This is a genomic window from Allobosea sp. BE125, from assembly GCF_031456075.1.
GTDB lineage: Bacteria > Pseudomonadota > Alphaproteobacteria > Rhizobiales > Beijerinckiaceae > Allobosea.
The window spans coordinates 1-55,234 of the sequence record NZ_JAVDTY010000017.1 but is presented as its reverse complement, the minus strand read 5'-3'; the positions used below and the strand labels follow the sequence as shown (position 1 = coordinate 55,234).

General features: G+C 65.5%; 54 protein-coding genes and 2 pseudogenes (1 of these 56 cut by a window edge). 28 read left to right on the top strand and 28 right to left on the bottom strand.

What is annotated here, in order from left to right:
* The 3 genes from J2Y55_RS28160 to J2Y55_RS28150 form a co-directional block, all read right to left on the bottom strand.
* Positions 1–66 carry the 5' portion of a YdcF family protein gene (locus J2Y55_RS28160; RefSeq protein WP_310159924.1) on the bottom strand. It extends 690 nt beyond the left edge of the window, so 66 of the gene's 756 nt are visible here — the first part of the coding sequence; the start codon lies at positions 64–66; the stop codon falls past the left edge of the window.
* Positions 67–202: 136 nt separating this feature from the next.
* Positions 203–1,165 (bottom strand): cell division protein FtsX, encoded by a 963-nt coding sequence (locus J2Y55_RS28155; RefSeq protein WP_310159923.1) that lies wholly within the window; start codon positions 1,163–1,165, stop codon positions 203–205.
* Positions 1,152–1,775 (bottom strand): cell division ATP-binding protein FtsE, encoded by a 624-nt coding sequence (locus J2Y55_RS28150; RefSeq protein WP_404979058.1) that lies wholly within the window; start codon positions 1,773–1,775, stop codon positions 1,152–1,154. Before J2Y55_RS28150 ends, J2Y55_RS28155 begins: the two co-directional genes overlap by 14 nt.
* Positions 1,776–2,072: 297 nt before the next feature.
* Here J2Y55_RS28150 and J2Y55_RS28145 point away from each other — a divergent pair, with 297 nt between their 5' ends.
* The 3 genes from J2Y55_RS28145 to J2Y55_RS28135 all read left to right on the top strand — a co-directional run bounded on the left by J2Y55_RS28145 (position 2,073) and on the right by J2Y55_RS28135 (position 3,910).
* Complete coding sequence (locus J2Y55_RS28145) at positions 2,073–2,849, top strand: zinc-ribbon domain-containing protein (protein WP_310159920.1); 777 nt, start codon at positions 2,073–2,075, stop codon at positions 2,847–2,849.
* Positions 2,850–2,971: 122 nt separating this feature from the next.
* Positions 2,972–3,532 carry a hypoxanthine phosphoribosyltransferase gene (gene hpt / locus J2Y55_RS28140; RefSeq protein ID WP_310159918.1) on the top strand — a complete coding sequence of 187 codons (561 nt, stop codon included), beginning with the start codon at positions 2,972–2,974 and terminating at the stop codon, positions 3,530–3,532.
* Between the two features lie 3 nt (positions 3,533–3,535).
* Positions 3,536–3,910: a response regulator gene (locus tag J2Y55_RS28135; RefSeq protein ID WP_069688669.1), complete on the top strand. Its 375-nt coding sequence runs from the start codon at positions 3,536–3,538 to the stop codon at positions 3,908–3,910.
* A 3-nt stretch (positions 3,911–3,913) separates the two neighbouring features.
* Here J2Y55_RS28135 and J2Y55_RS28130 read toward each other — a convergent pair whose 3' ends face one another.
* Positions 3,914–4,474, bottom strand: coding sequence for a TspO/MBR family protein (locus J2Y55_RS28130; protein ID WP_310159917.1), 561 nt, complete (start codon positions 4,472–4,474; stop codon positions 3,914–3,916).
* Between the two features lie 171 nt (positions 4,475–4,645).
* On the opposite strand from J2Y55_RS28130, the gene J2Y55_RS28125 reads away from it, so the two are divergent.
* On the top strand, positions 4,646–5,800 hold the full coding sequence (locus J2Y55_RS28125) for a trans-sulfuration enzyme family protein (RefSeq protein ID WP_310159915.1): 1,155 nt from the start codon (positions 4,646–4,648) through the stop codon (positions 5,798–5,800).
* Positions 5,801–6,001: 201 nt separating this feature from the next.
* On the opposite strand, the gene J2Y55_RS28120 is transcribed toward J2Y55_RS28125, so the two are convergent.
* Complete coding sequence (locus J2Y55_RS28120) at positions 6,002–6,691, bottom strand: OmpW/AlkL family protein (RefSeq protein WP_404979055.1); 690 nt, start codon at positions 6,689–6,691, stop codon at positions 6,002–6,004.
* A gap of 257 nt (positions 6,692–6,948) precedes the next feature.
* Here J2Y55_RS28120 and J2Y55_RS28115 point away from each other — a divergent pair, with 257 nt between their 5' ends.
* A complete protein-coding gene (locus J2Y55_RS28115) occupies positions 6,949–8,244 on the top strand; it encodes an aminotransferase class V-fold PLP-dependent enzyme (protein WP_310159914.1) in 1,296 nt (431 codons plus the stop codon).
* Positions 8,245–8,279: 35 nt separating this feature from the next.
* On the opposite strand, the gene J2Y55_RS28110 is transcribed toward J2Y55_RS28115, so the two are convergent.
* Complete coding sequence (locus tag J2Y55_RS28110; protein ID WP_310159913.1) at positions 8,280–8,801, bottom strand: cysteine dioxygenase; 522 nt, start codon at positions 8,799–8,801, stop codon at positions 8,280–8,282.
* Between the two features lie 193 nt (positions 8,802–8,994).
* Here J2Y55_RS28110 and J2Y55_RS28105 point away from each other — a divergent pair, with 193 nt between their 5' ends.
* Positions 8,995–9,465 carry an Lrp/AsnC family transcriptional regulator gene (locus tag J2Y55_RS28105; RefSeq protein WP_310160009.1) on the top strand — a complete coding sequence of 157 codons (471 nt, stop codon included), beginning with the start codon at positions 8,995–8,997 and terminating at the stop codon, positions 9,463–9,465.
* 61 nt (positions 9,466–9,526) lie between these two features.
* On the opposite strand, the gene J2Y55_RS28100 is transcribed toward J2Y55_RS28105, so the two are convergent.
* On the bottom strand, positions 9,527–11,146 hold the full coding sequence (locus J2Y55_RS28100) for a peptide chain release factor 3 (protein ID WP_310159912.1): 1,620 nt from the start codon (positions 11,144–11,146) through the stop codon (positions 9,527–9,529).
* Positions 11,147–11,309: 163 nt separating this feature from the next.
* On the opposite strand from J2Y55_RS28100, the gene J2Y55_RS28095 reads away from it, so the two are divergent.
* Positions 11,310–12,983: a methyl-accepting chemotaxis protein gene (locus tag J2Y55_RS28095; protein WP_310159911.1), complete on the top strand. Its 1,674-nt coding sequence runs from the start codon at positions 11,310–11,312 to the stop codon at positions 12,981–12,983.
* A 134-nt stretch (positions 12,984–13,117) separates the two neighbouring features.
* Here the strand turns inward: J2Y55_RS28095 and J2Y55_RS28090 are convergent, their stop codons facing one another.
* The 9 genes from J2Y55_RS28090 to cynS form a co-directional block, all read right to left on the bottom strand.
* Positions 13,118–13,897 carry an ABC transporter permease gene (locus J2Y55_RS28090; protein WP_310159909.1) on the bottom strand — a complete coding sequence of 260 codons (780 nt, stop codon included), beginning with the start codon at positions 13,895–13,897 and terminating at the stop codon, positions 13,118–13,120.
* Positions 13,894–14,820 (bottom strand): ABC transporter ATP-binding protein, encoded by a 927-nt coding sequence (locus J2Y55_RS28085; protein ID WP_310160008.1) that lies wholly within the window; start codon positions 14,818–14,820, stop codon positions 13,894–13,896. Before J2Y55_RS28085 ends, J2Y55_RS28090 begins: the two co-directional genes overlap by 4 nt.
* 330 nt (positions 14,821–15,150) lie before the next feature.
* Positions 15,151–15,648: a hypothetical protein gene (locus J2Y55_RS28080; protein ID WP_310159908.1), complete on the bottom strand. Its 498-nt coding sequence runs from the start codon at positions 15,646–15,648 to the stop codon at positions 15,151–15,153.
* Positions 15,649–15,785: 137 nt separating this feature from the next.
* Positions 15,786–16,409 carry a hypothetical protein gene (locus tag J2Y55_RS28075; protein ID WP_310159907.1) on the bottom strand — a complete coding sequence of 208 codons (624 nt, stop codon included), beginning with the start codon at positions 16,407–16,409 and terminating at the stop codon, positions 15,786–15,788.
* 80 nt (positions 16,410–16,489) lie between these two features.
* Positions 16,490–17,725, bottom strand: coding sequence for an FtsX-like permease family protein (locus J2Y55_RS28070; RefSeq protein ID WP_310159905.1), 1,236 nt, complete (start codon positions 17,723–17,725; stop codon positions 16,490–16,492).
* The gene (locus J2Y55_RS28065; protein WP_310159904.1) at positions 17,722–18,453 is read right to left on the bottom strand and encodes an ABC transporter ATP-binding protein; all 732 of its coding nucleotides are present in this window, start codon (positions 18,451–18,453) and stop codon (positions 17,722–17,724) included. The genes J2Y55_RS28070 and J2Y55_RS28065 overlap by 4 nt, the downstream gene beginning before the upstream one ends.
* On the bottom strand, positions 18,431–18,892 hold the full coding sequence (locus J2Y55_RS28060) for a hypothetical protein (RefSeq protein WP_310159903.1): 462 nt from the start codon (positions 18,890–18,892) through the stop codon (positions 18,431–18,433). The genes J2Y55_RS28065 and J2Y55_RS28060 overlap by 23 nt, the downstream gene beginning before the upstream one ends.
* 28 nt (positions 18,893–18,920) lie before the next feature.
* Positions 18,921–20,666, bottom strand: a complete 1,746-nt coding sequence (locus J2Y55_RS28055; RefSeq protein WP_310159902.1) for an alkaline phosphatase — start codon at positions 20,664–20,666, stop codon at positions 18,921–18,923.
* Positions 20,667–20,872: 206 nt separating this feature from the next.
* Complete coding sequence (cynS, locus tag J2Y55_RS28050) at positions 20,873–21,361, bottom strand: cyanase (RefSeq protein ID WP_310159900.1); 489 nt, start codon at positions 21,359–21,361, stop codon at positions 20,873–20,875.
* A gap of 308 nt (positions 21,362–21,669) precedes the next feature.
* On the opposite strand from cynS, the pseudogene J2Y55_RS28045 reads away from it, so the two are divergent.
* From J2Y55_RS28045 to J2Y55_RS28030, 4 genes and pseudogenes are all read left to right on the top strand, one after another.
* A pseudogene (locus J2Y55_RS28045) lies at positions 21,670–22,035 on the top strand (EamA family transporter); the annotation flags it as partial.
* Between the two features lie 248 nt (positions 22,036–22,283).
* Positions 22,284–23,288 carry an NAD-dependent epimerase/dehydratase family protein gene (locus tag J2Y55_RS28040; protein ID WP_310159897.1) on the top strand — a complete coding sequence of 335 codons (1,005 nt, stop codon included), beginning with the start codon at positions 22,284–22,286 and terminating at the stop codon, positions 23,286–23,288.
* On the top strand, positions 23,285–24,724 hold the full coding sequence (locus J2Y55_RS28035) for an aspartate aminotransferase family protein (protein WP_310159896.1): 1,440 nt from the start codon (positions 23,285–23,287) through the stop codon (positions 24,722–24,724). Before J2Y55_RS28040 ends, J2Y55_RS28035 begins: the two co-directional genes overlap by 4 nt.
* Positions 24,725–24,861: 137 nt before the next feature.
* A complete protein-coding gene (locus tag J2Y55_RS28030) occupies positions 24,862–25,248 on the top strand; it encodes a VOC family protein (protein WP_310159895.1) in 387 nt (128 codons plus the stop codon).
* A gap of 95 nt (positions 25,249–25,343) precedes the next feature.
* Here J2Y55_RS28030 and J2Y55_RS28025 read toward each other — a convergent pair whose 3' ends face one another.
* The 3 genes from J2Y55_RS28025 to J2Y55_RS28015 form a co-directional block, all read right to left on the bottom strand.
* Positions 25,344–25,637, bottom strand: a complete 294-nt coding sequence (locus tag J2Y55_RS28025; RefSeq protein WP_310147160.1) for a hypothetical protein — start codon at positions 25,635–25,637, stop codon at positions 25,344–25,346.
* A gap of 346 nt (positions 25,638–25,983) precedes the next feature.
* Complete coding sequence (locus J2Y55_RS28020) at positions 25,984–27,297, bottom strand: FAD-binding oxidoreductase (RefSeq protein WP_310159894.1); 1,314 nt, start codon at positions 27,295–27,297, stop codon at positions 25,984–25,986.
* Between the two features lie 13 nt (positions 27,298–27,310).
* Entirely contained in the window at positions 27,311–28,201 is an 891-nt protein-coding gene (locus J2Y55_RS28015; RefSeq protein ID WP_310159893.1) for a UbiA family prenyltransferase, read from the bottom strand.
* A gap of 391 nt (positions 28,202–28,592) precedes the next feature.
* Between J2Y55_RS28015 and J2Y55_RS28010 the strand changes: the two genes are divergently transcribed.
* Positions 28,593–29,330: a response regulator gene (locus J2Y55_RS28010; RefSeq protein WP_310159890.1), complete on the top strand. Its 738-nt coding sequence runs from the start codon at positions 28,593–28,595 to the stop codon at positions 29,328–29,330.
* On the opposite strand, the gene J2Y55_RS28005 is transcribed toward J2Y55_RS28010, so the two are convergent.
* The 4 genes from J2Y55_RS28005 to hmuQ form a co-directional block, all read right to left on the bottom strand.
* Positions 29,294–32,038, bottom strand: coding sequence for a hybrid sensor histidine kinase/response regulator (locus J2Y55_RS28005; RefSeq protein ID WP_310159888.1), 2,745 nt, complete (start codon positions 32,036–32,038; stop codon positions 29,294–29,296). The two genes, J2Y55_RS28010 and J2Y55_RS28005, sit on opposite strands and share 37 nt — an antisense overlap.
* Positions 32,035–32,946, bottom strand: a complete 912-nt coding sequence (locus J2Y55_RS28000; protein ID WP_310159887.1) for an ABC transporter substrate-binding protein — start codon at positions 32,944–32,946, stop codon at positions 32,035–32,037. Before J2Y55_RS28000 ends, J2Y55_RS28005 begins: the two co-directional genes overlap by 4 nt.
* Before the next feature lie 547 nt (positions 32,947–33,493).
* Positions 33,494–34,036, bottom strand: a complete 543-nt coding sequence (gene hutX / locus J2Y55_RS27995; protein ID WP_404979054.1) for a heme utilization cystosolic carrier protein HutX — start codon at positions 34,034–34,036, stop codon at positions 33,494–33,496.
* Between the two features lie 11 nt (positions 34,037–34,047).
* On the bottom strand, positions 34,048–34,395 hold the full coding sequence (gene hmuQ, locus J2Y55_RS27990) for a heme-degrading protein HmuQ (protein ID WP_310159886.1): 348 nt from the start codon (positions 34,393–34,395) through the stop codon (positions 34,048–34,050).
* A gap of 381 nt (positions 34,396–34,776) precedes the next feature.
* Here hmuQ and J2Y55_RS27985 point away from each other — a divergent pair, with 381 nt between their 5' ends.
* The 5 genes from J2Y55_RS27985 to J2Y55_RS27965 all read left to right on the top strand — a co-directional run bounded on the left by J2Y55_RS27985 (position 34,777) and on the right by J2Y55_RS27965 (position 39,842).
* Complete coding sequence (locus tag J2Y55_RS27985) at positions 34,777–35,733, top strand: heme/hemin ABC transporter substrate-binding protein (RefSeq protein ID WP_310159884.1); 957 nt, start codon at positions 34,777–34,779, stop codon at positions 35,731–35,733.
* Entirely contained in the window at positions 35,730–36,839 is a 1,110-nt protein-coding gene (locus tag J2Y55_RS27980) for a FecCD family ABC transporter permease (RefSeq protein WP_310159882.1), read from the top strand. Before J2Y55_RS27985 ends, J2Y55_RS27980 begins: the two co-directional genes overlap by 4 nt.
* Complete coding sequence (locus J2Y55_RS27975) at positions 36,826–37,662, top strand: heme ABC transporter ATP-binding protein (protein WP_310159881.1); 837 nt, start codon at positions 36,826–36,828, stop codon at positions 37,660–37,662. The genes J2Y55_RS27980 and J2Y55_RS27975 overlap by 14 nt, the downstream gene beginning before the upstream one ends.
* Positions 37,663–37,807: 145 nt before the next feature.
* Positions 37,808–38,479: a response regulator gene (locus J2Y55_RS27970; RefSeq protein WP_310159880.1), complete on the top strand. Its 672-nt coding sequence runs from the start codon at positions 37,808–37,810 to the stop codon at positions 38,477–38,479.
* Positions 38,480–38,498: 19 nt separating this feature from the next.
* Complete coding sequence (locus tag J2Y55_RS27965) at positions 38,499–39,842, top strand: sensor histidine kinase N-terminal domain-containing protein (protein ID WP_310159879.1); 1,344 nt, start codon at positions 38,499–38,501, stop codon at positions 39,840–39,842.
* An 82-nt stretch (positions 39,843–39,924) separates the two neighbouring features.
* Here the strand turns inward: J2Y55_RS27965 and J2Y55_RS27960 are convergent, their stop codons facing one another.
* The 4 genes from J2Y55_RS27960 to J2Y55_RS27945 form a co-directional block, all read right to left on the bottom strand.
* Complete coding sequence (locus J2Y55_RS27960; RefSeq protein WP_310159877.1) at positions 39,925–40,797, bottom strand: ABC transporter permease; 873 nt, start codon at positions 40,795–40,797, stop codon at positions 39,925–39,927.
* 12 nt (positions 40,798–40,809) lie between these two features.
* Positions 40,810–41,634: an ABC transporter ATP-binding protein gene (locus J2Y55_RS27955; RefSeq protein ID WP_310159876.1), complete on the bottom strand. Its 825-nt coding sequence runs from the start codon at positions 41,632–41,634 to the stop codon at positions 40,810–40,812.
* A gap of 90 nt (positions 41,635–41,724) precedes the next feature.
* Positions 41,725–42,723, bottom strand: coding sequence for an ABC transporter substrate-binding protein (locus J2Y55_RS27950; RefSeq protein ID WP_310159875.1), 999 nt, complete (start codon positions 42,721–42,723; stop codon positions 41,725–41,727).
* A gap of 155 nt (positions 42,724–42,878) precedes the next feature.
* On the bottom strand, positions 42,879–44,150 hold the full coding sequence (locus J2Y55_RS27945) for a class I SAM-dependent methyltransferase (RefSeq protein ID WP_310159874.1): 1,272 nt from the start codon (positions 44,148–44,150) through the stop codon (positions 42,879–42,881).
* Positions 44,151–44,563: 413 nt separating this feature from the next.
* On the opposite strand from J2Y55_RS27945, the gene J2Y55_RS27940 reads away from it, so the two are divergent.
* The 11 genes from J2Y55_RS27940 (at position 44,564) to J2Y55_RS27890 (ending at position 55,083) form a co-directional block, all read left to right on the top strand.
* The gene (locus J2Y55_RS27940) at positions 44,564–45,259 is read left to right on the top strand and encodes an MtnX-like HAD-IB family phosphatase (RefSeq protein ID WP_310159873.1); all 696 of its coding nucleotides are present in this window, start codon (positions 44,564–44,566) and stop codon (positions 45,257–45,259) included.
* Positions 45,252–46,694, top strand: a complete 1,443-nt coding sequence (locus J2Y55_RS27935) for an aspartate aminotransferase family protein (protein WP_310159872.1) — start codon at positions 45,252–45,254, stop codon at positions 46,692–46,694. Before J2Y55_RS27940 ends, J2Y55_RS27935 begins: the two co-directional genes overlap by 8 nt.
* A 17-nt stretch (positions 46,695–46,711) precedes the next feature.
* The gene (locus J2Y55_RS27930) at positions 46,712–47,635 is read left to right on the top strand and encodes an arginase family protein (RefSeq protein WP_310159870.1); all 924 of its coding nucleotides are present in this window, start codon (positions 46,712–46,714) and stop codon (positions 47,633–47,635) included.
* On the top strand, positions 47,632–47,991 hold the full coding sequence (locus J2Y55_RS27925; protein ID WP_310159868.1) for an EamA family transporter: 360 nt from the start codon (positions 47,632–47,634) through the stop codon (positions 47,989–47,991). The genes J2Y55_RS27930 and J2Y55_RS27925 overlap by 4 nt, the downstream gene beginning before the upstream one ends.
* 10 nt (positions 47,992–48,001) lie before the next feature.
* On the top strand, positions 48,002–48,856 hold the full coding sequence (locus J2Y55_RS27920; protein WP_310159867.1) for an alpha/beta hydrolase: 855 nt from the start codon (positions 48,002–48,004) through the stop codon (positions 48,854–48,856).
* Positions 48,853–50,025: a GNAT family N-acetyltransferase gene (locus J2Y55_RS27915; RefSeq protein WP_310159866.1), complete on the top strand. Its 1,173-nt coding sequence runs from the start codon at positions 48,853–48,855 to the stop codon at positions 50,023–50,025. Before J2Y55_RS27920 ends, J2Y55_RS27915 begins: the two co-directional genes overlap by 4 nt.
* A complete protein-coding gene (locus tag J2Y55_RS27910) occupies positions 50,022–50,432 on the top strand; it encodes an EamA family transporter (RefSeq protein WP_310159864.1) in 411 nt (136 codons plus the stop codon). Before J2Y55_RS27915 ends, J2Y55_RS27910 begins: the two co-directional genes overlap by 4 nt.
* Complete coding sequence (locus J2Y55_RS27905; RefSeq protein ID WP_310159863.1) at positions 50,425–50,850, top strand: DUF2147 domain-containing protein; 426 nt, start codon at positions 50,425–50,427, stop codon at positions 50,848–50,850. Before J2Y55_RS27910 ends, J2Y55_RS27905 begins: the two co-directional genes overlap by 8 nt.
* A 181-nt stretch (positions 50,851–51,031) precedes the next feature.
* Entirely contained in the window at positions 51,032–52,804 is a 1,773-nt protein-coding gene (locus tag J2Y55_RS27900; RefSeq protein ID WP_310159860.1) for a sensor histidine kinase, read from the top strand.
* Positions 52,801–54,180 (top strand): sigma-54-dependent transcriptional regulator, encoded by a 1,380-nt coding sequence (locus tag J2Y55_RS27895; protein WP_310159858.1) that lies wholly within the window; start codon positions 52,801–52,803, stop codon positions 54,178–54,180. Before J2Y55_RS27900 ends, J2Y55_RS27895 begins: the two co-directional genes overlap by 4 nt.
* Positions 54,181–54,258: 78 nt before the next feature.
* Positions 54,259–55,083 carry a MipA/OmpV family protein gene (locus J2Y55_RS27890; protein ID WP_310159856.1) on the top strand — a complete coding sequence of 275 codons (825 nt, stop codon included), beginning with the start codon at positions 54,259–54,261 and terminating at the stop codon, positions 55,081–55,083.
* 51 nt (positions 55,084–55,134) lie between these two features.
* On the opposite strand, the pseudogene J2Y55_RS27885 reads toward J2Y55_RS27890, so the two are convergent.
* Positions 55,135–55,234, bottom strand: a pseudogene (locus J2Y55_RS27885) (IS481 family transposase); the annotation flags it as partial.

Here is a 55,234-nt window from a genome sequence, read left to right as displayed (position 1 = left end):
GAGCCATCCCAGACGCCTTGGCCAGCTCCAGCCGGCCGCATGCATGCGAGACTGCGCGGGCGTCATGGATCGCTCGTTTCGTCCTGCCAGCAGATGCTCGTGACTGCTTCCGATCATCACCATGTCTTGGCTAGGTTAAACCGCCAATCGGGCATAACGGCGGCAGGTTCGGCATTCCTGTCGCCACAAGGGTTAAGGGTTTTTAAGCTAACGCGCGTAAATAATGTCGCACCGTGAAGCGTGAGACGAGCCCCGCGATCGCCGCCACCACCGCGGCCACCATGATCACCGCGACATAGCCCGACCAGCCGATCTCGAAAGCCCCGAATAAAGCCTGCAATTGTTCTGCCTCGGGCGCCGCGCCCAAGCGCGACGCCACGAAACCGAGCAGGGCGATCACGACAATCGCGCCCGCTCCACCGATCGCGCCGCCCCTCAGGCCCAGCCTGACGAAGCGGCTCTGGAATTCACGTGCGATGAAGGCGTCGTCGGCTCCCACGAGATGCAGCACCTCGACGCTGTCGCGGCTGCCGGCCATGGCGCCACGCGTAGCGAAGGCGACGGCGAGCGCGGCCGCCGTCAGCACCAGCAGCACGACGGCGGCGCCGGACAGGATGATGGTGTTCGCCATGGTCGAGAGCCGGCGCACCCAGAGGCGGTGATCGTCGAGGATCGCGCTCGGGAGCTCGTGGCGCAGCGCAGCGCTGAAAGCCGAGAGATCCGGCCCGACAGTCGATCTCAGCTTGATCACGATCAATCGGGGCACCGGCAATTCGACGAGATCGAGCCCCGTGCCGAGCCAGGGCTCGAGCAGCTTATCCGATTCCGCCTTCGGCACCACGCGAACCGTCTCGATGCTGGCAACGCCCGCCGCCATCGCCACCGCACGCGAAAGATCGGCCTCCATGTCGCGGCGCGAATCCGGCCTGATCTGGATCGTCATCTCATTGGCGACCGCGCCGCGCCATTGCTCCGAGGCGCGCGCCGCCAGCACGGCCGCGCCGGCGCTCAACGCCGCCAGGAAGGTCAGGATAGCGATGACCGCCATCAGCGCCCGCCCCGCTACCGAATCGAGCGGCACCAGAGGCTGGTCACGCCGCAGGTTCGGCGGCAAGGCCAGCCCCTCATGCTCGGCTTCATCGCTGTCGGCTTCATGCATCGACATGCAGATGCCCGTCGACGAGGACAAGACGCGGCGCGTCGTAGAGCTCCATCAGCGCAAGATCATGCGTCGCGATCACCACCGCCGTGCCCAGCGACTGCAATTCCATGAACAGCCGGAGCAGGCGCCGGCCAAGGCCGGGATCGACATTGCCCGTAGGCTCGTCGGCCAGCAGCAATTCAGGCCGGCTGATCAGCGCGCGAGCGATCGCGGCGCGCTGCTTCTCGCCGCCCGACAGGACCGGCGGCACCGCATGCATGCGCTCGCCTAGCCCAACCCAGCGGAGCAGTTCGACGACCTCGGCGCGGTAGCTCGTCTCTTCCTTGCCAAGCACGCGCAGGGGCAAGGCCACATTCTCATAAAGCGTGAGATGATCGAGCAGGCGAAAATCCTGGAACACCACGCCCATACGGCGGCGAAAGGCGGTCAGCGTCGTCGCGTCCAGGCGCGAGACGTCCTGCCCGAACAGGTTGACCAGCCCCCGCGTCGGCTTCAGCGCCATCAGGACGAGACGGATCAGCGTGGTCTTGCCGGCGCCCGAGGGGCCGGTGAGATACTGGAACGAACGCGGCGCGATGCTGAAGTTGATGTCCTTCAGCACCTCCGGGCCCATACCATATCGCAGGCCGACATTCTCGAACCGAACCAAACCGCCATCCCTTCGAGCCGCATTGCGAATCTCGCTTGCGATCCTACACCTCAAGCGCGCCGCCCCGGAATGCGACGTGAGCGACCGCCACCTTGGCGCACAGGTTCTTCACGAGGCGTTAACCATAAATCAGCCCAATGGAGAGGGTGGCCCGCAATCGCGGGCAACGGAGCTTGAACCGCGATGACGCAGGGTGAAGGCTCCCTGGCGACGCCGGCCACGATTGTTCAACCGAGGCAAGGAGCCGAGCCTGGCAAGCCCATGCTGATCGTCTGTCCATCCTGCTCCAGCCGGTATGAGCTCGACGCGGCCAAGCTCGGCCCGACGGGACGCAAGGTCCGCTGCGCCTCCTGCCAGACCTTGTGGCATGTCGACCCAGCGCAGGATTTTCCGGAGCCCCCCAGCGCGGTGGAGACGCAGGCCCTCCTGAACGAGGAGCTCGAGCGCGCAAACGAAATCGACGCGCAGATCAGCGCCGTCGCCTCCGAACCCACGGATACGGTCGAGGCCCTCCCACCGCCACCGCGCAAGCCGGGCAAAGGCAAGCGCTCCCCGGCGAAGAGCGCCAAGACCGGCCAACCCCGCCCGCGCCGTGCTGCAACCTTCGTCGCGCTCGGCCTTGGCGGCGCAGCGCTGCTCGGCCTCCTCGTCTGGCAGCGCAATCTCGCCGTGCGCGGCGCGCCGCAGCTCGCCATCGTCTTCGAGAAGCTCGGCCTTCCCATCAACGTCCGCGGCCTCAGCTTTAGTGCGGTCGAAAGCGGGCTGGTCGAAGATGGGCAGAATCGCTTCCTCGTCGTCGAGGGCGACGTGACCAATATCAGCAAAGGCAAAGCGCCGATGCCGCCAATCGAAGTCGCGGTCAAGGATGCCGCCGGCCAGACCCTCTACACTTGGACGACAGAGCCGCCGCGACCGAATCTGGAGCCAGCCGAACTCGTCCGCTTCCGCGCCAGGCTCGCCTCCCCGCCCGAGACCGGGAAATCCGTGCTGGTGCGCTTCACCTCGGCCAAGGCGACAGGCCTCGCCAACGCGCATTAAGGCGGATAGAGCCTCTGGCCGATCCGCGCGGATGCTATAAACCTGCCTGAAAGACGAAGCGCGCGACATTCTGCGCCGAAAGGCTGGCCGGTCCCGACCCGCCGCGAAAGGACGACGAGACGATGACTGAAGCCCGGCGCATCAGGGTGCTCTACGATGAAGGCGAGATCGCGCATCGCAATGAGGAGATGGCGCGGATGATCGCGGCGAACTCGCCGCCGGATCTGCTCGTGGTGGCGGTGCTGAAGGGCAGCTTCATGTTCGTCGCCGACCTGATCCGTTCCATGCATCGCGCCGGCATGACCCCGCAGGTCGAATTCGTGCATCTCTCCAGCTATCGTAACGCCACGATCTCGTCCGGCCAGGTCGAGATCCTGCGCGACGTGCAAAGCGACGTGCGCGGCCGCGAGGTGCTGCTGGTCGACGATATTCTTGAATCCGGGCGCACGCTCGCCTTCGCCAAGGATCTGCTGTCGGCGCGCGGAGCCGCCAAGGTCTCGAGCGCCGTGTTGCTGGAAAAGCCGGGCAAGCGCGCCGTCAACATCAAGGCGGATTATATCGGCTTCGAATGCCCGGACTATTTCGTCGTCGGCTATGGCATGGACGTTGCTCACGCCTATCGGCAATTGCCCTATGTCGGCGTCATCGAGACGGCCGATCAGGCTGGCCTGCCCGGGATCTGAACGATGTCGCGAATTCTGGTCGTCGATGACGAGGAACCCCTGCGCACGCTCGTGGCGCGCGGCCTCACCATGGATGGGCATACCTGCCTGATGGCGGCCGACGGCGCCGAGGCGCTCGATATCCTGATCGCCGAGAAGGGCCGCTTCGACCTGCTTCTCACCGATATCCGCATGCCGCTGATGGACGGGATCGCGCTTGCCCTCGCCGCGAAACAGGAGTTCCCCGAACTGACCATCATGCTGATGACGGGTTATGCCGAGCAGCGCGAGCGGGCGAAGAGCCTGGAGGCGATCATCTCCGAGGTGATGGTAAAGCCGTTCACCATCGCCGATCTGCGCGCGACCGTGATGAAGGTCATCGAGCGCTCGATCGGCTAAAACCTACTTGTTTAGCCACCAGATCGAGACGTTGAGCAGCGTCGCGAACGAAACCCAGGCCGCATAGGGCCAGAGCAGACCGGCCGAAAGCCGGTCGAGCAGCCGGAATTGCGCGATCGTCGTCAGAATCAGCGCCAGCAGTGGCACGATCACCAGGATTCCGCCGACCGGGCTATTGAGCCCAAAGAAAACGCAGGACCACAGCAGGTTCAGCGCGAGCTGGACATGATAGACGGCAAGCGCCCGCACCCTGCCCGGCGTCACCGCCGGCAGGCGCAGGATGCGATAGACGGCATAGGCCATCATCGCGAAGAGCAGGGTCCAGACCGGCCCGAACACCCAGTTCGGTGGATTGAAGACCGGCTTAGCCAGGCCCGCATACCAACCGGGGATCTGCGGCACGGTCACTGCGCTGCCGACAATCGAGGCGACGACGACAGGAACGATCACGATCAACGCATTGCGCCAGGGTGCGGCGGTGTGGGTGCGGGGTGCGGATGGGGCGCTCATGCGTGCGAGATGGGGCAGCCGCGCGGCCTTGGCAAGGCCGCGCACTTGCGTCACCGGCCTGCCCTGCTCCAGATGGCCATTCCTAGAGCCTTGCGCGAAAAAGTGGATACCGGTTTTTCGCAAGAGCAATGCTCTCAACTTTTGGACTCGATCACATCGCATTCGGACGATGCCGTCCGAATGCGATGTGATCGAGTCACTCATGGAACCATTCGGGATCGCCTCATGTCCAAGCGCTCGCTCCATCCCCGCTCGCTCGCCGCGCAGGCCATGGGCAAGATCGACCCGCAGACCAGGGGCGTGGTCACCCCGATCCATATCGCCACGACCTATATCCGCGATGAGGACAACGCCTATTCCTCGGGCTTCGTCTATGGCCGCCCGGACAACGAGACGATCCGCGAGGCCGAGAGCGTGCTCGCCATGCTGGAGGAAGCCAAGGCCGGCGCGCTGCTCTTCGGCTCCGGCATGGCGGCGGCGACCGCCGTCTTCCAGGCGCTGTCGCCGGGTGACCATGTCGTCGCCTCCAAGGTGATGTACTGGGCGCTGCGCGCCTGGCTCCTGACCGAGGCGACGCGCTGGGGGCTGATCGTCGACTTCGTCGAGACGGACGATCTCGCCGCACTGCAGGCGGCCGTGAAGCCCGGCGTCACCAAGCTGATCTGGGCCGAGACGCCCTCGAACCCGCTCTGGACCATCACCGACATCGCCGGCGTGGCCGAGATCGCGCGTAAGGCCGGCGCCAGGCTCGCAGTCGACTCGACTTGCGCCTCGCCGGTGCATACGCGGCCCCTGACGCTCGGCGCCGACATCGTCATGCATGCCGCGACCAAGGTGCTTAACGGCCATTCCGACGTCGTGGCCGGCGCGCTCTGCGCCCGACAGGACGACGAATTCTGGAATCGCATCAAGACCGTACGCAAGGGACAAGGCGGGATTCTGGGGCCCTTCGAGGCCTATCTGCTGATGCGCGGCCTGCGTACGCTCCATCTCCGGCAGGAGCGCCAGAGCGCTTCCGCCATGGCGCTGGCGCAAAGGCTCGCAGCCCATCCGCAGGTGGCGCGCGTGCTCTATCCCGGCCTACCGCAGCACCCCGGCCACGACATCGCCGCCCGCCAGATGGAAGGCGGCTTCGGCTTCATGCTCTCGGTGCAGGTGACGGGCGGCGAAACGGCTGCGATCAAGACGGCGGCTCATGTCGAGCTCTACAAGCGCGCCACCTCGCTCGGCGGCGTCGAGAGCCTGATCGAGCATCGCGCCTCGATCGAGGGCGCAGGCTCGCCCTGCCCGACGGACCTGCTCAGACTCTCGACCGGCATCGAGGATGTCGAGGATCTCTACGCCGATCTCGATGCCGCACTGAAGGCCGGGCACGCTTGAACGCGATGCCGCGTTCTTGATCGCGGGTCTTCCCGAAGGCGCGAGGCGCGGCTGTGTCGCAGCCAGCCGACCGGTCGATGTCGCCGCCGCGGCAACCACCTCGCGTGAACCTATCTCATCGACGATATTGGCTCCCCTGCGGACAAGGGAGCCAATATCGTCATGTGAACAGGGGGCAGGGATAACCTGCGCCCGGCAGACTTAGAACTTGTAGGTGATGCCAGCGCCGAACAGCCAGGGATCGATCTTGACCTTGCCGGTCACGAGCCCTGCGTTCACCTTGACCTTCGGCTCGAGGAAGATCTTCTTCACGTCGAGGTTCAGGCCCCAATGCTGGTCCAGCATGATGTCGACGCCGCCCTGCAGGGCGAGGCCGAACGTGTCTTGCAGGTTAAAGCTCGTGAAGCCGCCTTTGGCCTTCTCGTTGAAGAACACGGTGTAGTTCACGCCGACGCCGACATAAGGTTTGAAGGCGCCGAATTCGGTGAAGTGATACTGCAGCATCAGCGTCGGCGGCAGCAGCCAGGCCGAACCGATGCGAGCACCCGCAAGCGCGCCGGCGCCCTTCACATTATGTGGGGTGACGCCGAGGACCAGCTCGACGGCGATGTTCTTCGTGAAGAAATAGCTGATGTCGAGTTCCGGCACGACCGAAGTCGAGATGCTGACATCGGCGCCGGGCACCCTGACGCCACCAATGCTGAGCCTTGCGCTTTCCTGCGGCATGACCACGAGAGCCCGGCCGCGGACCATCCAGGGGTTCCACACCGTCATGGTCGGAGCCAGCGGTGCGCTCTTGGATGAAGGCAGATCGGAGGCTTGAGCGCCACAGATAGCGCTGGAGCCAAGCAGGAATGCAGACAGGCAAGTGCGTAACACGACAGACTTCATGACGGGCCCCCCAAGGCGAGACGGCCCGCGATCGCAAGGAGTTCGTCGCCGGGCACATCACCCATCAGCGCCTATTCGCTCCTGCGGGAATTGATCCCGGTCAAAATCAAGACGCGCCAACGGCCGATCGAACCCCACTGTTGCATGTCGGGCACACGCCCATGGGGCGGCGAGGTTCGCACCTGACCTTGGAACACCGTCACAGGCCTGAAACAGGGCGGCGCTAGCCCAGCGCGACCATCGCAAGGAGATCGACCATGTCGGGCCAGAAGCTTGAAACCAGCCGCCGCGCGCTCTTGCTGAGCCTGGGGGCCGCAGCCCTGGCCCTGCCCGCCGCCGCGCGCAACCTGCCGGCGCTTCCGGCAAGCAATCTCGGCAGCGATGCCGGCTACTGGAGCGCGGTGCGCGATCTCTACAGCGTCACCCCCGACATGGTGAATCTCGAGAACGGCTATTGGGGCATCATGGCCGAGCCGGTGAAGGCCGAGTACAAGCGCCTGACCGACTTCGTGAATTTCGAGAACACGGTCTATGCCCGCACCAAGATCGGGCAGGATCTCGACGATGTCCGCGCGCCACTCTCCGCCTTCCTGGGCGTCACGCGGGACGAGATCGCGCTGACGCGTGGCGCGACCGAGGCGCTGCAGGCGCTGATCTCGGGCTACAACAAGCTGAAACCCGGCGACACCGTGCTCTATGCCGATCTCGACTATGATTCGATGCAATACGCCATGAACTGGCTGAAGGATCGGCGCGGGGTCACGGTCGCCAAATTCGACATCCCCGAGCCCGCCACCCGTCAGGCGGTGCTCGATGCCTATGACGCCGCGCTGAAAGCCAACCCCAAGACCAGGCTGCTCCTGCTGACCCATATCAGCCACCGCACCGGGCTGATGATGCCGGTCAAGGAACTCGCCGCCATGGCCAAGGCGCGCGGCGTCGACGTCATCCTCGACGCCGCCCATAGCTGGGGCCAGATCGACTTCCAGGCCAAGGATCTCGGCATCGGTTTCATCGGCTTCAACCTGCATAAATGGATCGGCGCGCCGCTCGGTGTCGGCATGCTCTACATCGCCCGCGAACGGCTGGCCGATATCGATCCCTATATGGCCGATGAGGATTTCAAGGCCGACGATGTCCGCTCGCGCGTCCACACCGGTACGCCGAACTTCGCCGCCCAGCTCACGGTCCCGACCGCACTGGCGCTGCATCGCGAGATCGGCCCGCAGGCCAAGGAGGCGCGCTATCGCCATCTGCGCAATTACTGGGTCAGCAAGGCGCGCGAGCTGAAGGGCGTCGAGATCCAGACGCCCGACGATGCCACAATGGTCGCCGGCATCACCTCCTTCGCGCTGACCGGCAAGCGCTCGCCGGCCGAGACGAACGCGATCGTCGCGGCGCTGCGCGACCAGCACAAGGTGATGACGGTGCGGCGCGGCGGCGTCGCCAAGGGCAACACCATCCGGATCTCGCCGGCTCCCTACATCATGGAAGCCGATCTCGACCGCTTCGTCGCGGCGCTGGCGGTGGTCTCGGGCAATCGCGCCGGCTGAGACGCCGCGACTGCCAGGCTCGCCGTCGGGCGCGTTCAGCCGCCGACGGCGGTGTATTCGGTCTCGATTGAGGAGGCGTGGGCCTCGTGATCGAAGCCGTAGATGTGGATCGAGATGGCGTCGCCAGCGCCGAGATTGCGCATGCGGTGGATATTGGGACCCGAGGGCAGCATGCAGCCGACATAGCCAGCCTGGCGCTCCTGCTCCTCGGTCGGCACGGCACGGGCCGCGTCGATGGCGCGATACCAAGTCTCGGTGATCGTACCGGCGACGACGCCAAAGCAGCAGGAGCAGTGATGGTCGTGGATGCAGGTGGTCGCGCCTTGCGCCCAGACGATCGCCCAGACGCTGACCGCTTCATTGCCGGCGAGCAGGTTTCGGGTGTAGCCCCCGGCTTTGCGTTCGAGCGGCAGGCGCTGGACAAGATCGGGCATCGCGACGAGTTCGCGCAGGACAGTGCGGGCGGCGGCGAGATAGTCGCGCGAGAGCGTGCCTTCGTCCGTCCGCAGACTGCGCAAGACGGCGCCGCGCCGCTCCTCGTTCAGAAACCCCTGCATGCCGCGACTCCCCTCGCCCAATCTCCAGATAAGGATAGCGGAGCGGCGTGAAACGGGTTTGCAAACTTGCGGCGAGACCGGCGATTCCTGAAAATTGTTGCCAAGTCTAGCGATAAAGTTAGAAAATTATCGCGCTCGCATGATTCCGGGCGATCATTATATTCCGTATCGCATTGGGAGTTCCATGGCCAAGTTGGACGCCTTCGACCTTCGCATCCTGGCGCGGCTGCAGGAGGATGCGAGCCTGCCGCTGGCGGAACTCGCCGAAGCAGTCGGGTTGTCGTCGACGCCGTGCTGGCGGCGCGTGCAGAAGCTGGAAGCGGCGGGCTATATCCGCAAGCGGGTGGCGTTGCTCGACCGGGCCAAGCTCCAGGCCGGCGTGACCGTCTTCATCGCGGTCAAGACGGCACGTCACTCGATGGAATGGCTGGAGCGCTTCCACGCCGCCGTGCTCGATTTGCCCGAGATCGTTGATTTCTACCGGATGAGCGGCGAGATCGACTATCTGCTCAAGGCCTGTGTGTCGGACATCGCCGCCTATGACGTGCTCTACAAGAAGCTGATCTCGCGGATCGATCTCAACGACGTGACCTCGATGTTCGCTATGGAGGAGCTCAAGTCAACGACCGCGATTCCGCTGGGATTTGTGGAGCGGGCGTCGTGAACACGGCTAGTCGCGGAATGTCCGCAATAGGAAAGCAGCTCCTCATTTATGAGTTTGCTACCTAGCCCTTCGCCACCTTCTGATAGTCCTTCACATCGGAAAAGCTCACCTCCGGGGCGCGCTCGGCGTCGTATTTCAGGGTGAACTGGCTGGACGCCATGAAGACCGGGTCGCCGTCGAGATCGTCGGCCATCGAGGACGGCTTCAGGGAGACGAATTTCTGCAGCGCCGCCTTGTCGTCGGACGAGACCCAGCGCGCGATCGAGAACTGGCAAGGCTCGAAATCGACCGGCAGCGAGTATTCGACATCCATGCGCTCCTTGAGCACGTCGAGCTGCAATGCGCCGACCACGCCGACGATCGCCGGCGCGCCGTCATGCGGCAGGAAGAGCTGGACGACGCCTTCTTCGGCCATCTGCTGCAGCGCCTCGCGCAGCTTCTTGGCCTTCATCGCGTCCTTCAGCTTGACGCGGCGCAGGATTTCCGGCGCGAAGCTCGGCACGCCCTTGAAGACGATGTCCTCGCCCTCGGTCAGCGTGTCGCCGATGCGCAAAGTGCCGTGGTTGGGCAGGCCGACGATGTCACCGGCATAGGCTTCCTCCGCGATCGAACGGTCGCGGGCGAAGAAGAATTGCGGCGCGTTCAGCGGCATCGGCTTGGCGGTGCGCACCAGCTTCGCCTTCATGCCGCGTGAGAGCTTGCCCGAGCAGACGCGCATGAAAGCGATGCGGTCGCGGTGGTTGGGGTCCATGTTCGCCTGGATCTTGAAGACGAAGCCGGTCATCTTCGGCTCGTCCGCCTCGATCGCGCGCTTGTCGGCGATCTGCGCGCGCGGACTCGGCGCATAGGCCCCCAGCGCATCGATCAGGTCGCGCACGCCGTAGTCGCGCAGCGCTGCGCCGAAATAGACCGGCGTCAGATGCCCCTCGCGAAACGACTCCAGATCGAACGGCTTGAGCCCCTCTGCAGCGAGGAAGACCTCCTCGCGCCAGATCTCGGCTGCTCCGTTGGGCAGCAACGTGTCGAAAAGCGGATCGTCGGGACCTGAGACCGCCAGGTCCTGCGTGGTCTCGTCGCCCTTCTGGTTGCGACGGAAGGTATTGGCCTTGAGATCATAGGTGCCGACGAATTCGCGCCCGCGCCCGACCGGCCAGGTCATCGGCGCGACATCGAGCGCCAAAGTGGTTTCGATCTCGGCGATCAGGTCGAACAGGTCGCGGGTCTCGCGGTCGACCTTGTTGATGAAGGTGACGATCGGGATGTCGCGCAGCCGGCAGACCTCGAACAGCTTCTTGGTGCGCGCCTCGATGCCCTTGGCCGCGTCGATCACCATCACCGCGGAATCGACCGCGGTCAGGGTGCGGTAGGTGTCCTCGGAGAAGTCCTCATGGCCCGGCGTGTCCAACAGGTTGAAGACATGCCCGCCATATTCGAACGTCATCACCGAGGTCACGACCGAGATGCCGCGCTGGCGCTCGATCTTCATCCAGTCGGAGGAGGTCTGGCGGCGGCCGGCCTTGGCCCGCACCTCGCCGGCGAGCTGGATCGCGCCGCCGAAATAGAGCAGCTTTTCGGTCAGCGTGGTCTTGCCCGCGTCCGGATGCGAGATGATGGCGAAGGTGCGCCGGCGCGCATGAGGGGCGGTCGTCGCGGCCGCCTCGCTGGTCTGAATGTCGGTCATGGCCGTGTGAGAACAGGATGAGGCCGGGGAAGTCAATCAGGCCGGCTCCAGGGTGGCGTGCAATTACCTCGGCTTAATCATTCCTCGCCACTATGCGGGGCTCCCGGGTCAGGCTTTGCGCACCGGCCCGATGAACGGGAGACAGCGCCTATGGATGGTCGCCTTGCGCAAGATTGCCAACCAGATTTTCGCAAGCGTGACCTTGCTGGCGCTGGCGGCTGCGCTCACCATCTTCATCGGCGTCCAGACACTCAGCCGTTATGCCGCGATGACGGACGAGATGCAGGCGGCCTCGCGCAGAGTGTTGATGGCCGAACGCATGAACGGTCTCGTCAATGCCGTCGTCATGGAAACGCGCGGCATCATCATGAGCCGCGATGCGCAAGACGCCGAGCAATTCGCCCAGCCCCTGATGGCCGAGCTCGCCGATATCCGCAGACTGCTCGCAGACTGGCGCCAGCTTGTCGAACCGCATGACGAAGCCGCGTTCCACGAGGTCGCGGTCCAAGTCGAAGCTTTCATCCTCCTCCGCGAGGAAGCCGTGCGCCGGGGCCGCGTATCCGGCCCGGCCGCAGTCAACGAGCTCACCAACAACGAACGCAACCGGGCCAATCGGCAAGCCTTGAACGCCGCCCTCAAGCGCCTCGCGGCGCTCAGCGGCGACGCCAGCGCCGCAATCGACAGTGAGCTGGACAAGCTCCAGAAGGGCAGTATTCGCACCCAGATCCTGATCGGTACGCTGGTCATCTCGCTTGGCCTTGCCCTCAGCCTGATCGTCGTGCGCTGGCGAGTGGCGAAACCGCTGCGCCTCCTCGCCAAGACGATGCAGCGCCTGGCCTTTTCCGAGCCCGTCGATGCCATTCCCTCGACCGCGCGGCCAGACGAGATCGGTGACATGGCGCGCGCCGTCGTCGTGTTTCGCGACAACGCCCTGGCGCGCGGTTCGCTCGAAGCCGATGCGCGCGCCTCCGAGGCCGCCAGAGCGGGCCGGCAAGCCAGGCGCGAGCAGTTGATCGCCGATTTCGACGTCAGGATCGAGGCCGTGCTCGACACGGTGCGCGCAAGCTCCCGCGAGATGGAGGCGACAGCGCGCAGCCTTTCCACCATTGCGACCGACGCCACCTCGCAGGCCGGCGGCGCGCGCAGCGCCTCGCTCGATGCCTCCGACAGCGTCCGCGCTGTCGCCGCCGCCTCAGAGGAGCTCTCGGCCTCGATCGCGGAAATCGCCGAGCGCGTCGGCAAGGCCAACAGCGTCGTCACCAACGCAGCGCAGGACGCTGAAGCCGCGAGCACCAGTGTCGCCAATCTGGCGCAGGCAGCGAGCAACATCGCCAAGGTGGTCGGGCTGATCCGCGATATCGCCGCCCAGACCAATCTGCTCGCACTCAACGCCACCATCGAGGCCGCCCGCGCCGGCGAAGCAGGACGCGGCTTCAGCGTCGTGGCCGGAGAGGTCAAGCTGCTGGCGAGCCGGACCGCGCAGGCGACGGACGAGATCGCGGCCCAGATCGGCGCCTTCGAGCGCGAGACGCAGGACGCTGTCGTCAGCATCGAGACGATCGCGGCCGTCATGAGCGAGGTCGCGCAGCATACCGTCGCCATCGCCGGTGCCACCGCCCAGCAGCGGATCGCGACCTCCGAGATCGCCAACAGCGCCCAGGCCACGGCCGGCAGCACGGCGAACGTCGCCAACCAGATGGAGCACGTCACCGCGGCTTCCGAATCGGCGACGGCTTCGGCGAGCCAGGTCCTGGTCACCGCCGAGAAGCTGGCGCGCGAGGCGCAGGATCTGCGCGGCGCGGTCGAGACCTTCTTCAGGGATGTGCGGGCGGCCTGATTGGCCGGCCGTTCGTAGAGCCTTGCGCGAAAAAGTGGGTACCGGTCTTTCGCACGAGCAATGCTCTGAACCTTTAGTATCGGCCCGAAAAGTGGGAACCGCTTTTCGGGACAAGCCGATGCGGAATCAAAGCCTCAGTTCTTCAGGCGATAGCCGGTGCGGAAGATCCAGCCGACGATGGCGATGCAGGCCGCGAGGAAGACCAGCGTCATCCCCAGGCTGACGCCGAGGCCGACATCCGCGACGCCATAGAAGCTCCAGCGGAAGCCGCTGATCAGGTAGACGACCGGGTTGAACAGCGCGACCGTGCGCCAGAAGCCCGGCAGCATGTCGATCGAATAGAACGAGCCGCCGAGGAAGGTCAGCGGTGTCACGATCAGCAGCGGCACCACCTGCAAACGTTCGAAACCGTCGGCCCAGATGCCGATGATGAAGCCGAACAGGCTGAAGGTGGTCGCGGTCAGCGCCAGGAAGAGCAGCATGAAGAACGGATGCTCGATCCTGATCTCGGGCACGAAGAAGGAGGCCGTCAGCAGGATGATCAGCCCGAGCAGGATCGACTTCGTCGCGGCTGCTCCGACATAGGCGATCACGGCTTCCCACCAGGCGACCGGAGCCGAGAGCAGTTCGTAGATCGTGCCGGTGAATTTCGGAAAATAGATCGCGAAAGAGGCATTGGCGATGCTCTGCGTCAGCAACGAGAGCATGATCAGCCCGGGCACGATGAAGGCGCCGTAAGGTACCCCGCCGATCACCGGCATATGCGAACCGATCGCTCCGCCGAAGACGATGAAATAGAGCGAGGTCGAGATCACCGGCGAGACGATGCTCTGCAGCGGCGTGCGCCAGGTCCGCGCCATCTCGAACAGATAGATCGCGCGGATGGCATGCCAGTTGACGATTGCGGCGGTCATCGACGGTCCCTCACCAGGCTGACGAAGATGTCTTCGAGCGAACTCTGGCTGGTGCGCAGGTCCTTGAAGCGGATGCTCGCCTGGCTGAGGTCCTGCAGCAGCGCTGTGATCCCCGTGCGCTCGGCCTTGGTGTCGTAGGTGTAGACGAGCTCGTTGCCCTCAGCCTCCAGCGCCAAATTGTAGCTCGCCAGCGCAGGCGGCACGGAAGCCAGCGGCTCCTGTAGGGACAGGGTCAATTGCTTGCGCCCAAGCTTGCGCATCAGCTCGGCTTTTTCCTCGACGAGGATGATCTCGCCCTTGCTGATGACGCCGATCCGGTCGGCCATCTCCTCGGCCTCTTCGATGTAATGCGTCGTCAGGATGATGGTGACCCCGCGCTCCTGGAGCCCGCGCACGAGCTTCCACATATCCTGGCGCAGCTCGACATCGACGCCCGCCGTCGGTTCGTCCAAGAACAGGATCTGCGGCTCATGCGCGAGCGCCTTGGCGATCAGCACGCGTCGCTTCATCCCGCCTGACAGCATCCGGATCTGCGTATCGCGCTTGTCCCAGAGCGTGAGGTCCTTCAGCACCTGCTCGACCAGAGCCGGATCCCTGCGCTTGCCGAACAGGCCCCGGCTGAAGTTGACCGTGCTCCAGACGGTCTCGAAGGCGTCCGTCGTCAGCTCCTGCGGCACGAGGCCGATCTTGGCGCGCGCGGCGCGATAGTCGGTGACGATGTCGTGCCCGTCGGCCAGCACCTGCCCGCTGCTGGGGTTGACCAGCCCGCAGATGATGCTGATCAGCGTGGTCTTGCCGGCGCCGTTGGGCCCGAGCAATGCGAAGATCTCGCCGCGCCGGATCGACAGATCGACGCCCTTGAGCGCGCTGAAGCCCGATTTGTAGGTCTTCGACAGGTTGGTAACGGAAATGATCGGCTGCATGGGCGGCATATAGGCGAGATCACGACATGTTGCGATGCTGCGGGCATGCACGCCGCGCGCAACCGGGAAAGCATGTACGCCTGACGGGCTCTGTCAGCAGCCCGACATGGCAATGGCCGGAGCGAGGCCCGGCCATTGCAAATGTGATGCGAAGCGGCCCTCCGCTTCAGCGCATGAAGAACCAGAGCAGGATGATCAGGGGAATCGGCACACCAAGGAGCCACAAAGCAATCGAGCGCATTGAAAAACCTCTTTCGAACGGACCATGCTGGGGCAACGCCCCCATGGCGCGAAAGGTTCCTCAATCCCAGGCCCCCCCGGAAGCGCGCGCTATTTGAAGCTGATGCCATCGATCAGCTTGGACATGGCGGCGTCATGGGTTTTGTCGCCATCCGGCGAAGCCCAATAGGTCATCAGGATGATTTTGCCGCTCGCCACATTCGGATTGATCGCGACATAGCGGATGATCGAGGGGCCGTCCTTGTTGGTTGCAGCGAGTTCGGTGAAGGACCAGGCCCGGCCGTTGATCTCGGACTTCTTGGTCTCCGACGCGCCGGTGACCGTGACGCCCTCCTTCTGAAAATAGCGGTCATGCTCCTTTTGAACGCTGTCCATCTCGCCGGGCGCGATCAGCTCGAACCAGAGATAGACCTCCTCGTCGGGCGTCTTGATCTCGAGCCCGCGCGCAATCGTCTTGCCCGACCATTCCTCGGGGATCGTCACGGTCGCGACGGGATCCGCCGCGGTAAGGGTGAGCGGGCCCGCCAGAGCCGGCATGGCGGCCATCACAGCGGCAACGGTGAAAGCCCGGATCATGTTTGGCAACATCTCTATCTCCCCAGCGCCTTAGGCGTTTGCGCCTGCTTGTCGACAGATCTCGGCAGGCGAAAACCGCCAAGCCCTTCCGGCTCGGCCGCGGCACGTTGCCCTTGGGGCAGGAGGCTGGCAATCGGGTTCGCGCAGTTTCAGGCGAACGCCGTGACGCTGGGATGCCAACTTGGTTGATAGCCGTTCATGAGTGCGCTCAGCGTCGCCGGCGGCGTCAAGACGGCGACCGCGCCAGTTGGACGACGCCGGCGCGCGATATAGCCCGATGGCGACCAGAGCAGCCCGGCATCGCCCCTGAGAGCCAGAAAGCTCGCTTCGCTCGCGAGCATGGCGCCATCGGGTAGTGCGTCTGCCTCCAGCTGGTGCAGGCGCTTCGCGCGGCCGATGCGCCGCTCCGCATCGAGCCTGCGGTCGATAGCCGGAAAGAGCGGCGTCTCGCTCAAGCCGAGCCCGCTCACCAATGCCGCGCGATAGCGCAGCGCGTCCGCGCGTCGGCATTCCATGCAGGGCCGGTGCCCGGCGGCGAGCGCGGTCACCTCGTCGCAGAAGAACAGCTCGGTATAGCCCTGCCCCCAGACCTTTCGGCTGCGGCCCTTGAACGACAGCACGCAGCAGAGCCATTGCCGGTTGGCATAAAGTCGCGTCGGCACGGCGTGCGACCGTGGGTCATGGAAGCGCCCGCCGCGATTGCCATAAAACAGGCCACGCGCCGGATCGGCGAAAAGGCTGCCATCGGGACTGACACGATTGGGGAGAGGCATGCGGCGCACCACGCTCGGACTCGGAACGAGCTTAGGCGCCTCGATGTCAAACGGCGACAGCAGCGTGTCGCCGGACTGCTTCAGTCGCGCAAGCCGGCGACCGCCGGAGCGCGGTATGACATCAGCGCCGGCACCAGCGTGATCGCGCTGCCGACGAGCAGCAGTGCCGCGACGAAGACGATCTCCTGGCTCTCGATCGCGAAGACGAGCCGCAGCCCGGTCTGCCCGGCGATGACGCCCGACAGCGCTGTCGTCAGCACCGCGCCGGCCAGCAGGCCCGCGACGCAGCCCGCGCCGATCAGCCCGGCCATGCCCAGCCAGACGACCAGCAAGACATAGCCGCGCGGCGCCCCCAGCGCCCGCAGGATCGCATAGCGCCGCCGCCGCAGGCCTGCGACCGCTATCAATAGCAACAGGACCGCCGCCAGGATCAGCAGCGCATTGAGGAAGGAGGCTGCGACCAGGACGCTACGGACATCTCCGAGCGCGCGGTAGAGCGTGACCAGCACCTCGGCGGGAAAGAACGCCATCGTGCCGCCCTGGCGATATTGCGCCCGCAAGGCATAGGCCCCGGCGACGCTGCGCGGCTTGACGACCAGGGCTGGCACGCCGGGGATCCGCGGCCCGTCGAAGGGCGGCCCTATCCGCCCGTCATCCACGGCGTGGCCATTGGCGAGGCCGTGAATCTCCCAGACGCTCTCGACCGGCACCAGGATCGCGCGGTCCCAGGGCGAGCCGAGGCGCGGCAAGCGCCCGACCGCGACATAGTCGTGACCGGCATGGCGATGCCCGACCTCGTCCTCATGCGCCACGCCCGGGCGCCCGGTTGCGCCGAGGACGCCATGCGACGGCGCGATGCTGTCACCGAGGCCATAGCTGACATCAGCCCCCAGCACCGCCTCGCCCTCCCTCGCGAAGAGCCGGCCCTGCGCGGGCGCGAACCGCCCCCAGCGGCCGGCAAAGGCCGCCGTGGTGCCCACGATCACATAGCCCTTGCTGACGTCGCCGAAGGCGATGGGCGCGACGCCGGCGACACGCTCATCCTGCGCCAGCGTATTGAGCAACCGCCCGTCCATCAGCGGCACCGCATCCGGCTGGAGATAGACCGCCGACATCAGCAACTGCGTCTGGCTGCCCGGCGCGCCGATCAGCAGGTCGAAATCCTCGGCCGCGGCAGCCGAACTGCGTCGCAAGGCCCGCTCCTGCGCCCCGATCGCCACCCCGACAGCAACCGCGAGCGCGACCAGAACGATGATCGCCAGCGCCGTCCAGCGCAGGGCCCGGATATCGGCCCAGACCATCGGAAACGGGTTCATGCCGCGCTCTCGACCGGCACGACCGGCGCTGCCGCAAGCTCGATGCGCCGGTCCATCCGCGCCAGCAGCGCCGTATCGTGAGAGGCGCAGATCAGGGTCGCGCCGGTTTCGATAGCGACCTCGACCAGGAGCGCTCCGACCTCGGCGGCGTGGGCAGCATCGAGACTGGCTGTCGGCTCGTCAGCGAGGATCAGCGCCGGCTGCAGCAAAACCGCGCGCGCGATCGCCACGCGCTGCTGCTCGCCGCGCGACAGGACGCCGGCCTTGCGCCTGAGATCGGTCAACCCCATCCGGGCGGCGAGCATCGCCGCCCGCTCATGCTCGGCCGGCCCGATCCGCCAATGCGAGAAGGTCAGGGGCAAGGTGATGTTCGCCGCCACGTCGAGCTCAGGGATCAGGTGGAAATCCTGGAAGACGAAGCCCAGCGTCGCCTGGCGCCAGCGGTCGCGGGCGCTGACCGGCAGGTCGGAGACGACCATGTCGCCCCAACTGACCGAACCGGCATCGGGCCGGATCAGCCCGGCGACGAGATGCAGCAGCGAGGTCTTGCCCGAGCCCGAGGCACCGCGCAGACCCACCCGCGCGCCGGCTGGAATCGTCAAACCCGCGAGATCGAGCACCCGGAAGGGCCGGCCATCGCCGCCACGATGATCGAGCCTGATCCCGGTCAGCTGCAGCGCCCGCGCCGCAGCCGCGGGCCGCCGGTCAAGCGACGTGAAAACTGGCATCGACGAGTCTGATCTGGCTGACGAAGCCGGTCTCGGCATCGATCGCGGAACCGATTTCGAGCCGGCCGGAGACCGCGACCTTCTGCCCGGCGCTGACCATCGGCGTCACCGCCTTCATGAAGACCACGACGATATCGACCGGCCAGTCGGCATCGGACTGGCAGAACGGGCAGATCGCCAGAGGTTCGCGCGTCAGCACGAAGAAATGGCTTTCGGGCTTCAGCGGCGGCGCCATATAGCCGAGCATGCGCACCTCCTGCCCGCGCAGGCTCGTGGCGCGATCCGAGAACTGGAAGCCGAGCACGCCGAAGGATTTGTAGAGCCCGTCGAAGCTGATCGTCGCTTCGTCCGCGAGGGCGGTCTCGCAGAACGCGAGCGTCGCGAGCCCCTGAAGGAGCCCGCGACGGGACAGTCTTGCGAGGAGGATCGGTTGCTGCACGGACCATTCGCCTCGGATCAGGACAGGCTCACTCGCCGCCCAGCGCCAGCGCCTCCGCCATCACGCGGAAGACATAGGTGTTGGGCTTATGGCCGCGGAATTTCTCAGCGCCCGGGCCCATCGCGGTCAAGATGCCATCATCGCCCGAATGCACGCCCGAATTCGCGTCGAAGGGCAGGTTGCCGACCTTGCGCGTCGCCAGCGGTCCGGTGCAATCGGCTTCGTTGGCGACATTGGTCTTGCCGTCGGCACTCTTCACCGCCGGAACGCGCTCGCCATCCATGAAGGGGCGACCGGTATCGCAGGTGTCGGGATAGGTGCCGAAGACCACGGCGAGACGGCGCGAGGTGTTGACATTGGTCGGATAGCCATCGGCGTCGAGCGGACCGTAGTTCGGCGCCTTGGAGTCGGCATAGGTGCCGAGCTTGTCGCGCAGGAGCTGGCCCGAGCGCTCGTCGTCATAGGTGCCGACGAGTGAGACTGCATGGGTATGATCCGGCACGACGATGATCAGCGTGTCATTGCGTTCACCGGCGAAATCCTTGGCGATCTTGACGGCGTTGTCGAGCATGATCGTGTCGAACACGGCCCGCTCCCAATCCAGCGAGTGGCTGTATTTGTCGATACGGCCGGACTCGACCATCAGGAAGAAGCCATCCTCATTGCCCTTCAGCATGTCGATCGCCGCCTTGGTCTGTTCGGCGACGTCCGGCTGGTCGGGAAACTTGGCGACGGTGCCCTTCTTGGCAAGGCGCAGATCGAAGGCGCCGTCGACATTGCTGGTGTTGTAGAGGCCGAGCAGCTTCTTGGCGCCGGACGCGGCAGCCGCATTCATCTCGGTCTTGGTCGTGGCGATGCTGTAGCCGGCCGCCTTGAACTGGGCGATGAAGTCGAGATCATCGGTGCGCTTGGAGCCTGGCGTCGTCTTGGGCAGGAAGTTCGGCGAGCCGCCGCCCATGATCACGTCGGGCTTCACATCATAGAACATCTTGACGATGTCGTTGTAGTCCGAGCGCCGGCGGGTATGGGACACCATCGAGGCCGGGGTCGCATCCTCGATCTCGGCATTGGTGACGACGCCGATCGTCATCTTGTTGCGGCGCTTGATCACTTCCGAGATGGTCTCGACCTTGGGATGGTCCAGCGTCAGCGCGTTCTTGGCGCAGTAGACGCCGAGCGCGTTGACGCAGGATTTGTGGCCGGTGGTGTAGGCATGGGCGCTGTTGGCACTGTCGGTGACGATAGAATCGCTGCCGGAGGTCGAGATCAGCGCCATGTTGGGCATGTCGTCGATGGCGAGCTCGCCATTGAAGCGGCCCTCTTCCCAGCCCTTGGACATGATCCGCGCCGCGGTGCGATGCGCCACCGACATGCCGTCGCCGATGAACAGGATGACGTTCTTGGCCCGGCGCGGCTGGGCCGTCGCGAAGACCTCCCATTTCACCGTCGCCTTGTTCGCCCCTTGCGTCGCCTCGACGACGTAGTTGCCGGCCGGCAGCGTCGCGCCACGCAGCCACAACGCCGAATGCTTCTGGCCTTCTTCGTTCTGGATGAAGGCGGTCGGCTTGCCGAAGATTTCGGCGGCGGGCTTGCCGTTGATCGTGACCTTCACATCGGCCGAGGTCGGCGCGTTGGGGAACTCGACCTTGAAATCGAAGCGCGAGCCCTCGAGGATCTCAGCCCGGTTGATCGGATAGATCGTCTGCGACAGCGCGGGAGTGGCCCCGGCAAGCCCTGTGGCCAGGATCGTCATCAGCCATTTTTGCGCGCGCATGCTCGTCTCCGCTCGAACCCGTTCGATATCCGCCGGCGACCGTTAGGAAGCGCATGTGACAGTACGATTACTACATGCGCTTTCATGACGTTATGAATGTTATACTATAACAATATTCGCAAGCTCCTGAACACCCGCCGCCATCTCCCGCGCGGCTCCGTCTCTTGCACGATGCCGTCTCTTGCACGACGCCATGAACCGGCAGGCTACGCTTCCTTGAAGCCGTAATCGGGAATGCCCTGCTCGTTGCCGTAATATTTATAGGGCAGGAACTTGCCCGACATCGCGATCTTGACGCGGTCGCCCTTCGGGTTCGGCTCGCGCTCGAACTCGATGTTGAAATCGATCGCCGACATGATGCCGTCGCCGAACTCCTCCTCGATCAACGCCTTCCAGGCCGGGCCGTTGACCATCACCATCTCGTAGAAGCGATAGATCAGCGGGTCGGTCGGCGGCATCGGCGTGCCCATGCCACGATATGGCACCTCGTTGAGCATCCGCTTCTCGTTCTCCGTGAGGCCGAACAGGGTCGCAGCCTTCTCCGCCAAGGGCTTGACCAGCTTCATCTGGCCGAGCAGCGCGCCGACAATCAGCACCTCCGACATGCCGCCGATTTCCGCGGTGATGTATTTCCAGCTCCAGCCCTTCTCGCGCTTGATGTCGAGGATCTTCTCGGTGAGTTCTTCGCGCTTCATGGTCTTAAGTCCTCCTTGGAGATGTCGTCGTCGAAATGTCGGTCGCGCCGCCTCAGGCAGCCCTTGGTCAAGCGGCGAGCGGGGTCGAACGGGTCGGCGAACCCAGGCCTGGGTAGCAAGCCGCGGGCCAAGGGCCTGCGCTCACTCCGGTGCCGGCTGCGGCTCCAAGTGAAGTCATTCCGACTTTATGAGATCCCGGCAGGATCATCTTAACGTTACGCGGAAGTAAGGACTGCAACGTAAGGTATTTGAAGTAATTTCCGCGTCATTCAGAGGTCCACCGACCACGCGGAAAACCTGATCGCCCGATGAATTCCTATATTCCCCTGATCCTGTTCACGGTGCTGACCAACGCCGCCGCCCAGCTCATGCTCAAGCGTGGCATGACCGGCCTGGGCCAGCTTGACCCCGGCCATGACGGGCTGATCGCCACGGTCCTGCGCGTCGTCTTCAGCCCTTTCGTCTTCTTCGGCCTGTGCACCTTCGTGGTCAGCATGGCCTCGCATCTCGTCGTGCTGTCGAAGGTTCAGATCAGCTACGCCTATCCGTTCCTGAGCCTCGCCTACGTCGTGGTCGCGGTTTACGCCTATTTCTTCTTCCAGGAGGATCTGAGCCCTGCCCGCATTGCCGGCATTGGGCTGATCATGCTGGGCACCATCTTCATCGCACAGAGCTGAGGGACCGACATGGATCTGATCGCACGCCTCTTCCTTCGCCTCGGCATGCTGCTGGAACAAAAACCCGTGCTCCAGCCGATCCCGGTGCCGGTCCGCACCCCGCCGCGCCTGCCGCGCTGACCTTAGAGCAATGTCCGATCCAGCCGGATCGTTCATTTCTCTAAGCCATTGTTTCAACGCATTTTCTTTACGCGAACCGGTGTCCGCTTCGCTCGAAAATGCTCTAGTCCGGAAGACCTGAACCCATGAAACATATCATCATCGGCGGAGACGGTTTCGTCGGCTCGCATCTGGCGGCGGATCTGGCGGCCATGGGCGAGGAGGTGCTGGTCGCCGACATCGTCAAGAGCGGCCATGCGCACTACGCCAAGGTGCCGTTCCAGCAGATCGACGTGACCAGCGCTGAGAGCGTGAACGCCATCGCGCTCGCCAAGGACGACCTCGTCTACAACCTCTCGGCCAAGATGCTGTCACCCATCGTGACCCGCAAGGAGCGCCACGATTTCTTCTGGCCGGTGAACTATCACGGCACCGCCAATATCCTGGCCTGGATGGAGAAGAACGGCGCCAACAAGCTCGTCCACTTCACCACCGACATGATCTACGGCCATTCCGTCACCGTGCCGCAGGACGAGACCCATCCCGCCAAGCCGCTCGGCGAATATGGCGAGAGCAAACTCGCCACCGAGACGTTGGCGCAGGGCTATCGCGACAAGGGGTTCCAGATCCCGATCTTCCGGCCGCGCCTGATCATCGGGCCGGGCCGGCTCGGCATCCTGGTCAAGCTGTTCACGCTGATCGACATGAACCTGCCGGTGCCGATGATCGGCTCGGGTAAAAACCCCTATCAGTTCATCTCGGTGTTCGACTGCGCCAGCGCCTGCATAGCGGCCTGGAAGGCGGGCTTCCCCAACAGCGCCTATAATCTCGGCTCGGACGATCCGCCGCCGGTGAAGAAGCTGCTCGGCGATCTGATCGCGCATGCCGGCTCGAAATCGATCCTGCTGCCGACGCCGGCGCCGCTGGTCAAGCTGACGCTGAACACGCTCGACTGGATCAACCTGCCGATCATGGACCCGGAGCAGTACATGATCGCCGACGAGATCTGCATCCTCGACACCTCCAAAGCCAAGCGCGAGCTGGGCTGGACGCCCAAGCACCGCGACGAGGACATGCTGCTCGCCGCCTACACCGAATACCGCAAGAGCAAAGACATCCGGAATCAGGCGCAGAGGAGCCTCGCAGCATGAGCATGCCCGCTTTCAAGACCGACGCCGCGCCTGCTCGCCCGAAGCTTTACAGCGTCGAGGAGGCCAAGCAGCTCGACGCCGCGACCGTGCGCGAGCTCTTCACCGCCCATGTCAATCCCGGCCAGGTGCATTTCCTGAAACTGCTCGGCTTCGACAAGATCATCGTCGATCGCGCCCAGGGCATGCATTACATCACGCGCGACGGTCGAAAGATCCTCGATTTCTTCGGCGGCTTCTGCTCGGTCGCCTTCGGTCACAACCACCCGCGCATCGTCGCGGCGCGGCAGAAATTCCAGGACGAGAACCGCCATGAGATCTGCATGGCCTTCATGTCGCAATACGCCTCCGCGCTCGCCGCCAACCTCGCCGCGATCGCGCCCGGCGATCTCGACATGGTCTTCTTCGGCTCGACCGGCTCGGAGGTGATGGAGGCGGCGCTGAAGGTCGCCGAGCAGGCGCAGGGACCAGGTAAGTCCAAGATCCTGCACGCGGCGAACTCCTTCCACGGCAAGACCAAGGGCGTGCTCTCAGTCACGGATTCCAACCTTTACCAGTCGCAGTTCAAGCTGGTCGAGAACCGGATCAAAGTGCCCTTCGGCGACATCGAAGCCGTGCGCCAGGCACTGGAAAGCGATCCCGCGATCGGCATCGTCGTGATGGAGACGATCCAGGGCGGCGGCGGCATCGTCGAGGCGCCGGTGGGGTTCTGGCGCGAATTGCGTGCACTCTGCGACAAGCACGGCGTGCTCTGGGTCGCCGACGAGGTCCAGTGCGGTCTCGGCCGCACCGGCCAGTTCTTCGCCTTCGAGCGTGACGGCGTCGTGCCGGACGTGACCGCGCTCGCCAAGGCGCTTGGCGGCTCCAAGGCGGCGATGGGCGCGATGATCGCCCGCCGCGAGATCTACATGAAAGCCTATGGCAAACCCAAGACCGCGCTGATCCATGCCCAGGCGACGTTCGGCGGCATGGGAGAGGCCTGCATCTCGGCGATCGAGGCGCTGAACGTGCTCTATGAGGAAGACCTCATGGGCAACGCCCAGCGCCAGGGCGACTATCTCATCGAGAAGCTCAACGGGCTGCGCGCGAAACATCCAAGCCTGCTCAAGGAGATCCGCGGGCGCGGCTTGATGATCGGCATCGAGTTCAACGACATCAGCGAGACCATGCCGTTTGGCCTCAAGCACATGGTCGCATTGCTCGACGACAAGCTGAAAGGCTCGCTCTGCGGCTTCATCGGCGCGCTGCTGCTGAAGGATTACGACATGCTCGTCGCCTTCACCGAGTACAACCGCAACGTCATCCGGCTGGAGCCGCCGCTGATCGTCACCCGCGAGCAATGCGACGAATTCATCGCAGCGCTCGACGATCTGCTCTCCCGCGGCATCACCAAGATCGTCACCGACTATCTGCGCAAGGTCGCGGTGGCGAAGGGCTGAGGCCAGTTGTCACGCACTCTCTGAAAGGGCCGGTTCGCCGGCCCTTTTCTTGTCGCATGGAAGCCCCTGACATGCGCTGACGGAAGCTCGAGGCAAAGCTTGCCGAAACCAAGGATTACCGAAACAGGGAGCGCTTCATGCTCGGCCATCTCTCCTTCGGCGTCCGCGATCTCACCACCGCCATCGCCTTCTATGATGCAGCGCTTGGCCCGCTCGGCTTGGTTCGCGTCTGGACCGCTCCGGATGCCGCCGGCTACGGGCCGCCGGGCGGCAGCGATCTCTTGGCGCTGAAACTGCGGCCACAGGCCTCCCCGCCCGGGCCGGGTTTCCACCTCGCCTTCAACGCGTCGACGCACGCCGCGGTCGATGCTTTCCACGCTGCGGCGCTTTTGGCCGGCGGAAGCGATAATGGCGCGCCCGGCCTGCGCCTGCATTACGGGCCGAACTACTACGCCGCCTTCGTCATCGCTCCCGAGGGGTGGGCGCTCGAGGCGGTTTGCCAGGCTGAAGCGCCGCAATCATAGAGTTGCGTTCTTCTCGGCGACGAATAGCCCCCCAAATGCCATCCGGCCCCTCGGGGGAACCGAGGGGCCGGATCGATGCGGGCCATGCTTGCCGCTCAGTAGAGCGAGCAGACCTTGCGGTAGCCGGTGACCTCGCCGAAGCGGTTGACGCGCTCGACCATCTCGCAGCGGCGCACCGGAGCATCCTCCTCATAGACGGGCTCGGCATAGGCGCGGTTGGCGGAGGCTGCGAGCAGGCCGCCGACGGCGAGCGCTCCGACGATGCCGGCGCCGACGCCCCAGCCACGATGGCGCGGATAGGCCTCGGCGCTGCCCGCGCCGGCGAGAATGGCGGTGGAGAGGGTGAGAGCGGCCAGAGCGGCGGTCGCGGTCTTCTTGAAGCTGGTCATGATGGTATCTCCCGAGGTCCAGTCGGGGGCGAACCATTCGCCCTCCATGAGCATTGGTCGCAGCGGACGAGCGGGAGGTTCAAAGGGAGACGATTATTTTTTCGGTCTCCGGGACGAGCATCATATTCGCGCGTCATCCTGGCAGAAGCCCTCGGGTCCGGCCTTCGGTCGGCCCGAGGACAGGCTCCGTGGAGAGCCGTGATCCATCGGAGGGCCAATCTTTTGCAGGGCCAGGCTCTACGATGGATCCCGGGACGACCTGCGGTCGCCCAGGATGACGCGGTGTTTCAGAGCCAGGCCGTCAGAGGCTTCAAAGCCGCACCGCCGAGCCCCGGCCGCATCAGCCTCAACCCGCCGTCACCCGTCGCCAGAAGCTCGACGAGAACCCCGGATCGATATGACGGGCGAACTCCCGCCAATCCGGAAAGGAGGCCTCGAATGTCGCCGGCGACATGCGCGCGTCCTTGTAGGGATTCACGCGCCCGCCGGCTTCGATGGCGATCCGGTCGAGCTCCGCCAGCAGCGCCTCCGTGCGCGCCCCGCGATTGGGAAAGTCGAGCGTCAGGGTCGCCCCTGCGATCGGGAACGACATCATGCCGGGCGACGGCATATCGCCGAAGAGCTTGAGCACGGTCAGGAACGAGGCCTCCCCCGCCACCAGCGTGCGCCTCAGCATCGCCTCCACCGCCTTGCGGGCATGGGCCATCGGCACCGCGCATTGGAACTGGCGCAGGCCCTTGGGCCCATAGGCACGGTTCCAGTTGGCGACACGATCGAGCGGATAGAAGAATGGCCGATAGGGAATGCGCCGCGGCTCAGGTGACGAGGGTTGCGCCGCCCGGTAGAGCGCATTGAAGACGCGCAAAGTCAGCCCGTTGATCAGCGGGATCGGCGGCCTGATCGGAAACGGCAGTGGCCGCTTCGAGCGCGCGAGCGGTGCATCGCCCCCCATCGCATGATTGGCCCGGAAGAAGACGCCTCGACCGAGCTGCGCGCCGCTCGCCAACGAGTCGATCCAGGCGACGGTGTAGTCATGGCTCGCATCGGATTCAGCCGCGATCGCGAAGAAGCGGTCGAGCCCGTCGAAATGCAGCACCTCCTGCTGCATCCCCGCGGAGGTGACCGGCATCAATTGCAGCGTCACCTGCGTGATCAGGCCTGTAAGGCCAAAGCCGCCGATGGTCGCGGCGAAGAGCTCGCCGTTGAGGTCGGGCGCGCAGGTCAGGCGGCGGCCATCCGAGCGGATCAGTTCGAAGGCGCGCACATGCCTGCCGAAGGTGCCGGCGCGATGGTGGTTCTTGCCATGGACGTCATTGGCCAGCGCACCGGCGATCGTGACGAATGCGGTGCCGGGCGTCACCGGCGGAAACCAGCCGGCCTGAACGGTAAGCTTCAGCACATCGTCGAGCAGCACGCCCGCCTCGCAGGTGAGGAGGCCGCTGATGCGGTCGAAGGCGAGGATTCGCTCGAGGCTGCGGCCCAGAATGAGCGCGCCGCCATCATTCAGGCAGGAATCGCCATAGGAGCGGCCATTGCCATAAGCCAGGACCGGCGTCCGATGCTGCGACGGCGCGGCGATCCAGGGCTCGGCCGCGACGATCTCGGTATTTCGGGCGACGAGCCCACCCCAGGAGCGGCACTCCGGCAGGATCTCGCTCATAGCAGGATCTCGCTCACGGCAGGATCGTCGCGGCGACCATGATCAGCAGGACGAGCGAGCCCGTCACCTGGCTGCGCCAGTCGCGGATCATGAAGACGAGCGGATCGTCGGGCATCATGCCGCGTCTGGCCAGGAACCAGACCCGCGACATCTGGTAGAGGACGATCGGGCAGACCAGCCAGATCAGCTCCGGATGACGGTAAAGCTGCTTCACCGCGGCGCTGTCGACATAGAGCGCCAGGATCAGGGCGCAGGTGCAGCCAGACGCCATGCCGAGCTGCGAGAGCGCCTCGATATCCTCGGCATGATAACCCCGCCCGGCCTTTTTCAACCCCGACTGATCCTGCGTGATCCTGAGCTCGGCATAACGCTTCACCAGCGCCAGGCTCAGGAACAGGAACATCGAGAAGGCGAGCAGCCATGACGAGAGCGGGATAGCGGCAGCGGCATTGCCGGCGAGGATGCGCAAGGTATGCAGCGCGGCCAGCCCCAGCACGTCGACCAGGAGCTTGCGCTTGAGCACGAAGAGATAGGCCAAGGCGAGACCGAGATAGGCCGTCAACGCCAGCACGAAGAGCTTGGGCTGCGGCAGCAGCAGGGACAGGGCGAAAGCGGCGGCCAGCAGGACGGGAACCGCCATATAGGCCTGACGCTCGGTGATCTCGCCGGCGGCCAGCGGGCGCTTGCACTTCGTCGGATGCCGGCGGTCGGCTTCGACATCGACGATGTCGTTGAGAAGATAGATCGACGAGGCCATCAGGCTGAAGGAGATAAAGGCGACGAGCCCATGCCCGAGCGACTCCAGATCGAAGACTTCATGATTCAGCAGGATCGGGATGAAGACGAGTCCGTTCTTCAGCCAATGATGCGGCCTCATCGCCCTGATCATCGCCTTGAGAGCCATGTCACCCTTCTCTTCCGTCAAAGAATCTGCCCGACGGCGAGCGAAAGACGCGCAGCCACGAGGCCCAGCCGAGTTTCCACTATTCGGGCGAGGGCTTTCTTCTGCGAGAAATCCTAAATCCGGGTGCAGAAACAAAGCGCAACACAGCGCTATTGCTTGCCATGATTAATATCTGCCTGCCGGCGCCCGTGAATATCGGCCCCAGTTGTGCTCTCCGAAAACCTGTCTCCTCCCGGCAAGATGTCTTCCTTTCGTGAACCGGCATTCACGCTGCCCGCGCACATCGCCTTGCAAAGCTTGTCGGACAATTGGATCGTGCAAATGCGCCGGGGGCTCGGCGTATGCAGCCGGCGCGTCAGGCCGGATCTGATCCGACAGGTGCGCTTCGGGCATGAACGCGACGAGCGAAACTGCGGCGGCAAACCGCGAACGCCTCGTCATTGTCGAGGACGACCCTGTAACGCGCGCCATGATCTCGGGTTATTTCACCGACCAGGGCTTCAGGGTCGAGGAAGCCGAGAGCGTGGCCGAGGCGCGCAGGGTGGTGCGTCGAGTCAAGCCCGAGCTGATCTTCCTCGATGTCGTCCTGCCCGATGGCGACGGTTTCGAGCTCGCCAAGGAGCTGCAGGGCTTCTCTGACGCCGGCATCATCTTCGTTACGCGCCGCGACACCGATATCGACCGGATCGTCGGGCTCGAGCTCGCTGGCGATCATTACGTCACCAAACCGGTCAATCTGCGCGATCTGCTGGCGCGGACACGCTCGCTGCTCCGCCGCCGCAAGATCGAGCGCGATACGGCGCGGCGCAGCACCACGATCACCTTCGGCCCCTTCATGATCGACCTGCTGCGGCGCGAGCTGGCGACGGTCAACGGCGATCCTATCCGGCTGACGCGGGGCGAGTTCGATCTGCTTGCCGCGCTCGTCGACAGCAATGGCCGGCCGCTCAGCCGCGACTATCTGATCGAGGTCGTCAGCAACCGCCATGGCGAGGTCGACGCCCGCACCGTCGACGCGCTGGTCGCGCGGCTGCGGCGAAAACTGACGGGAGCTGGCGACCCGGGGGTGATCGCGACGGTCAGCGGCATCGGCTACAAGCTCGGCATCTTCGCCGACCGTAACGCCTGATCCTCCGACACGCCCTTCCTACCGGCGGCACCTCGCAATGCCAGCGCCGCCAGCGCGTCGCCGCGCGCCTGCGCTAGGTCAGCCACCGCCTGCGCCATGACTTGCAAGGATGCGATACGGGCCTCGGCCTCGATCGTCGATGCGATGGTCACCGCCTGGCCGAGCCCCAGCGCGCTGGCCGAGCTCGCAAACTGATGCGCCGCCCGCTCCAGCGCCTTGCGGTCGCCCTGCTCGATCGCCCGGCCGAGCTGCTCCAGAATATCCCCCGAGACCGTCTGGAACAGCGCAACCAGACGCCCCATGCGTTCGGCGCCAACCAGCAGCGCCTGCGCGTCGAGGAACGCCTCGTCGACGGGGAGGTCCGGCGACAGGCTCGCATTCGCCAGGCGCCCCGGTCTGCGCGCGTTGCGCGTCAGCACCTGCCGCAAGGCCGCGGATGTTGCGGGCTTGGGCACGATCGTGGTCAGGCCCGCCGCGAGAAGCCGGCGCATCGTCTCCGGCGACACATCGGCGGTCAGCGCCACGATCGCCGGGCAGACGATCTCCGGGATAGCGCGGATCGCGGCCGCGGTCTCGATGCCGTCCATGCCGGTCATGTGCATGTCGAGCAGCACGAGATCGACGCGCTTCGACGCCAGCAGCACGAGCGCAGCCTCGCCGGAGCTGGCGGTCAGCACGCGGTGCCCCGCCTTGGCGATCATGATCCGCGCCACCTCCCGCGTGACGGGCTCGTCATCGACGACGAGCACCACGAGCGGCGTCTCGGCCGTCTCGGCATGCGGCGCATGCGCAACGCTCGTCGCGGCTGCAGCCGGTAACCTGACCCAGAAGGTGCTGCCAACCCCGACTTCGCTGAGGACCGAAATCGAGCCGCCCATCAGGGTCGCAAGCTTGGTGCAGATCGCCAGTCCCAGACCGACGCCGCCGGAACGCCGCCCTGTTTCGGGATCGACCTGCACGAAATCCTGGAAGATGCGGCGTTGCATGGCGGGATCGATGCCGATGCCGGTATCGTGCACCGCGATCACCAGCATCGGCCCGGACGCATCGTCGGCCGGCTCCAGAGCGGCGCCGATCTCGATCTCGCCGGCATCGGTGAAGCTGATCGCATTGCGCAGGAGATTCTGGACGATCCGGTTGATCTTGCCGGGATCACCATTGAGCCTCGCCATCGCGACAGGCTCGATGTCGAGGCGGAGCGCCAGACCCTTGCGCTCGGCTGCCGGCCGCATCAGCGCGATGGCCGCTGCGAGCAGGGGGCCGGGCTCGTAGTCACGCTTCTCCAGGCTCTCTGTGCCCGCCTCCAGCCGCGAGAGGTCGAGCGTCGCATTGGCGAGGTCGATCAGCGTCTCGCCGGAGGTCGCCGCCATTTCGACCAGCCGCCGATCGCGCTGGCTCATGCGCTTGCGGTCGAGGATTTCGAGCACGCCGAGCACGCCCGACAAGGGCGTGCGGATGTCGTGCCCCACCACCGCCAGGAAGCGGGATTTGGCTTTCGTCGCCTCCTCGGCCAATTCGCGCGCCTGCTCGGCGGCGCGCTGCCCCGTTGATGCCTGGTCGAGCGCCTTGGCCAGGGCAGCCGTGCGCTGGGACACCTTGTCCTCCAGGATGCTCCGGCTCTCCTGCAAGCGCGCAGCCATCAGGTTGAACTGGTCGCCGAGCTCCTGAAGCTCGTCGCCGGTGCGAATGTCGATGCGCTCGTCGAGCTGGCCCTCGCCAATCCGGGCGGCGCCTTCGGTCAACGCCCGGACCGGTGCGACCAGGCGCCCGCTGAGCAGGATGCTGGTTATCACGGTGATGAGCAGCGCCCCGGCGAGGATGATCAACGAGCGCAGGATCGAAGCGTAAATCGGCGCATAAGCCTCGCTTTGCGGCAGGTCGACGATGACACTCCAGTCGAGATTCGGCACGGGCGCGACGACCGACAGGACCGCCCGCCCCTCGATATCGCGGGTCGACAGGCTATCGCCGGGCAGCATCGCGCCCTGAATATCCGGCCGCGGATAAGCCTGCAGGAGCGGCAGCAAATTCGTGCCCCTCAGGACGAAGCGGAGATCGGGATGCGCGATCAGCCGGCCGGAACGATCGACGACATAGGCCCGTCCTTCCACGCCGACCTTCATCTGCGAGACGAGTTCTTTGATGAAGGTCAGATTGACCGTCGCCAGGACCACGCCGCCTTTCGTTTCGGTCACCCGTTTTCCCAGCAGCAGATAAGGCTCGGAGCCGCGCCGGAATTCGACACCGCTCCGGAAGTTGCCCTGAGCCAATGCCGCCTGGACGATCGGATCACTGGACAGGTCCGTCCCTGTGCCGATGCGGTCGCGCTCGGTGCGCGACAGGGCCAGCAATTCGCGCCCTTCGGCGTCCGTTCGCCTGAGATCGAGGATCGCCGGGGCCAGCCGCAGCAGGCGCAGCCCATCGAGATGGAGCTCTTCGAGGGCAAGGGCGCCCGAGCTGCTCAGCGAAACCCAATCGAGCTGCCGCGCGATATCGCCGACAAATCCGCTGATGCGCTGCGCCGCCGCCTGCGCCTGCTCCTGCTGGACACGCGCCACCAGCGCCCGCTGATCGGAAAAGGCGAAGATCGTGCCGATGATGCCGTTGATGCCCAAAGCGAGGCTGATCGCGAAGCCGACGAACAGCGCGTATTTACGGGCGAGCGCACCGCGCGGCCCGCGCCTGGCCGCGTCGATGATCCCGCTCATGACACGATCCGCGAGGCGCGCACGCGCAGCGCAAGCGGGATCGTCAATCCCAGCGCCATGGCCGCCTTCTCATTGATCACCAGCTCGAAGCTGCGTGAGAACTGGACGGGGAGCTCGGCGACGTTCGCGCCACGAAAGATCAGGTCGATATAGCTCGCCATGACCAGATCGGATTCGTCGCGACCGCCGGTGTAAGACATCAGCCCACCAGCCTCGACGAAGGTCTCGTAGGGATACATCGTCGGCATCCGGTATTTCGCCACCAACGGCGCGATTGCCCGGGCATTCCGGAAGGTGAAGCTGTCCGGCGGGAAGAACAGTCCCGTGCCCGGTTGCGCGGCGAGTTCGGCAAGAGCGGGCTCGATCTCGCCTAGGGTCGAGACCGGAGCGCTGACCAGCGACATCCCGAGCTCTTTTGCGCTCCCGCGCAGATGCTCGACATAGGTCACGCCTCCGGCAGCCGCGGACACCGGATTGTAGATGACGCCGATCCGCGCGGTCGCCGGCGCGATCTCGCGCAGCAGATCGACCCATTTCGCCGCCATCGTCGGCTCATTGTTGCTGAAACCGGTCGCGTTGCCTTCCGGCCGCTCGAGCGAGCGCACGAAACCGCTCCCGACCGGATCGGACGCCGTCGAGAACAGCACCGGGATCGCGCGCGTCGCGGCCAGGATGGCGGTCGTCTCGGTGCTGGAGCCGGCGACGATGACGTCGGGCGTTTCGCCGACCAGGTCCCTGGCCGTCGTCGCCAGGGTCTGCGGATCGGAGTTTGAGGAGCGGACGAGATAGCGAATATTCTGCCCTTCGATCCAGCCGCGCTGCACCATCAGGCGCTTCAGCATGCCCAGGCGCGCCAGCACGATCGGATGATCGAGCGGCAAACCGATCATGAAGGCGGCAAGCCGCATGCGTTCGGCCGCCTCAGTGGGCGATGACGCGAAGCCCGCAGTGAGGGAGGCCAACGCACAGAGAAAGGACCGACGCTGCATCCGTGCCGCCAGGATCGTCATGCGCCGCGCTCACCGCGGCAAGGGATGCCGGCACGGTGCCATGCCTCGCCGCGCAGGTCGAGCGTCAGGACGTTAGGGAAGCAGGTGGCCTATTTGCGCCAGCGCGGCGCGCTGTATCCCCGGTAACGCGCATCGACCCGCGCCTCGGGGATGGGCCACTCATAGACCGGCGCGAAGATCCAGCATTGCAGCCGATTCCATTCGGCTGCATCCCGCGCCCCTTTACAGGCTCCGATATGCGAGCGCTGCCAAAAGGCGTTGGCCGGCATGGACCACGCGAACAGCGCAAGCGCGAGAACGAAGATCGATCTGCTCAAGCAGCGACGCCTCATTGGCGGCCCCGGTCGACCGGGGCCGCTTGAACCCCAAGCTCATGAGGAAGGCATGGATGTCCTACCAAACGCTGAACAGCCGCTTCGCCTGGAGCCGGATAGAGCGCCGGCCGTCAGGCGAAGCGGGTCTTCAGCGCCTCGAACATTGTGACCTGTTCGGCGATCAGCGCCCGGCTCGCATCGCGCCGGACGAAGACCTTGAACATCGCCTCGCCCGCGCCATTGAAGAACTGCACCGAGCAGGACCGGCGTCCGTGGAAAAGCCGGTCGACCAGATAAATCGCGCGGCAATTCTCGGCCTTGATATGACCGCCGATCGGGCTGTCGCCATGGATGTTGTAATAGCCATGGCCGAAGGAGCCGACCGGCAGCGCGCCTTCGCATTCCAGCACGATATCGGGCGTGTGGACAATGAAGAGCACGCTCCCCCAGTTCGCGAGTTCCTGCCAGAGCGCCTCGAAGCGCTCGGGCGCGATCGCCGTCCGCTGCCCCAGTGGCGTCTCCTCCAGCACGGCAAGCGTCGGCACGCCGACCTCGCGGGCGATCGCCTCGATGACGCCGTCGGGCTTGGCCGCCAGCATCTGCCTGACACGCGCCATCGGGTCGTTTGCCGGCGGTTCCTGGCCAGCCAGCGGGATCACCTGCGAGATCGACATGCCGCCTCCCCTCACTCGGCCGCCTGGCGGGGCCGATGCGGATTGCTTTCGCTCAGCACCGTCTCGAAGCCCTCGAACTCGGGATGACCGAGATAGATCGGCGTCGCGCGCGGCTGGCCGGCATTGCGATGGGATTCGCGGAACTGCTCGGACTTGGTCCAGGCCGTGAAATCCTCCTTCGAGGCCCAGCTGGTATGCGAGGAATAGAGGGTGTGATCCTCCTTCTCCGGGCCCTTCAGCAGATGGAAGCCGAGGAAGCCCGTCATCTCGTCGAGGCGCGTCTTGCGCGACGACCAGACCGTCTCGAAGGCGGCCTCCTCTCCCTTGACGACCTTGAAGCGGTTCATGGCGATGAACATGGGATCTATCCTGACTTGGCTGGCGGATGAGCTGGGCTCGGGTGGTTCTTTCAGCATGCCGAACCGGACGGGATTGCCGTCCGGACCGACAGGAATTGCCTGTTTTCAAGGAGACACGGAAACGCGCCTGATCGTGGCGGAAGAATACACGGTGCAGCCTCGGCCCTGGAACAATAACGGCTCGCTGGCCGGCGCGGGATGCGCCTTGCCGACAAGCGTTCAGCGCTCACCGTGCCCGGCGCGCCACTCTTGACCCTCTGTAGTAAAACCGAATATCTCCGTCAACAACACCGAAACATAATCTAAATTAGACGAATTAAAAAGAGCGAATACTTGCCTGATGCTAACGCGAGGCAATCAACACCAGACGGAGATGATCTCATGGCCGGCCGCAACGCCCTGCTCGCCCCGGCGGCTCCCCGCCTCAATCGGCGCGAACTCGGTGCAGCGCTCGCCTTGACGCTGATCGCCGCCATCGATCTGACGAGTTCCGCCTCCTTCGTCACGCGCAGCTTCGCGCAGACGCCCGAGCGCATCGTCGCGGCCGGCGGCGTGATCACCGAGGTGCTTTATGCGCTGGGCCTGCAGGACCGGCTTGTGGGCGTCGATTCGACCAGCCAGTTCCCTGCCGAGGCGCTGAAGGACAAGCCCAATATCGGTTATGTCCGTGCTCTCTCGGCGGAAGGCGTACTCTCGCTCAAACCCTCGCTCGTCATGGCGATCACCAGCGCCGGCCCGCCGGATGCGATCTCGCTGCTGAACGAAGCGGGCGTGCGCCTCGCGCGGATTCCCGACGATACGAGCGCCGAAGGCGTCGTCACCAAGATCGAGGCGATCGGCGCGGTCGCCGGTGCGGTCGAGCCCGCGCGCCGGCTCGCGGCGCAGACCAAGGCGCGCTTCGACGAACTGGCGACGCTGCGCACGGCCTTGCCGGCTAAGCGCCGCGTGCTCTTCGTGCTCTCCTTGCAGAATGGCCGCACCGTGGTCGGCGGGCGCAACAGTTCGGCGGACGCGATCATCGATCTCGCCGGCGGCATCAATGCGGCGGCCGCAGTCGAGGGCTACAAGACGATGACCGACGAGGCGATCATCGCCGCTGCACCCGACGCCATCCTGATGATGCGCAACAGCGGTAACCACGACACGGCAACCGAGGCGCTGTTCGCCTTGCCCGCCTTCTCCCAGACGCCGGCGGCGGCGCAGCGCGCCCATATCGTCATGGACGGCCTCTACCTGCTCGGCTTCGGCCCACGCACGCCGGCGGCCGCGCGCGACCTCATGGCCGCGCTCTACCCCGGCGCCGCGATCCCGCCGCTGAAGACGGCGGCTGCACCATGACGCTTGCCGCCCGCCCCGGCGAGCTCGCCGCCTTGTCGTCGCTTGCAGCCTTCACGGCCGGCCGGAGGCGACAGGCGGTCCTCGCGGTCTTCGGCGTGACCTTGCTCTGCCTCGTGCTCGCCATCGTCGCGACCGGCCAGGGTGCGGTCCAGATCCCGCCGGCTCGCGTTGCCGAGATTCTGATGGCGAAGCTCTCCGGCCAGGACGAATTGCTGACCGGGCGCGACGCGCTGGTCGTGCTCAACATCCGCCTGCCCCGCGTGCTGCTCGCCATGCTGATCGGCGCGGCACTCGCCATCTCGGGCGCGCTGATGCAGGGCCTGTTCCGCAATCCGCTCGCCGATCCCGGCCTCGTCGGCGTCTCGGCCGGGGCGGGGCTCGCCGCTGCGACGACCATCGTCCTGGGCGACCGCCTCCTCGCCGGCACCGGCTTCAAATTGCCCTTCGCCGCCCTGCCCGTCGGCGCCTTCTGTGGCGGCCTGATCTCGACATTGGCGCTCTATCTGATCGCGACGCGCCAGGGCCGCACCTCGGTCGCGACCATGCTGCTCGCCGGCGTCGCGCTCGGCGCGCTGGCGGGCTCGCTCACCGGCCTGCTCGCCTTCATCTCGGACGACCGGCAATTGCGCGACCTGACCTTCTGGTCGCTCGGCAGTCTTGGCGGCGCGAGCTGGGCCAAGCTCGTCATCGTCGCACCGATCGTGCTGCCGCTGCTCTTCGCCGTGCCATTGCTCGCGCGCGGGCTCAACGCCCTGATGCTGGGCGAGGCCGAGGCCTACCATCTCGGCCTGCCGGTGCAGCGCATCAAGGGGCTTGCCATCCTGCTCGTCGCGCTCGCCGTCGGTGCAAGCGTCGCCACAGCCGGCGTCATCGGCTTCGTCGGCATCGTCGTGCCGCATCTGATCCGGCTCGCCATCGGGCCTGACCACCGCCTGCTGCTGCCGCTTTCGGCGCTTGGCGGCGCGACCCTGCTGGTCGGGGCCGACATCGCCGCGCGCCTGATCGTGGCCCCGGCGGAACTGCCCATCGGCATCGTCACCGCAGCGGTCGGCGCGCCGTTCTTCCTCTGGCTTCTCCTGCGCCGGGCAAACCATGTCGATCTCTGACACGCACGGCCCCGCGCTCGTCGCCTGCGAGGGCGTGAGCTTCGCGATCGGCCGGCGCAAGCTCGTCGATCAGGCCTCGCTTGAACTTCGCCCGGGCCGCACGACCATTCTGGTCGGCCCCAACGGCGCGGGAAAATCGACGCTGCTGAAACTCCTGACCGGTGAACTGCATCCAAGCACAGGCGGGATATCCTTCGATGGCGAGCCGCTCGGCGCGGTGCCGGGCTGGCGGCTCGCCTCGCGGCGCGCCGTGATGGCGCAGCAGACCAGGCTCGCCTTTCCCTTCACGGTCTACGAGGTCGCGCGGCTGGGCGTCGACGGCGTCGGCCGCCGCCTGCCGCGAGGCCAGCGCGAAGCCCTGATCGGTCAGGCCCTGAGCGCCGCCGGCGTGCTCGACCTCGCCGCGCGCAGCTACCAGACCCTCTCGGGCGGCGAACAGCAGCGGGTGCAGTTCGCCCGCGCGCTCTGCCAGCTCGAGGCCGGGCGCGGCGCCGGGCCATCCCAGGCGCTCTTCCTCGACGAGCCGATCGCGAGCCTCGACCTCTGCCATCAGCTCGCGCTTCTGGACATGGCCCGCAGCCTCGCCAGCCGTGGCGTTGCCGTGCTGATCGTGCTGCACGACCTCAACCTCGCCGTGACCTATGCCGACGAGCTCGTGATCATGGACCAGGGCCGCATCGTCGCCCGCGGCGCCCCCGCCGCGACGCTGGACGACGCGCTGCTGCGCCAGGTCTTCAAGGTCGATCTCTCGCTCAGTCGCGCGCCGGCGCCGGGCCTGCCCTTCCTGCTGCCGCAGCAGCACCGGGCGCAGAGCGCCGCCTGATAGCGAAAGCCCAGCGGCAGAAACCTCGCTTTGTGTCGCGACGGCCCACGGTCACGCTCGCGCGGTAAGCTCGTTCCGGGCTCCGCTTTGCCCTCGCCCGGCTTTTGGAACATAAGGGGCCCTGCGGCCCCGACGGCGATGGCAGATGCGCATTTTACTGGTCGAGGATAATCGCGAGCTTTCCGACTGGCTCGGCCGGTTGCTGCGCAAGAGCCGCTATGTCGTCGATTGCGTCCATGATGGTGCGGACGCCGATGCGGCGCTGTCGACGCAGCACTATGACGTGATCATCCTCGACATGGGCCTGCCGCAGATGACCGGGCTCGAAGTGCTGCAGCGTTTCAGGAGCCGCCGCGGCCTGACGCCCGTCATCATCCTGACCGCCAACGACGCCGTCACCAGCCGCATCGCCGGGCTCGACGCCGGCGCTGACGACTACCTCGTCAAGCCGTTCGACCCTGACGAGCTGGAGGCGCGCATTCGCGCGCAGTTGCGTCGCCGGCAAAACGACAAGACCCTGCGCGTCGTCTTCGGCGCGCTCGAACTGGAGACGAATACGCGCCAGTTCCTGCTGGCCGGCGAAGCCCTGCCCTTGACGCAGCGCGAGCATGCGGTGCTGGAAACGCTCATCCTGGCCTCCGGCCGCGTCGTGTCGAAAGCGGCCCTGAGCGAAACCGTGTTCGGCCTCGACGACGATGCCAGCTCGAACGCGATCGAGATCTATGTCCACCGCGTGCGCAAGAAACTGGAGGGCCAAGGCGTCGCGATCGGCACCTTGCGCGGCCTCGGCTATGCGCTGAGGAAGCAGGATGCCTAGGACTCTACGCGGCGAGTTGTTGGGATGGCTTCTCATCCCCCTGGCCGGCGTGGTCGCGTTCAATGCCTGGACGACCCATCGCAGCGCGGTCGCCACAGCCAATCTGATCACCGACCGCACCTTGCTGGCCTCGGCCCGCGTCATCGCCGAGCAGGTGAAGGACAATGAGGGCAGCGTCGAGGCGCTGATCCCGCCCTCCGCGCTGGAGATGTTCGCCTCGCCCGACCGGGACCATGTGATCTACCGCGTCATGGCGCCCTCGGGAGAATTGATCGCCGGCTTCCCGGACGTGGCCATACCGCCGCGTCCGCCGGTCGATCTGCAGCCAGTCTATTTCGAGGCGCGGTTCCGCATCGAGGACATCCGGGCGGTGGCGATCTCCCAGCCCGTCGTCTCGAAGTCGGCGGGTGGGAATGCGCTCGTCGTGGTCGGCACCAGCTTGCGCGGCCGCGACCGGCTCGTCACCGAACTCTGGCTGAGATCGCTGCGCGACCAGACGCTTCTCGTCGGGATCGCGGCACTTCTGGCGCTGTTTGGTTTGCGCAGGGGTCTGGCGCCATTGCTACGCTTGCGTAGTGAACTCCTTGCCCGCGACCCCGGCTCGCTTCAGCCTTTGGCCAGCAAGAACCTCCAGACCGAGTTGAAACCGCTGATCGACGCGCTGAACCACGCTTTCGCGCGCATCCAGACCTATATCTCGCTGCAACGACGCTTCGTCGCCGATGCCTCGCATCAGTTGCGCACCCCGCTCGCCGTGCTGAAGACGCAAGCCACTGTCGGCCTGCGCGACAGCGAGACGGCGGCCAAGACCGAGGCCCTGACCGCGATCGATGGCGGGCTCGACGCCATGACGCGCGTCGTCAACCAGCTTTTGGTGCTGGCGCGGGCGGAGCCGGGCGGCGCGGCGATGCGCAAGGAGGCGGTCGACTTCGCTGGGATCACCCGGGCCGCGCTTGAAAGCCGCGCCATGCTCGCCTTCGACCGGCGCATAGACCTGTCGTTCGAGGGTGACCAGGCCGGCCTGGAGCTGCAGGGCCATGTCACGCTGCTGCGGGAGATGGTGGCCAATCTGGTCGAGAACGCCTTGCGCTATACGCCCGAGGGCGGCGCCGTCAGCGTGCGCCTGACGCGGGAGCCAAGCGAGATCCATCTCAGCATCGAGGATAACGGTCCGGGCATCCCGGAGGCCGAGCGCGAACGGGTGTTCGAGCGCTTCTATCGCCTGGCCTCGGGCCCGGACGGAACCGGGCTGGGGCTTGCGATCGTGCGCGAGATCGTGGCCGCCCATGGCGGTCGCATCGCGTTGTCGGAACGCAGGCCGCCGCCGGGCCTGCACGCCGAAATCATCTTGCCGGCGAGCTGAGGACGAGCCCGCCGGCAATACGCATGTTACTGGTTGTCCTGCAGTTACTGGTTGTTCTGCAGTTACTGGTTGTCTTGTCCTATCAGTGGTCTTGCAGCGGCGCCGGACGCCAGGTCGCGAGGCTGCTCTCGACCCAGGTCATCAGATATTCGGCGGCCAGCGCCACGACCATGATGATGACGATCGCCGCATACATGCCCGCCGCGTCGAAGGAGCCCTTGGCGATGTTGATCAGCAGGCCGACGCCGTAGCGCGCCCCGACGAACTCGCCGACGATGGCGCCGACGATGGCGAAGCCGAAGCTGACATGGAGCGAGGCGAAGATCCAGCTCATCGCCGAGGGGATCACCACCGAGCGCGTCAATTGCCAGCCCTTGGCGCCGAGGATCTGCGCATTGGCCATCAGGTTCCGGTCGGCCTCGCGCACGCCCTGGAAGGCGTTGGCGAAGACGACGAAGAACACCATCACGAAGGAGAGCGCGACCTTGGAGGCAAGGCCGAGGCCGAAGATCATGATGAAGATCGGCGCCAGCACGACACGCGGGATCGAATTGATCACCTTGATGTAGATCGAGAAGATGTCGGCAAGCATGCGGTTGCGACCGAGCGCGATACCGACCACGATGCCGGCGATCGAGCCGGTCGCAAAGCCGATCAGCGATTCCTCCATCGTCACCCAGAGATGGAACCAGAGCGGGCCTTCCGAGGTGCCCTCCGTGATCCATTCGACCAGGCGCTCATAGATCGCGCTCGGGCTCGAGAAGAAGAACTCGTCGATGATGGCGGTGCGGGAGGCGATCTCCCAGCCGCCGAGGATGGCGGCAAGAATGGCCCAGCGCCAGAACAGCACCATGTGCTTGCGGTGGCGGGCGGCCTTGGCGGCGGCGGCTTCGATCTCGGCGTCCGAGGTCCCGGCGCGGAAAATGGCGCCCGAAGTGATGGCTGTGTCGGTCATGTCCTTTTCTCCTCAGGCCGCACGGGCTTCGTCGCGGGCGGCGCCACGCGTGACCTCGTCGCGAAGGTCGTCCCAGATCGTCTTGGACAGGGCGATGAAATCCTCCTGGTAGCGGATCTCGCTGACGATGCGCGGACGCGGCAGGTGCACGGGATAGACCGATTTCACCGTGGCTGGCCCCGAGGTCAGCACATAGACCTTGTCGGCAAGCGCGATCGCCTCCTCGAGATCATGCGTGACGAAGACGACCGAGGCCTTGGCCTCCGACCAGAGGTCGAGCAGCACGTCATGCATCACCACGCGCGTCTGCACGTCGAGCGCGGAGAAGGGCTCGTCCATCAGCAGGATCTGCGGCTCGTTGATGAAGGTCTGCGCCAGCGAGACACGCTTGCGCATGCCGCCTGAGAGCTGGTGCGGATATTTGCTCTCGTGGCCGGTGAGGTGAACCCGGGCCAACCATTCGCGCCCCTTGGCATAAGCCTCCTCGCGCGGCTTGCCGCGAAACAGCGGGCCGGCGACGACATTGTCGATGACGCTGCGCCAGGGAAAGAGCGCATCGGTCTGGAAGGCGAAGCCGATGCGCGGATCGATGCCGTTGACCGGCCCGCCGAACAGGCGGACCTCGCCGCTCGACGGGCTGGCCAGGCCGGTGACGAGGTTGAGCGTCGTCGACTTGCCGCAGCCGGTGGGGCCGACGACCGCGACGAACTCGCCGCGCGCCACGCTCATGTTGAAATCGCGGATCGCCGTCATCGACTTGCCGTCGGGGGTGATGAAGCGCCGGCTGACATTGATCAGCTCGATCGCCGGGCTCTCATTCGGGTCCGTCGCGGACATGCATCCTCCTTCGCCGGCTTCGCGGCGTTCTTCGGTTTCGGGACAGGACAGTTGGGGCGGCGCGGAGCGGCCCCAGGAGTAGGCGAGGCGCTATTTGGCGTTCTTCACGAACTCGGTCGTGTAGGTCTTGGACAGGTCGATCTGCTTGCCCTTGATGTTCTTCGAGAAGCCCGCGAGCACGGCGAGCACCGTCTCGGGCCCGCCCTGGGGCATCACGCCATCCCTGGTGAACATCGCCTTCCCGTCGGCGAGCGCCTTGACGTAGGATTCCTTGTTGCCGGCGTAATAGTCCTTCGGCATCTTGTCGGCGATGTCGGCGGCGCTGTGCGTGTCGATGTATTTCAGCGTCTTGACGAAGGCGTTGGCGAGCTTCTGGACGAGGGGCTTGTTCTTCTCGATCCAGGCCGTCTGCATGTAGAGCGAGGCCGCCGGATAGGTGCCGCCAAGCGCTTCCGTGGTCTTCTCGACGGTGCGCATATCGACCAGCACGCGAGCCTCCCCCGTCGCCAGCAGGCGCGAGATCGTCGGCTCCGTGGTCATGCCGGCCTGGATCTTGTCCTGCTGCATGGCGGCGATGAAGGTCGTGCCGGCGCCGACGGGAAGCGTGGTGTAGTCGCCGGGCTTCACCCCGGATTTCAGCATCAGATACTGGCTCAGGAAGTTGGTGGAGGAGCCGAGCCCGGTGACGCCGAGATTCTTGCCCTTGAGATCGGCCATCGACTTCACATCCGGATATTTGCTCGAGATCAGCTCGACCTCGCCCGGCGCCTGGCTGAACTGGACGACCGACATCACGAACTTGCCCTTGGCCTGCAGGTCGACGCAATGATCGTAGAAGCCGACGACGCCCTGGACGGCGCCGGCGAGCATCTCGTTTTCCGCATCGACGCCGGCAGCCTCGTTCAGCAATTCGACCTCGAGCCCTTCATCCTTGAAGTAGCCGAGGCTCTCGGCGAGCTTGGCGGGCAGATAGATCTGCTTCTCATAGCCGCCCACCATGATGGTGACCTTGTCGGCCGCAAGCACGGCGCTGGCCCCGGCGAGCAGGGCGGCGAAAGCAAGCGAGGTCGTGAGAATGCGGGCGCGCATGGGCCAGGCTCCTGGGTTCGTTTTCCTCGCGCGCCTCAACTCCTCTCTGTCGTCGAGAGGATTGCCTGAAGCGCGACTGACCGACCGTTAACCCGCCAAGCTTTCACCAGACTTTCAATGTTCGGCGACTCATCGGTTTCGGATCTCGGATGACGTCAGGCTGCGGGAGCCAGATCAGGCGGCTTGCGCACCATATCCGCCGCAGCCTCCGCCGCCCGCAGGGCCGCCTTGCGCTCGTCGACATAGTCGCGCGTCAAGGGAACCGCCTCCTGATGGCGCACGATCTGGAGCTGGAAGACGACGACGTCCTGATGCTCGAAGGCGGCCTGGCTCATTGCCAGGTAGAATTCCCACATCAGGCAGAAGCGCTCGTCATAAAGCGCGAGCGCCTCCGCGCGACGCGCCATGAAGCGCTCGCGCCAGGCCTGCAATGTCTTGGCGTAGTGCAATCGCAGCACCTCGACATCGGTGACGATGAGCCCCGCCTTCTCAGCGGCGGGCAGGATCTCCGACAGGGCCGGCAGATAGCCGCCGGGGAAGATGTAGCGGTTCAGCCAGGGATTGGGATGGTTGGGCCCGTCCGAGCAGCCGATCGTGTGGAGCAGCATCACGCCGTCCTCGCTCAGCAGGCGCCGGCAGGTCTCGAAGAAGGCCGGGTAGAAGCGCGGGCCGATATGCTCGAACATGCCGACCGAAACGATGCGCTCGAAGACACCGACGACATCGCGATAATCCTGCAGGGCAAAGCGCGCCCGCTCGCCGGCCCCGGAACGCTGAGCCCGCTGGTTGGCGACCTCGAGCTGCTCGCGCGACAGCGTCACGCCCAAGGCTTCGCGGGCGCCAGCGGTTTCCGTCAGATACAGGCACATGCCGCCCCAGCCGCAGCCGATATCGAGGACGCGGTGCTCCGGCTCGACCAGGAGCTTGGCCGCGATATGCCGCTTCTTCGCCAATTGGGCGTCGTCGAGGCTCTGCTCCGGGCTCTCGAAATAGGCGCAGGAATATTGCCAGTCCGCGTCGAGGAAGAGCGCATAGAGCCGGTCGTCGAGATCATAGTGATGCGCGACGTTCGCGCGCGAGCGACCCCGCGTATTGCGCGTGGTAAGGTGGCGCAGCAGGAAGCGGCCATGATCGAGCATCCGCTCCAGCAGGCTGGAAGGCTGTCCGCGCGCGCCCGACAGAATCAGGGCCAGGAAACCGTGGATCGAGCCCTGCTCGACCAGGAGCCGCCGATCCATGAACAGTTCGCCGAGCTTCATCTCGGGATCGAGCAGGAAGGCCCACAAGGCCATCCTGTCGGCAAAGCGGATCTGCACCGGCGCGCCGGAGCCGTCGCCGCAGCTGAACCCGCGCCCGTCGGGCAGCACGACATGCAGCGTGCCGTGGATGACGAGCCGCGACAGGACCGCCTGGAGAATTCGGAGCATCGGCGATCCCTTGGGCCCGTGGAGCAGCTCTCGCACGGGTGAAACTTGGCGCGTGAGCCCATCCTGACCGCAGGAAACGTGCCAGACGATCCCTGACGGGCCCGCGGCTCGACCGCCGGGAGGCTTTTGCCGCGCCAGCACCGGAAATTTCCGCCATATCCCGCATTCAAGGGCCGGATATAGCGCTTTCCGGCCCGAAACCGCGGAGAAAGCTGCACTGCCGCGCCCGCTGATCCGGAGCGTTCGGGACATAGGAGCGGGCGGGAAGAAGCTCCATTTTTTGATGCCAACTCCAAGACAGGGAGATCGAATCCTTCCGAAAATCGGAAAATATCTAATCAAATCAACATACTGATTGCTGGCACATCGCTTGCGCTAACGCCCCCGTCAACAATTTGGATCGGGCGTCAGCAATGGAATGGCAGGCCATCGTCGATTTCGACGGTACGATCTCGTGTCAGGACACGACGGATCAGATTCTCGAACGCTTCGCCGCGCCAAGCTGGCAGGAGGTCGAGCAGGACTGGATCGACGGCAAGATCGGGTCGCGCGAATGCATGAAGCGGCAGGTCGAGATGCTGCGGGTTTCGCCGGGACTGCTCGACAGCTTCATCGCGGATATCGAGATCGACTGGGATTTCCCCGCCTTCGTGCGGCTCTGCATGCGCCATGACATTCCCGTCACCGTCGTCTCCGACGGACTCGACCGGACGATCAGGGCGGTGCTGAACCGCGCCGGGCTGGGCTTCCTGCCGATCGTCGCCAACCATCTCGGCTATGCCGGCGAAGGCCGCTGGCAGCTGACCTCGCCTTACGCCTCCACGACCGGCGGCTGCGACAGCGGCACCTGCAAATGCGCCGTCGCTGATAGCCTGCACCGGCCGCTGACCCTGCTCGTCGGCGACGGCAAGTCCGACCACTGCGTCGCCGGCCAGGCCGATCTCGTTTTCGCGAAGAAGGGCCTGATCGCCCATTGCCGCGACCAGGGGCTTCCCCATCACCCGTTCACCGACTTCTCCGAGGCCGTCGGCCTGCTGGAGGAGCTGCTATGCGCCACCGCCGCGAGCGGCCGGACGCGCGAATTGACGAAGGATACGATCGATGGCTGACGGCTACGCTCTGCTCGATACGCCCGCTCCCCAGGCGGCGCCCGCACCCCTCTCGCACAAGGATGAGCAGGCCCGGCTGCTCGCGCTCGAGGCGCAATACTGCTCCCATGGCGACACGGTTCATTACACGCAGTTCCCCAAGATCTTCTCGGGCTGCGACGGCTCCTTCATGTTCGACGATGAGGGCAACCGCTTCCTCGACCTGCAGATGTGGTATTCGGCCGTCAATTTCGGCTACGCCAATCCCCGCCTGAACAACGCGCTGAAGCGCCAGATCGATACGCTGCCGCAGGTCGCCAGCCAGTATCTGCATCGCGAGAAGATCGAGCTCGCCGCGCTGATCGCGCAGGATGCGGAAGCCAAGTTCGGCGAGAAGGGCCGCGTCCACTTCAATGTCGGCGGCGCCCAGGCTGTCGAGGATTCGCTCAAGCTCGTGCGCAATGCCTCGAACGGCAAGAGCCTGATGTTCGCCTTCGAGGGCGGCTATCACGGCCGCACGCTCGGCGCCTCCGCCATCACCTCGTCCTACCGCTATCGCCGCCGCTTCGGCCATTTCGGCGAGCGCGCGCATTTCATCCCGTTCCCCTACCATTTCCGGGGACCCAAGGGCATGAGCAAGGAGGAGTATGGCGAGCACTGCGTGCAGCAGTTCGCTCGTCTCTTCGAGAGCGAATATAATGGCGTCTGGGACCCCAAGACCGGCCAGGCCGAATACGCCGCCTTCTATGTCGAGCCGCTGCAGGGCACCGGCGGCTACGTCATCCCGCCAAAGAACTTCTTCATCGGGCTGAAGAAGGTGCTCGACGACCACGGCATCCTGATGGTCGTCGATGAGATCCAGATGGGCTTCTACCGGACCGGAAAACTGTGGTCGATCGAGCATTTCGGCGTGACGCCGGACGTGATCGTCTTCGGCAAGGCCGTGACCAACGGACTGAACCCGCTCTCGGGCGTCTGGGCCAAGGAAAAGCTGATCAACCCGACGATCTTCCCGCCGGGCTCGACGCATTCGACCTTCAACGCCAATCCGCTGGGCACCGCGGTCGCGCTCGAGGCCATGAAGATGATGGCCGAGGACGATTACGAGACCATGGTCATGGAGAAGGGGGCCTATTTCCTCCGGGGCCTGGAAGAGCTCAAGCGCCGCCACAAGATCGTCGGCGACGTCGATGGCCTCGGCATGGCGCTGCGCATCGAGATCTGCGAGCCGCATGACAGCTACACGCCGTCGAAGCGGCTGGTCGACCTGATGTGCGACGAGGGCATGAAGGCCGATCTGGAGACGGATGGGAAACGCTACGGCCTCGTTCTCGACATCGGCGGCTACCACAAGAACGTCATTACGCTGGCTCCCGCCCTCACCATGAGCCACGCCGAGATCGATCTGGCGATCAAGCTGCTCGACCAGCTGTTCGCCCGCGTCGCAAACGCCTGACATCCCTGGAGGCGGCCTTGCGATTGCGCGTGATCGATCTCGACGGCAGCGTGGCGGCTCAGGAGCCGCTGCGCCGGCGCATCGATGCGGGAGCCGCCACCCGCATCGATGCCGCCGATCTTGCCTCCTCGCTGCGGATTCTCGCCACCCGCGCCGCGATGGACAGATTCACTGGGCGCCTGCGCGACAGCGCGGCGCCCGGTGACGAGCCTTCCGTGACCTTTTACGGCTCCGGCGATTTCCACCACCTGACGGCAGGCCTGCTTGCCGATGTCCGGCACGATGTCAGCGTGATCCATTTCGACAACCACCCCGACTGGGTGCGGTTTCCGCCGACCTTCAATTGCGGCGCCTGGGTCAACCGCGCGCTGGAGCTGCCTCAGGTCAGGCGCGTGGTGACGCTGGGCCCTTGCAGCGGCGACCTCGTCCGCCCCGAATTGCAGTTCGCCAACCTGCCGGCCCTGTCGCAGGGGCGCATCGAGCTCTACCCCTGGCGCCATGCACCGTCCCGCATCTGGGGCCGCTATCGCGACGGGCCGTCCCATCGCCAGGATCGCGGCCATCTGCATTGGCGCAATCTCGCCGATGAGCGCTGGGACGGCTTTCTCGACGAGATGATCGACGGGCTGCCGACGAAAGCCATCTGGATCACCATCGACAAGGATGTGCTTGGCCGCAGCGACGCCGTGACCAACTGGGACCAGGGCGACATGCCGCTTAGCCAACTGCTCCAGGCTGTCGAGCGGCTGGCGGCGCGTTGCGAGGTGCTCGGGATCGACGTCTGCGGCGACTATTCCACCGCGGTCTTTTCCGATCCGCTGCGGGCGACGCTGGCCTATTTCGACCATCCGCCGCGCTTTTCGCCCTCAGCGGATGATCTGGCGATCAATGCGCAGGTCAACGCCACCCTGCTGGATTGTTTCGAGCGGGTGCTGTCATGAGCCTGTCGCTGATCCTCTGGTTCGCCGTCTCCGTGATCTGCGACGTCGCCGGGCAGCTTTGCCTCAAGCGCGGCGCCGACAACCTGCCCGAGGTCCAGGGCCGTGAACTGGCCATGGCACTGCTCTGCTCGGCCTGGGTCGCGGGCGGCGTCCTGATCTACATCATCGAGATCTTCGTCTGGCTGCGCATCCTGGCAGAGGTCCCGCTCTCCATCGCCTTCCCCATAGCCAGCCTGAATTTCCTCGGCGTGACGCTCGCCAGCCATGTCTTCCTCAAGGAATCCGTCGGCCGCCTGCAATGGCTCGGCGCAATCCTGATCACCCTGGGCGTCGTCGTCGTCGCCCGCACAGCCTGACGGAACGACCGTGCCTCTCGCCGATCACAGCCTCCGCTTCTCCGGCAACCGCACCGGTTTCCTGCTCATCCACGGCCTGGGCGGGACGCCGGTGGAACTGCGCCTCGTCGCCCGAGCCCTGCACCGGATCGGCGGCCATACCGTGCATTGTCCGCAGCTCGCCGGCCATTGCGGCAGCGAGGCCGATCTGCTCGCGACGAACTGGCAGGACTGGATCGCCAGCGTCGAGACCGAGCTCGACCGCATGAAGACGCAATGCGACACGATCATCATCGGCGGCCTGTCGATGGGCGCGGTGATGGCGATGTACCTCGCCGCCAAGCGCCCGCAGGATATCGACGGCCTGGCGCTCTATGCGCCGACGCTCTGGTATGATGGCTGGTCGATCCCCTGGTACAGCTTCCTGCTCAAGCTGCTGATCGACACCCCGATGGGCCGCCGCTTCCGCTTCGTCGAGCGCGAGCCCTACGGCATCAAGGATCCGCGCATCCGCGCCATGATCGTGCATGCGATGGGGCGCGGCGACAGCGCCGTCGCCGGCCTGCTCGGGACGCCCTCGGGCGCAGTCAAGCAGATGTGGGGGCTGATCAAGGAAACCCGCCGCAGCATGAGCACGATCAAGCAGCCGGCTCTCATCGTGCATGCGCGCGAGGACGATGTCGCAAGCCTGGCCAACGCAGTCCATATCCAGCGCCATCTCGGCGGGATCGTCGACACGGTGGTGCTCGACGACTGCTACCATCTCGTCACGATCGACCGACAGAACGACGTCGTCATCGAGCGGAGCCTGGGCCTCGCGCAGCGTCTCACGGCCGCCTTCGCCGCCAGGGACAGCGCAGGCGCCTGCGCTGTTGCCGCCGAATGACCGCGCTGCGCGCACATATCGCCAGCCGCGTCGCCGAGATCGACGCGGACGCCTGGGACGCCTGCTTCCCGGGCGAGGCGGAAAACCATGCCTATTACACCGCATGCGAAACCGCCGCCCTGGCGAGCGGCGCGGAACTCGTCACCTCCGCGGCCTCTGTCGAGCGCGATGGCGAGACGATCGCCGTCGCGCCGTTCTTCCTGATCGACTACCGATTGGACACGCCGCTGCAGGGGCCTCTGCGCGCGCTCGGCGATTATCTGTTCCGGCATGCGCGGAAGCTCGTTTCGCTGCGGGTTCTGTGCATCGGCTCGCCCTATGCGGAGCGCTGCCATGCCGGCCTCTCCCCGCAGTTGGATGAACAGGCCCGGCGCCAGGCCCGGCTCGCATTGCGGGAAGCGATCGACGCCCATGGCCGCGACGAGGGCGTCCACGTCATCGCCTGGAAGGATCTAGCCCCGGACGATGCCGAGGCCTTCCAGGACATGCTGAAGGAGGAGGGCTTCATCCGCCTCGGCAGCCTGCCGGTCGCGGTGCTCGATCTGCCTTTCCAAAGCGAGGCCGATTATCTCGCCACGCTCTCGGCCGCGACGCGCAAGGATATCCGCCGCAAGCTCGCCAAGGCCGGCGATGTCAGGATCGAGATGCGCCACTCGATCGCCGACATCGAAGCCGAGATCGTCGCGCTCTACGAATCGACCCGGGCGCGAAGCGGCCTCGACTATGGCGATCTCGAAAAGCTGCCGCCGGGCTATTTTTCCGAGATCGCGGCGGCGCTGGGCGAACGGGCACTGTTCGTCCTCTACTGGGTCGGGACGACGCTCGCGGCCTTCAACCTGCTGCTGATCGAGCGCGAGCGCGTCATCGATAAGTTTCTCGGCATGCGCTACCCGCTGGCGCGCCAGCACAACCTCTACGCCCTGAGCTGGATGACGAATGTCCGATACTGCCTCGGCCATGGCATCAGTCGGCTCCAGAGCGGGCAGACCGCCTATGCCTCGAAACTGCGCTTCGGCAGCCGGCTCGTGCCGTCGGTGATCTTCTTTCGGCACCGGCAAGGCGTGCTCAACTGGGCCCTGCGCTCGATCAGCCCCTATATCGCCTTCGACAGGCTCGACCCTGATCTGAAGGCCCATCGCCTCCAACAGCACGCGCAGGTGTCACCATGAGCGCGACCGAAATGCCGTCGACCGGCGCGCCTTGGCGCATGATCGTGATCTGGACCTTGTTCATCGCGCTCGATACGGGCACGCAGCTCGCCTTCAAATGGGGTGCGGACGGGCTCGCCGATCTCGATTTCGGGCTGGCGATGATCTCGCGGGCCCTGACCCTGCCGGGCGTCTGGCTGGCGGCGCTCGGTTATGGCGGCACCTTCGTCGTCTGGATGATCATCCTGCGAACCACGCCACTGAGCCGGGCCTTCCCGATGACCGGGCTGGCCTATGTCACCGTGCCGCTGCTCGCCTGGGCGGTGCTCGGCGAGCGCATCAGCCTCGTGCAGGCTGGCGGAATCGCCACGATCATCGCGGGAGTTCTTCTCCTGGGATCGGGAGAAACGGATGAGGGCCATGCGTAGAACCCTGTCCGCCGCCTTGGGCATCGTCGCCACCTTGCTCTTCGCACAGATCGCCATGGCGGACTCGCTGACCGACGTCATCGGCCGCTGGCGCGATTCCGATGGTGAATCAGAGATCGAGATCGCCCGCTGCGGCGCCGCCTTGTGCGGCACGATCGTCTGGCTCAAGCAGCCGCGCATCGACTCAGCCAACCCCGACCCCGCAAACCGGGGGCGCTCGCTTCTCGGACTGCGCGTGCTCAGCGGCTTCAAGCCCGACCCAGCTTCTGCCACATTCAGCGGAGACGGCTATAACCCCGAGGACGGCCGCAGCTACAAGACCACGCTGGAGCTGAAATCGAAGACGACGCTCTCGGTCAAAGGCTGCGTGATGGGCGGGCTCATTTGCGACGGCGACATCTGGACGAGGCGTCCGTGAGGCCGCGCGCCCTGCCGCTTTTCCAGCGTGCGGCCAGCGCAGCTGGGGCGTTTTCGAGCGAAGTGGGCACCGGTTCGCGTGAAGAAAACGCGTTAAAACAAAATGTTAGAGCAATTGAACGATCCGGTCGGATCGTTCAATTGCTCTAACGCGGGATGATCGCCTCATGATACCGGGCCGCATGACGACACTGAGACTGCGGCTCGTGATCGGCTTTCTGCTGGTCAGCGTGCCGGCGATGCTGGCTTCGGCCTATGTCGCCGCACGGCTGATCTCGAACGCGTTCGAAAGCAATGTCGAGCAATGGCTGGGTGAAACCTCCCGCTATTTCAAGCTGGAGGTGCGCGAGGCGACGCTTGAGGCGCAGCGCGTCGCAAGCGTGATCGCGATGCGCTTGGAAACCGTGACCGAAAACGAGTTGCGGCATCCCACCATCATCGAAAACGACCTCGCCGTCCTGGGCTCGGTCGGTTACGACCTGATCGCGATCTACACCGACGAGCATGAGATGCTCTACGCCTCGCGCAACATCACGGGCGCGGACACGTTGCCGAGGCAGACCGTGCAGGGCATCTTCAAGATCGAAACCGACGGCAAGCACTACATCATGGCCGGCGCCGTCCAGACCGTGAAGCTGCTCGGCAAGACGGCGCATGTCATCGTCGGTACCTGGCTCGACGACCAGTATCTCGGCGGCATCAAGGTCGTGACCTCGCTCGATGTCAGGCTCTTCGCCGATACGGGCGCTGGCTTCGAGCCGATCCTGCTGACCCATCCGGCCGCCGCGGCCCGGCCTATTCCCCAGGCGATCCGCGACAAGCTCGAATCCGGGACCAGGACGATCTTCGACAACCAGGCCGATGAAGGCGCCTATCGCGCGGTCTATACCGGTTTCAACGGCATCGACGGCAAGCTCGTCGCCGTCGCCTTCATCGGGCTGACCAGCCGGGCCGGCTTCTTCGAGCAGATCGGCCGCTGGCGGCTTTTCGTCGGCATCTTCCTGTTCGGCTCCGCGCTCTCCATCATCGTCGGCGTCGCGATGTCGGGCATCCTGGTCAAGCCGCTGCGGGCGCTGACGCGCGGCGTCAGGTCGATCACCGCGGGCGACTACAGGCAGCGCGTGCCGGCCCAGGGGGGGCGCGAGATCGCCGAACTGGCGACCGGCTTCAACATCATGGCCGAGCAGCTCGGCAAGGTTCAGGCCCTGGAGGCCGAACTGCGCCGGCGCGACCGCTTCTCGGCGCTGGGACAGGCGGCGATGGTGATCGCGCATGAGGTGCGCAATCCGCTCGGCATCATCAAGACCTCGACCGAGGTCGTGCGCAACCGCGCCAAGCTCGGCCCCTCCGAGGATCGCATGCTCGGCTACATCATCGACGAGGTCCGCCGCATCGAGACGCTGGTGCGCGATTTCCTCGATTTCGCCCAGCCCAAGGAACCGAGCAAATCGGTGTTCCTGCTGCGCTCCGTGGTCGACCGGGTCGCATCCTTCGCCGCGCCGGAGCTGGCAAAGCGCCATATCGCCCTCGATATCCAGGATGAGAGCAACGGCGTGCTGATCTCGGGCGACCCCGACCAGCTCCACCAGGCCTGTCTCAATCTCGTGCTCAACGCCATGGATGCGATGTCCTCGGGCGGGACGATCACCGCAAGCCTCACCGTCGACGACGCGCAGGCAGCGCTGACGATTTCCGACAGCGGGCCAGGCATTCCCCCCGCCATCATCGGCCAGATCTTCAATCCGTTCTTCACCACCAAGGCCAAGGGCACGGGCCTGGGCCTCGCCAAGGTGCAATCCGTCGCCGCCGCCCATGGCGGCACGGCGCATTGCACGAGCAAGGAAGGGCAAGGAGCCTCCTTCACCATCGCCTTGCCCGTCGCCCCGCCCGATGCCCTGCCCGGCGGCCCGCTCAAGACTGATGCGACGAAGGCCGATGCGAGGGCGCCCTCATGACGCATACGATCCTGGTCGTCGATGACGAGACCCGCCTCGCCGACGTGCTGACCGCCGCGCTGGAGGATTTCGGCTATCGCGCCATCGCGGCCGAAAGCGCCACGGAGGCGCTCGCGATCCTCGACCGGGAGCGGATCGACCTCGTTCTCACCGATCTGCGCCTGCCAGGCATGGACGGCCGGACCCTGATGCGAGAGGTACGCCGGCGCTGGCCCGACATTCCGGTGGTGATGATCACGGCTTTCGCCGCCGTGCGCGACGCGGTCGAGCTCGTCAAGGAAGGCGCTTTCGACTACATCGCAAAGCCCTTCGAGATCGACGATGTCGCGGCGACGATCGGCCGGGCGCTGCGCCTGAGCGAGGTCGTGCGCGACAATGAGCGCCTGCGCACCGAGCTCGAGGGCCGCTACAGCTTCGAGAACCTGATCGGCAACAGCCCGCCCTTTCGCAGGGTGATCGAGCAGGTCACCGAGGTCTGCGAGACGCGCGCCACGGTGATGCTCAATGGCGAGAGCGGAACCGGCAAGGAGGTCGTGGCGCGCGCCATCCACTTCAACAGCCCCAGGCGCAAGCGCCCTTTCATCGCGGTCAATTGCGCCGCGATCCCCGAGGCGTTGCTGGAAAGCGAGCTGTTTGGCCACGTCAAGGGCGCCTTCACCGGCGCGCTCGCCAACCGGGTCGGGCGTTTTGCCGCCGCCGATGGCGGCACGCTGTTCCTCGACGAGATCGGCGATATGCCGATCGCGATCCAGGCCAAATTGCTGCGCGTCATCCAGGAGCGCAGCTTCGAGCCCGTCGGCGGCAATCAGAGCCAGGCTGTCGATGTCCGCATCATCGCCGCGACCCATAAGGATCTGCGCCAGGCGGTGGCGGCAAACCAGTTTCGCGAGGATCTGTATTATCGCCTCAACGTCTTCCCGATCCAGCTGCCGGCCCTGCGCGAGCGGCGCGAGGACATCGCGATCCTGGCCGCGCATTTCCTGCGCCTGCTCGCCGAGAGCGTCGGCAAGCGCGTCATCGGCTTCACGCCCGGCGCGCTCTCGGCGATGAGTGGCTATTCCTGGCCCGGCAATATCCGGGAGTTGCAGAACTGCGTCGAGCGCGCCGTCATCGTCGCGAAATCGCCGACGATCGATGCACCCGATCTGCCGCGCGACCTGTTCGACGCCCCAGTGCGCCAGCGCGAGCCCGACGATCCGCCCCATGATCTCGACGCCGAGCTCGAGCACATCGAACGGCGCTTCATCATCGAGGCCTTGCGCCGCACCGACGGCAAGCAGGTCCTGGCGGCGCAGCTGCTGGGGATTGCCGAACGCAGCCTCTGGCACCGCATCAAGAAGCTCGACATCAAGGTCAATCGCCGCGTCGCCGAATGAGGTCCATGCAGAGGAAGGCGTTGGCCTGAGGGCGTCGATGTGTCATGCCCCTAGCGAAATGTTTCGGGAGTTTTCCGCTTGGCTCGTTCAACCTTGCCCATGGCCCTGCTGGCCGGCCTTTGCGTCGCGATCAGCAGCGCGCAAGCGGCCGATCCCGTGGCCCCGGTCCTCAATCCCGAGCCCGCCTCCGGCTGGATCATCTCGCTCGGCGGCACCGCCCAGCTCGGCCCGAAATATGATGGCGCGAGCAAGGCCGGCTTGTCCGGCATGCCATCGATCAGCTGGCGCCGCGTCGGCGAGGACGCCGGCTTCAGCAGTCCCGATGACGGGCTCGACTACGCGCTTTACGAGACCAAGACCTTCAGCTTCGGCCCTGTCGCCAGCTTCCGCTCCGGCCGCTACAGCGGCACCGACGTCAAGCTCACCGGCCTGAGGGACCTGCCCTGGACGATCGAGGCCGGCGCCTTCGCCGAGTTCTGGCCGATCCAGGACCGCCTGCGCACGCGCATCGAGATCCGCCAGGGCTTCCACGGCCATCACGGCATCGTCGCCGATCTCTCGGCGGATTGGGTCGAGAAGTTCGGCGCCTTCACGCTTTCGGGCGGGCCGCGGCTTTCGCTGGGCGACAAGGCCTTCATGCGCAAGAATTTCGGCGTCAGCGCGGGAGAAGCGGCAGCGAATGGCTGGCTGACGGCATACCGCGCCCAAGGTGGCCTCAAATCAGCCGGCGTCGGCGCCGCGCTCGACTATGAATGGTCCCCGGCCTGGACGACGACGACCTTCGTCAAATATGAGCGGCTTCTCGATTCCGCCGACACCTCTCCGATCGTGCGCGTGCTCGGGCAGCGCGACCAGGTGACCTTCGGCCTGGGCGCGACCTATTCGTTCAAGATCGGCGGCTGACAGAGCCTAGCTGCGAAAAACCGGGTACCGGTTTTTCGCATTGATCCTGCTCTAGCTGTGGAGCCTCAACAGGTTGTCCTCGTCGAGAGCGAGTCTGCTGATTGGGGTTTTGGCCTGGATACCGCCGTGCGGTCGATGCCAGTTGTAATGG

What these genes read in the sequence shown, in the direction of transcription:
- J2Y55_RS28155 (WP_310159923.1), bottom strand. Translation starts at nt 1,165, where the DNA reads ATGTCGATGCATGAAGCCGACAGCGATGAAGCCGAGCATGAGGGGCTG.
- J2Y55_RS28150 (WP_404979058.1), bottom strand. Translation starts at nt 1,775, where the DNA reads ATGGGCCCGGAGGTGCTGAAGGACATCAACTTCAGCATCGCGCCGCGT.
- J2Y55_RS28145 (WP_310159920.1), top strand. Translation starts at nt 2,073, where the DNA reads ATGCTGATCGTCTGTCCATCCTGCTCCAGCCGGTATGAGCTCGACGCG.
- hpt (WP_310159918.1), top strand. Translation starts at nt 2,972, where the DNA reads ATGACTGAAGCCCGGCGCATCAGGGTGCTCTACGATGAAGGCGAGATC.
- J2Y55_RS28135 (WP_069688669.1), top strand. Translation starts at nt 3,536, where the DNA reads ATGTCGCGAATTCTGGTCGTCGATGACGAGGAACCCCTGCGCACGCTC.
- J2Y55_RS28125 (WP_310159915.1), top strand. Translation starts at nt 4,646, where the DNA reads ATGTCCAAGCGCTCGCTCCATCCCCGCTCGCTCGCCGCGCAGGCCATG.
- J2Y55_RS28120 (WP_404979055.1), bottom strand. Translation starts at nt 6,691, where the DNA reads ATGAAGTCTGTCGTGTTACGCACTTGCCTGTCTGCATTCCTGCTTGGC.
- J2Y55_RS28115 (WP_310159914.1), top strand. Translation starts at nt 6,949, where the DNA reads ATGTCGGGCCAGAAGCTTGAAACCAGCCGCCGCGCGCTCTTGCTGAGC.
- J2Y55_RS28110 (WP_310159913.1), bottom strand. Translation starts at nt 8,801, where the DNA reads ATGCAGGGGTTTCTGAACGAGGAGCGGCGCGGCGCCGTCTTGCGCAGT.
- J2Y55_RS28100 (WP_310159912.1), bottom strand. Translation starts at nt 11,146, where the DNA reads ATGACCGACATTCAGACCAGCGAGGCGGCCGCGACGACCGCCCCTCAT.
- J2Y55_RS28090 (WP_310159909.1), bottom strand. Translation starts at nt 13,897, where the DNA reads ATGACCGCCGCAATCGTCAACTGGCATGCCATCCGCGCGATCTATCTG.
- J2Y55_RS28085 (WP_310160008.1), bottom strand. Translation starts at nt 14,820, where the DNA reads ATGCAGCCGATCATTTCCGTTACCAACCTGTCGAAGACCTACAAATCG.
- J2Y55_RS28080 (WP_310159908.1), bottom strand. Translation starts at nt 15,648, where the DNA reads ATGTTGCCAAACATGATCCGGGCTTTCACCGTTGCCGCTGTGATGGCC.
- J2Y55_RS28075 (WP_310159907.1), bottom strand. Translation starts at nt 16,409, where the DNA reads ATGCCTCTCCCCAATCGTGTCAGTCCCGATGGCAGCCTTTTCGCCGAT.
- J2Y55_RS28070 (WP_310159905.1), bottom strand. Translation starts at nt 17,725, where the DNA reads ATGAACCCGTTTCCGATGGTCTGGGCCGATATCCGGGCCCTGCGCTGG.
- J2Y55_RS28065 (WP_310159904.1), bottom strand. Translation starts at nt 18,453, where the DNA reads ATGCCAGTTTTCACGTCGCTTGACCGGCGGCCCGCGGCTGCGGCGCGG.
- J2Y55_RS28055 (WP_310159902.1), bottom strand. Translation starts at nt 20,666, where the DNA reads ATGCGCGCGCAAAAATGGCTGATGACGATCCTGGCCACAGGGCTTGCC.
- cynS (WP_310159900.1), bottom strand. Translation starts at nt 21,361, where the DNA reads ATGAAGCGCGAAGAACTCACCGAGAAGATCCTCGACATCAAGCGCGAG.
- J2Y55_RS28040 (WP_310159897.1), top strand. Translation starts at nt 22,284, where the DNA reads ATGAAACATATCATCATCGGCGGAGACGGTTTCGTCGGCTCGCATCTG.
- J2Y55_RS28035 (WP_310159896.1), top strand. Translation starts at nt 23,285, where the DNA reads ATGAGCATGCCCGCTTTCAAGACCGACGCCGCGCCTGCTCGCCCGAAG.
- J2Y55_RS28030 (WP_310159895.1), top strand. Translation starts at nt 24,862, where the DNA reads ATGCTCGGCCATCTCTCCTTCGGCGTCCGCGATCTCACCACCGCCATC.
- J2Y55_RS28025 (WP_310147160.1), bottom strand. Translation starts at nt 25,637, where the DNA reads ATGACCAGCTTCAAGAAGACCGCGACCGCCGCTCTGGCCGCTCTCACC.
- J2Y55_RS28020 (WP_310159894.1), bottom strand. Translation starts at nt 27,297, where the DNA reads ATGAGCGAGATCCTGCCGGAGTGCCGCTCCTGGGGTGGGCTCGTCGCC.
- J2Y55_RS28015 (WP_310159893.1), bottom strand. Translation starts at nt 28,201, where the DNA reads ATGGCTCTCAAGGCGATGATCAGGGCGATGAGGCCGCATCATTGGCTG.
- J2Y55_RS28010 (WP_310159890.1), top strand. Translation starts at nt 28,593, where the DNA reads ATGAACGCGACGAGCGAAACTGCGGCGGCAAACCGCGAACGCCTCGTC.
- J2Y55_RS28005 (WP_310159888.1), bottom strand. Translation starts at nt 32,038, where the DNA reads ATGAGCGGGATCATCGACGCGGCCAGGCGCGGGCCGCGCGGTGCGCTC.
- J2Y55_RS28000 (WP_310159887.1), bottom strand. Translation starts at nt 32,946, where the DNA reads ATGCGGCTTGCCGCCTTCATGATCGGTTTGCCGCTCGATCATCCGATC.
- hutX (WP_404979054.1), bottom strand. Translation starts at nt 34,036, where the DNA reads ATGTCGATCTCGCAGGTGATCCCGCTGGCTGGCCAGGAACCGCCGGCA.
- hmuQ (WP_310159886.1), bottom strand. Translation starts at nt 34,395, where the DNA reads ATGTTCATCGCCATGAACCGCTTCAAGGTCGTCAAGGGAGAGGAGGCC.
- J2Y55_RS27985 (WP_310159884.1), top strand. Translation starts at nt 34,777, where the DNA reads ATGGCCGGCCGCAACGCCCTGCTCGCCCCGGCGGCTCCCCGCCTCAAT.
- J2Y55_RS27980 (WP_310159882.1), top strand. Translation starts at nt 35,730, where the DNA reads ATGACGCTTGCCGCCCGCCCCGGCGAGCTCGCCGCCTTGTCGTCGCTT.
- J2Y55_RS27975 (WP_310159881.1), top strand. Translation starts at nt 36,826, where the DNA reads ATGTCGATCTCTGACACGCACGGCCCCGCGCTCGTCGCCTGCGAGGGC.
- J2Y55_RS27970 (WP_310159880.1), top strand. Translation starts at nt 37,808, where the DNA reads ATGCGCATTTTACTGGTCGAGGATAATCGCGAGCTTTCCGACTGGCTC.
- J2Y55_RS27960 (WP_310159877.1), bottom strand. Translation starts at nt 40,797, where the DNA reads ATGACCGACACAGCCATCACTTCGGGCGCCATTTTCCGCGCCGGGACC.
- J2Y55_RS27955 (WP_310159876.1), bottom strand. Translation starts at nt 41,634, where the DNA reads ATGTCCGCGACGGACCCGAATGAGAGCCCGGCGATCGAGCTGATCAAT.
- J2Y55_RS27950 (WP_310159875.1), bottom strand. Translation starts at nt 42,723, where the DNA reads ATGCGCGCCCGCATTCTCACGACCTCGCTTGCTTTCGCCGCCCTGCTC.
- J2Y55_RS27945 (WP_310159874.1), bottom strand. Translation starts at nt 44,150, where the DNA reads ATGCTCCGAATTCTCCAGGCGGTCCTGTCGCGGCTCGTCATCCACGGC.
- J2Y55_RS27940 (WP_310159873.1), top strand. Translation starts at nt 44,564, where the DNA reads ATGGAATGGCAGGCCATCGTCGATTTCGACGGTACGATCTCGTGTCAG.
- J2Y55_RS27935 (WP_310159872.1), top strand. Translation starts at nt 45,252, where the DNA reads ATGGCTGACGGCTACGCTCTGCTCGATACGCCCGCTCCCCAGGCGGCG.
- J2Y55_RS27925 (WP_310159868.1), top strand. Translation starts at nt 47,632, where the DNA reads ATGAGCCTGTCGCTGATCCTCTGGTTCGCCGTCTCCGTGATCTGCGAC.
- J2Y55_RS27915 (WP_310159866.1), top strand. Translation starts at nt 48,853, where the DNA reads ATGACCGCGCTGCGCGCACATATCGCCAGCCGCGTCGCCGAGATCGAC.
- J2Y55_RS27910 (WP_310159864.1), top strand. Translation starts at nt 50,022, where the DNA reads ATGAGCGCGACCGAAATGCCGTCGACCGGCGCGCCTTGGCGCATGATC.
- J2Y55_RS27905 (WP_310159863.1), top strand. Translation starts at nt 50,425, where the DNA reads ATGCGTAGAACCCTGTCCGCCGCCTTGGGCATCGTCGCCACCTTGCTC.
- J2Y55_RS27900 (WP_310159860.1), top strand. Translation starts at nt 51,032, where the DNA reads ATGACGACACTGAGACTGCGGCTCGTGATCGGCTTTCTGCTGGTCAGC.
- J2Y55_RS27895 (WP_310159858.1), top strand. Translation starts at nt 52,801, where the DNA reads ATGACGCATACGATCCTGGTCGTCGATGACGAGACCCGCCTCGCCGAC.